Origin of the sequence: Nostoc sp. 106C (assembly GCF_002154725.1) — a bacterium.
GTDB lineage: Bacteria > Cyanobacteriota > Cyanobacteriia > Cyanobacteriales > Nostocaceae > Aulosira.
The window spans coordinates 1-57,671 of record NZ_MTAW01000151.1 but is presented as its reverse complement, the minus strand read 5'-3'; the positions used below and the strand labels follow the sequence as shown (position 1 = coordinate 57,671).

Here is a 57,671-nt window from a genome sequence, read left to right as displayed (position 1 = left end):
CAATTGCTTGTGCATTAAGCATTGGCGACTCTATTATGTATCTTTCCAGTGCCTCTATCTGCTGCCGTATTTTTTCAAAATTATAGTTCAGTTCTTCTTGGCTCACAACCAACTCACTTTTTTACAACCTTTAAGCATACTTAATTGATAAAACATTTTAATTATCTAGACGTTTATCTGTTTTTATATTCTCAATTATTTTCTGAGCACTACCGATACATTCAGAGCATTTTCAAATAAGATTGTTTGTGATAATTAGCAAAGTCTGCTGAAACATTAGTAAGTTATAAAGCTTTATAATAATTTTACTGAATTTTCAGTTCAGTAATTACTTAATGATAATCAAAAGTAACTTTTTCAGGAAAAGTTTACCAAGCGCGTAAGTTTCTGCAAGATTGCTCAGAACGCCTAAAAAAGCGTAAGTGCTCCTTTTAGTTTCACATTGCTACCTCTATCATGCCCTCAGTAATTAAGTCTGAATTAGGACAAAAAGCCAGCATTCTCGGTTTAGCAGCTCAACCGCAGCTAGATGTTAATTCAGTTTCAATGGCATTTGCGGCGGGAATCAACTACTTTTTCTTTTACAGTCTGGAGTACAACAACTTCCTCAATGGATTAAAACCCCTTCTAGCAGAAAAACGCGAGCAGGTTTTAGTTGCAACTGGCAGCGAAAACAGAGATATCAATTCTTTACGCCGTTACCTTGACTCAGTGCGCCATCGTCTTGATGTTGATAGCGTGGATGTGTTTTTTGTCGAGTATGTCTTTCCTGGTGATGATAGCAAACAGGTTCAGGCAGTACTTGAGGAATTGCGATCGCAGCAGGAAAAAGGATTGGTACGTTATGTAGGAGTTACCACCCATAACCGACCGATTGCTTTAGAAATGATAGAGCGCAATCAGTGTGATGTGTTAATGCATCGTTACAATATGGCACACCGCAAAGCTGAAGAAGATGTTTTACCAAATGCTAACCAGGCTGGTATTCCCGTAGTAGCATTCACCTGTACACGTTGGGGTTCACTACTGGCAAAGCATCCCAACTGGCAACTACAACCACCCACCGCAGCAGACTGCTATCGTTATGTACTACGTCATCCTGCTGTAAGTCTAGCGCTTACTGCCCCAAAAACCAAGGAACAATTAGAAGAAAATCTCCGCGTCCTGGACGCTTTGCCACTCTCCCCTGAAGAAGTAGCTCACTGGCAGGAATATGGTGACTTGATTTATGGAACTGGTCAAGATGCCTTTGATACTCAGTGGACTTAATTGAAGAGCAAGCGGGGACTTGTAGAGGCTATACATGAACATCATTAATATCTAGGCAAAGCGATTAACTTGCATCAGCTACTTCAGGCTGTGACACAACTGATCGAGGAGCGATTTTGAGGTATTATCAACCGTTTCACAACCTATATTTCGCAAATGAGTCAACATTAACTCATCCCGTTGATGCCAAATTGCAAAGATTTTTTGCCTATCATCATCAAGGGTGTCAGGGTCGATTTGATAAACTTCATTTACCCGCTTCAGCTTTAATCCCAACAAACTTAACAGCCGGCTGAGGATTTTGATGGCTGAAATATTTTCGGTTTCGCTGCCTAAGTTAATACCCAGTACTCTTTTGATATGTTTACTATTCTGAGCAGCCAAATTCTTTAGCAATATTAAATCTGAATCGTTCTCAGTAAATTCTCGTGCTACTTCCAGAAAATCTACCATTCCTAAGGCTCTCATCGCCTCAACTTTCAGCGTGTAAGTTTTTAAATCTGGAAGAAAAACTTGACCATCACCCCAATATAATTGCTGATTCCATTCCTGGCGATCGCGAATATGAAAATACTCGCTTTCGTGGGTCAAATAATAGTGTGTTAACAGTTGACCATAATAGCCTTTATCATCTTGCAATTTCAGCATGGGTGTAACTTCTATGCCATACCTCTGCCTAAGAATGTACTTCTGGATAGCGTTACGTTCATCCTGAGTTAGAGAATGTTTGGCTAATAACTGCTCATATTCGACATAATCAATATCTCTAGCATTGCCTACAGCAGCGGCTGAGCCTAATTGATTCTGCTGCTTGATTTCTTTAATTTTACGTTTAATCTCTTTAGCTTTTTGACGTTTTTCTGACCAATCTTTTTGGACTTTAACAATTTCCAAAATTAATCTGCGGCGGTTCGCTAAATCTTGGGGATCTGTTGCTAAAAAGGCTAATCTTAAATCTCGAATAATATTATTGTGTACGGCATTGCTTCTTGTCCATATTTGATGTCCATCCGCAATTAAACCTTCTTGTAGAGATTGGCGATAAAGGCGAATCGAAGCATTTACCCTAGCAGATAACTTTGACCAAGTTCGTAAATGTATAGGGTCATAAACCAGTGGTAAATCTACATCTATTTTATGTAGTGGACTGAGCAAAGCTAAATTATCTTTTTGATTCTCTTGATACCAATAAGATAGTAAACGATAATTCGTGCTACCACTACCAATTAAACCAATACCTCGCTTGGCACACCAAACAACACGCGGCACATCATCCCTGACTCTAGCTAATGCTTGTCGTGCTTCCGAATCAGGAATTACTCCTTGAAATATGCCATAGACTCTATCGAAATGTTGCACATCAATACTAATTCCTGTACCAATACTAGGAGTGACAAATACAGTGTCATATTCAGGAATTTTTTGATTAATCTCTGCAACAAAATCAACTGCTGCATGGCCTGGTGTGTTCGTCGTTTGGCTGCTGACAACTAAAGTTTTAGGAAACTGTCGGCGTAATTTCTCTAAACGTTCTTTTAGGTAACGTTCAATAGTTTCACAACTGTAACGCCCAGTACGACTATCGGTAGTAACGTAACATTTACGCCCAGCAATTAAATCTAATTCCAATTGATGAATTAGCGGCGTTGGGTTGGGAGAATCATAAAAAGTCACATCCCAACCTCGCTGAGGTTGCCATTGATTTAAAACTATCCAAGGCGTTAATTTACTTCCGGCTAATCCCTGTAGATATTCTAGAGATACATCAGATAAATCAGCATCTTGGGCAATAATTAAGCCTCCGCTTATTAAAACTGTCGCAATTAATTGTTGGAATATTTTTAATATTTTAACCCGCTTCTGTTTACAGGTATTACTATTTAGTAAATGCCATAAAGACTGTTCTACTTCATCTAAAATTACGATTGCACCTTGCCAATCTTCAGGGTTTAGCTTCCAAATAGAATCGACACACAAGCCGAAGGATTGGGGCATGGGGCATGGGGCATTGGGGAGGCAGTGCGTTGGACGGGTTTCCAAGGCACTCCGTTGGGCGGGTTCCCCGACTTGTAGGAAGTGCCGTCGGCTTGAAGCAACTGCCGTCGTTGGGGATTGATTAAGATTCTCTCCATGCGAACCGTTGCCGATTCCCCATTTAATGCCAATTTTTTCACATAAAAACCGTCCTAATTGGATTCTATGGGTAATTAATAAAATTGGCTGATTTCTACTTTTAGCTTGATTGACAACAGCTTTTAATCCGGTAGTTTTACCCGTTCCTTTTGCGGATTTCACTCCCACTAATCCAGAGGTGGGGAAAGGAATTTCGCCTAAATAGGGACAGTTAACAGTGAGTGCAGCTGGAATAGTTAACTCGGTATGGGGTTTAGTTTGAGCTAAATAAACTTCTAAATCAACACTTTGGCGATAAACTTTATCGAAACTAGTTGCACCTTTGGCGACGATAAATTCATCAACGCCTTTTTCTAGCCCTGGAAGTTCGATAACTTTTACAGGACAGTTTTTTTCTTGGAATAAAAAACCCAGTTGGGAAATCGCGTTATTAACAGCGGCGATTGTTTTGGGTTTAGTTTCAAAATCAAAACAAATGTAAAACGTGCGTTTTTTCAGAGTAAAAATTCCTAAGTCAGGAATTAGCTGGCGACGAGTAACTTTACCAAAGTCATCTTTAACCACTCGATAACCGCTAGTAATTCCGGGAATGGCGATCGCAGCGTATCCTTGTGTTAATAGTGTCGCTGCTTTCTTTGCTCCTTCGCAAACAATCAAAGGTATGTTCTGTTCCATCACCCATTGCCAAAAGCCTTTGGCTTCGCCATTGGCACCAATACTGATATCGTTGGGCATGGAGAGATTGTAACGCTGGGCGACTTGCTGCCAAACTTGTGGCGGAACCCGCAGACAGAACACCCGTGTTGGTGTGCTGGGGGGATGCTCATACTTGATGGACTTACCATTTTGATTCATCCGGGGTTGGTTTGGCTTAAAGCATCCCCATTCCATTGTTTGCCAATTATTCAGCGGATCTAATCCCGAACACCACCAACCACCTTCTGTAATATGGGCGTAACGCTGCAACCACGCATTTTTCACCATTCCGGTATTGGTGCGTGGAAGTAACTCAGAAATCAACAGGTACTCATAAGCGTTGATACCTTGAAGCGACATGAAGTTGAGCTTTGCAATGTGTAAATTTATGCCACTGCTCTTGACTAATTCCTCAAGGTGTTGGGGGTGTAAATAGTGAAGATGCATAGGGCAAGGCTCTAAGCGAGGACGATGGATTTAAAACTTACCATGCATCTGCTGATTTTTTATCATAGTTTTCATAAGGGTTTAGTGCTACTTTTTTTACTCAGTGGCGGGAGACACATCGGTAAAAGTTAAAGTAGGTGATTTTCCCTTTTGTCTTGGTTCGGTAATAAGTTTGTATTGTGATAATTGTTCGTAATTAATTTTTATTTATCAGTAGAATCCTAGGTTAAGGAATGCGTACCCCGTAGGGGTTGCCAAAGGCATCGCATTAAAGCCATCACTAAAAGCCAATATTTGTCAAGGTGCATGAAACCATAGCAGTTTCTGACGATAAACTGCTTTTGAGACAAAAGTAACAAACGCTACTGAAAATATGATCAAAGTAATATTATTAACTGTCAGGCAATGACAAGGTTCCCTTGCGATCGCCTTTTGACTCGATCGAGTTCAGCTCACAGTTTCATGATAAAACTATCTCGTCGGTGAAAGTCAGCCTCAGCGCCTTGATGAGTCAAAGCCCAATAAGTCACCTCTCCGTCTCTGTCCTTAATAACAGTGGTAATCGCAACTTCCAAAGCTTGTTCTACTGGAATAATTTTATCCAAATCAAAATCTAGAGTCAGTTCTAAACTGTCAGCTTGCTGTTGCAAAATAAACGGGAGTGTTATTAAAGCTGCTTCCTCTTGCATTCCCTGACGGTAACCATCAAAGCGATAAACATTCCAATGTCCGGCGGGAGAAAGGTTGAATTCCCAATACTTTGGAGAATTCTTGATACCCAGGAAGAACTCGAAGCAGGTATCTTGCCACAGTTCATGCTTGCGTGATGGTGTTTGTGATGGTGGGTGTAACGCAACTTCTTCGATGTCACCAAGCAAAGTATATTCAATCGCCAGTTGATTATCATTTCGGACAATCTTGCCGACAATTTTTAGATCGAGCAGTTGGTTAGTAGAGGGAAAAGGTTGCAGGGAAAATGACTGATTGTTCATTTTACATCTTGAATAATTGCGCGAATTGTAGTTTCCTGAGATTCAATGCTTTTTGTGAGCGCAAATTGCACCAGCGCCCTATGAAGGTTATGTTCTGGATGCTTAACTTTGAAGTAAACATTTCCAGCTAAATAATCTGCAAAAAATCTCAATCCCAACTCAAAGGCAATCAAACGGATGGCATCGTACATATAAGCATAGTCATTCTCGGTGAGAAAGGCTTTAGCTACGGAAAGATAGCCTTGCAGTATGCCTTGACAAAGTTCAGTATCAAAAGAAACGCTTTCCCACTGTTCAGTTTCTTCCCCAGATGGATTGCAACCAGATCGCAGACAGTCCCCAATGTCGTAATGTACTAAACCTGGCTTCACGGTGTCGAGGTCTATAACGCTGACGGCTTGCTGAGTCGCAGTATCAAACATCACGTTATTGATTTTTGGGTCGCCATGCATCAGACGTAGTGGCAACTTGCCTGTAGCTTTAGCATCTTCTAAGATATGTGCAAAGATTTGGCGATCGCTAACAAACTGCAAGCAATAATTGACTTCTGGGGTTTTCTGCACAGAAGTTTTTGCCAGGACTTCGTTATAGTGTTGCAGGTAGCGCGGCGTAATATGGAATCCTTCTAAGGTATCAGCGAGTTTTTCTGGTGGTAAGTCGCTGATGAGATTGTGAAACATCCCCAAAGCATAGCCGACTTCGCCGGCTTGTGAGCGATCGCTCATCGTGTCAAATGACTGCGAACCTGCAATAAAGCTGATTGCTCGCCAAAAAGAACCATCTGCATCTGTCCAGTGATCTTGTGCATCCTTGGTAAAAAGTACGCGAGGTATTTCCCAACGTCGGTTGAGTGGATTACGTTGTAGCCTTTTACGAACATGCTCCGTAAAGATACACATATTCTGCATAATTAGTTGCGGCTGACGGAATACTTGTGTATTGATGCGTTGCAACACAAAATGCCGTTCTTGTGAATTATCCAGCGTTACTAAAAAAGTGTCATTAATATTACCGCTGCCAAAGGCTTGAATAGCTGCAACCTTACCCTGAAGCGTAAATTGTTCGGCAATCGTAACAACATTGTCTTTGCTTTGTGTTTTGATATTTTTTATCGTGTTCATACTTGACCTGCACTACTCCCCACGTAACGGCCCAAAAGGAATTAGGGGATATCGTAGCCTAAGTTGCACGTTAGGTCTGTGTACAAGTGTTGCAGTTTTTGCGATCGCCTACAACGGCTGCTTTGTAGCAGTGTGCAAAATTTGTGCAACCTTTAAGAGCTTGTTAAATCAACATCAATAATCATATCTGAACATATAAACAGAGAAATTATCTATGAATTTATTAATTTATGGTGTTATTAGCTACTTAATAAAAGTTGACTTTACCTTACGATCAGCGTCATGGCAGCTTATGACTTTGGTAGTAAAAAACTTTTTTGTTTCTTTACTTGTCATTTAAAAAAGACATAAAAAAATGTCTTAATTTTTCGGGTGACCAAAAGAGAATGTGAAGTAAGTAATATAACTTAAAGATCTCAATAGTATGTCTGACAGAAGGCGTTCTGACGATTACAAGCAGGTCAGTGGTTATATTCCACTGGAATTAGCCCTAGAGTTCAAAAGCATATGTGCTCGCTTGGATATATCTCAAAGCGATGCTATGGAAGAGATGATTCAAGAGTGGATCAGCAAAACTACAGGTTCTGGTGCTAAAAACAAACCTCCAGAAGTACCAAACACAATTGCCGATCTAGTCAGATTGAACATGACAAAGCTCAAGCGCTGTGGAGTCAAGAACTTACAAGCACTGGCTGAAGGAGAAGTGCTACCGACACCAGGAGATTTTGCAATCATCACCTCGGCTTTAGGTATCCCAGAACAAGAAAGGATGAAGATTTGGCAAGGAACGTATAAACCATCCGTGTATCCCAATACTAAGGGTGTAAAAGTATATAGAGTTTCTGAAAGTGTAAAAGTAGATGAGTGTGAGTATTCTTAAAATCCTCAACTTACCGGGCTGGAACTATAAAATGTCCTATGAAGGACTGTCAATTTTGGCCCCAACCAAACGCGATGCTACACAGCTAGCTCAAAGCTACGGAGAGGCACTTAGTGAAACAGCGTTAAAAATTAATGGTAAGGTACGGATAAAATGGCGTGGCTGTAAGCAACCAATCGAGTTTTTCGGATGGATGGCAAGTCAACAACCACCGACAGCCTCTGAAACTGCCGAACGTATCTTGCAGACTGGCGGTACAGTGTTTTGCAGCCAGCTGCACCTCCCTGATGAGTTGTTGTATCGCATGGTTGCTGCTGCGGATAATGAGCGTCCTATCAGCATCGTCAGACAAGATAACCGTAAGCAAATTATTGTGAATCAGCCGATGATTGAGATGCTGCAAACTCCTCCTGAGATTGCGACTCAACGGGTAATGACTAAATTTTGGCTACCGGAAGATTTGGCTGAATTGGAGCAACGATTACACAACGATCACCAATTTACTTGGACTTACTCAGCCGGTCTTAATGAGCACGCTTGGGCAATCTTGACTACTCAATTTGAAGCTTTCGAGGTTGAAGGCATTTGGTACAGACAGGGAACCTGCTTATCTACTCCGCAACTGGTGCCGATTCCACCAGGAGTGTTTGAATCAGCTTAAATAACAATTTGATTCCTTCCAGAACTCAAAAGTTATCAGGTGTCTCCTTTTTTTGAATAAGCTCTATTAAGGAATTTATTCTCAACATATTAAAACTCTAGAAATATAGAGTTGATGCTTGATGGCATCACACAGGCTCTATGCTACCCAAAACTATCAAATATCGCACAATCGGCTAACGCTGCTGTAGTAGCTATAGGTATTTTTTTATCTCAACGGTAACACCAAAGTTTCACACCAGAACGGGGATGAGTTGAGTTTAGGGTAATACCGCAATCTTTTAATTCGTTAAATACAATAAATAAACCAAAAACCAACCCCAGCAACAGCAATACACTACCAATTGCCAGTAACGAGTAAGTGATGCTGTCGATTTCTCTTTCAATTAGAGATTCTTTGGGTTTGTGGGGATTATAGTAAACTTTCACATTTGTTTTAGGTTGATAGTTTCGGAGTCTTTGCTCAGTTAACGCCCGTGAATTCGCAACCAACTTCCAAAGCGATCGCGCAAGCCAATAATGGTGAATTGCAAGACTGATACTAGGCTTGATAAAACAAACTCGATGAAAAACATTTCTCACTTGCAAGTAAGGTATGAAAGCTGCTGTGAGTTCTCTGTTCATTCAGGAGTACTAATTAATACACCCTATCTGATAAGCAATTTACATATACACTAAACAATCATGTTGACTTTTATCTCTCAAAATGAGAGCATAGAAATAATAATTTTAATGGGTTAATAACTATGATTACTATAGAAATCAATGCATCTCATTTCAATTCGCAAACTTCGTACTGATACTGCTCAATTCCCCAATGTTAAACAGCAAATAGAAAACTGGTATGCAACTGTCAAAAAAGCAGACTGGCAGAGTTTAGAAGATGTTCGTAGAATTTACCGCGATTCTGAATCAGTCGGGAACTTTACTGTTTTTAATATTAAAGGTAATGATTATCGTTTAATTGTCGGTATCGACTATGAAAACCAGGTCGTTTACTATAAATATTTTTTAACACACGCTGAATACGACAAAGATAACTGGAAAAATGACCCTTACTTTTGACCAAAATGCCTATCGCAATCTATTAAGTGAAGTTGCTCCTAAGGCGATTGAGACAGATGAAGAGTATGAACGCATATTGAATAAAGTAGAAGAACTAACTTTTAAGAAAAATCGTACAAACGAAGAGCAAGCTTTATACAAATTGCTAGTAATATTAATTGAATCCTACGAGACACAGAATTATCCTATGGATAATTCTGCACCTTATGAAATTCTGCAACATATTATGGAAGCTAGTGGAACCCGTCAAGCAGATTTAGTCGGAATAATTGGTTCGAGTGGTGTGGTGTCTGAGGTTGTGAATGGTAGACGTTCAATTAGTAAAGCACAAGCGAAAGCACTTAGTGAGTATTTTAAAGTGTCGCCTAGTTTATTTATTTAAGAGTTTTTATACCCTCATTTTATTGCATCAATCCAACCTCAACGCTACATAATAGCCAGGCTGAAAAGCGTAAATGCTGTTCATGCAGGGTCTACAAAAGAAGGCATCGCACGCCAAAATAGCAGTTTTAATGATTACACCATACATCTAGTAGCTCAGGCAACCAGTATTTTGATGGCAAAATCATGGCAGCAGGAGTTTTTTCTGGAGCAATCAAAACAGGAAACCAAGCAGACTTCAAATATCCTCCAGGGAGATGTTTTCGATATACCATTATCGATGTGAAATATACGAGTTGATTTAATGTTAAACAATCGGGAATTTCGACGTTAAATAGACAATCCATTTCATTGGTAATAACTTCACTAAAAGTTACAAAATCTGCCATCTCTGGATGCTCCAGCTTTTTATCTTTCAGTTCATAAAGGTCTTGGGCGATTCTTGAGAGTTCTTTTAGGTTACTGTCAAATACCGGAGCAGGACTACAGACGATCACCGCTGGATGATCCCATTTTCCTGGTTGAAAGAGCAAATTGTTCGCTTGAACTAAGCGTCCCCAGACGACAATACCCTTTCTCAGGAGAATATTTTGATCGCGGTATAAAACGCAAAATCTGCGATCGCGTTGTAAAAGCATCCACCAAGGAGGAATCAGGAAATTATACAAGAACTGCTGGAAGGAAAATCCTTGGCATTGCTCCTTAAATTTTTTGCGCGTCTGATACAAACAATATGCAGCGTCCATCCCAAATTGTATCTCCTTTTTACAGGCACTCAGGAAACATAACAATTCCTTGTTCATTATTCCCAGTGCGTTCCCCGACGGGGTTGTCGAAGACATCGCTACTGTTATAGCCGAGTTAAACTCTAAAAATAGGCGATCGCATTATTGCTTTACTCACTCCACGAAAACAGCGATCGCCAAACAAGTCTAGACTTTAGCCAGGAGTTAACTTAAACATGTATTGCGTATAGACAAAGCTCTATCTGAATGCTCCTCCTGTGCATCCAGCAAGCGTGGCATCTTAAACCATGAATTATATGAAAAAAAACCCGGTCGTCTTAGACCGGGTTTTTAGCTAGCTCAAGTTATCTAAAGAAGAATGTAGTCTCATTACAACTCATTAAGCAGCAGGTTGCTCAAGATTTACTTTGACAACTTTGTTCTTTGCTTGCTCAGTTTTAGGCAATGTCAAATTTAAGATGCCATCTTTGTAATCTGCTGTAACGTTGGTATTTTGAATTGGCGCAGGTAAAGGAATTACACGTTGGAATTTACCGTAGTGAAATTCAGTTTTGGTAACGCCTTTGTCTTCAGTTTTATTTTCTGACTTGCGCTCACCGCTGACATAAACAGCTTTTTCAGTGACTTGGATGTCTAGGTCTTTCGCTTCTATTCCTGGCAGTTCTAGCTTGAGATGAATAGCGTCTTCAGTTTCTTGCAATTCAGCAGCCGGAACTCTAACCAAACCTTTTTCAAACGCTGTAGATGGTACTCTTGTGTCTTCAAATAAGCTATTGATTTGACGTTGGATCGCGTTTAATTCTTGCCAAGGGTTGTAACGAACTAACATATTAATTTCCTTCTTACCAGTAGTCTTTGTTTGGCTGAACAATGGAAGATTTAATTCATTGCTTTGATTCTTATAATATTGTTTAATAATAAGAGTGTAAGTTCGGCTAATATCACCTCAATTAATGATGATTGCCGAACCTAAATATAGGTAGAATATTAGGTGGAGAAAGCTAGAATTTATAGGTTCGGTAAACCCCAAAGCATTTTTAGATATTTATATGGTAAATCCTAGTTCCTGCTTTCAAAGTCACAGTAAATTCCAAGGAATAATAATATGTACCATCTGTCCCAGGAGTGTGATGGCAAGCGGCTAATTGCAAGTGTACTATGTAGTTATAGTACGATTGATTGCTGATGAAAAAGGGGCTAATCGAGCCAGATAGAAAAGGGTTTTGAGAAATTCAGATGTTGAAAGAAGCGACTATTTGCAGATGCAGGGGTACATATAAGTGACCTGAAATAATAGCATTAACACTTAGTGCATCACAAAACTTACCTAGCCAAAAATAATATTTGATATAACTTATTTTTCATACCCGAAGTAGGGGCGATATATTCTTAAAACAATTATCTTTGTTTTAATTAAACCGTCGTTAAGTTATTTTGCTTAGATAGACTTGATTAAACATACAATGCCTTGTAGAGTAAAAATCCTTCTGCCTTCTGCTTTAAAACAAAAGATATTAAATTTTTTAGAGTCAACCTACTTATTGGTAACGTTAAATTCTAGGTCAATGCTATGAAAAAGATTAGTACGCTTTTTAGCGAAGAACGCAACCTACTCCAGACAGATATTGAAAACACAAGCAGCATTGAGCAGATAGTTAAGCTGGTTCAGAACCGACTAGATAATTTTGAAAGAATTTATATTAGCGAGCTAAATTTGACTCAAGTCCGTTTGGCTGCCTTTTTCTTAGATATGCTGCGCCAGTCTATTGGGACTCTGGCTGCGGCTAACCTTGCTCAAATCGTTCCAACACAGCAAAAGCAAATTACTAACCCAATTCCAAACTTTGCCCCCAACAGAGTCATCCTGAAGCTGCTAAAGGCACTGCTCTATATAGGTATTTTAGGTTGGTTGTTTTATTTAACTAAAACTACACCAGGTGCGTGGATGGCGATGTTGCTAGCTTCTGTGCTTTTGGGGTTGGAAATTGTACTGCAACTCGACAAAAATAATCAAGAAGACAATTCAACGTCGCAAGAGCTATTAAAATTACCTCAAGCTGTCCTCCGGGTTGATAGCAAAGTTCTTTTAGACAACCTTGCTGATGCTCTCCACACCATCGACCTAGCAGTCGCTAGATTTGAAGAAGGAAACAAACAAGAAGGTGACCTTGGCGTAGAAGAACTACCAGAGTTATTGGGTTTTCTACAAAAGCTCATGGGCGCATCATTTTTGGATAAACCCCAAATGGCGATCGCACTAGCGCAACTTCTACCACAGATTTTAATGGAGCAGGGAATTCGCGCCCAAATTTACCGAACTAACGACCCCGAAAGCGATCGCAATTATTTTGACTTTGAGCCAAGTATCGACCCTGACACCAAAGATTACGTAACGTTAACTCCGGCGTTGTTAAAAGGCGATCGCTTGTTGCGGCGAGGTCGAGTCATTGAGCCAGCGTATTCCCAGGCTAGAGAATAACAGACAATAAGACTATGGAAATTTTAGAAACAATTGGTTTTGATTTGGGACACGGTGAAACAGCTGTAGCTAAAGCTATAGTGGAGAGCATTGAACCTCCTCAGATGCTTGAGATTAATAATAGGAAAAATCAAATCACGGCTTTGGGTTGGCATCCCAGACTTGGTTATCTGGTGGGAGAACAAGCGTTAATTCAAGCTGGTGTTACCCAACTAACAATCTCTTTCAAGCAAAAACCAAACAACGATCCTAAGTATCAAGAGACAATTAGCACTTTTGTTGCCACCTACTACCGCCTTTTAAAAGAAAGCAAACAAATTGAAGGTGGGGAAAATACTTATTTTTACGTTGGTTGTCCTTCAGGATGGTCAGTGAGCGATCGCGCAGAATACCAAAAGCTACTACAATCAGCTGGCATTGATCTACTAAATGTCGTCCCAGAATCACGGGCTGCTTTTATGCAAGCCAAAGAAGCCGGGAAACTAGAGTATGAAAAACTGCTTTCATCGGTGCTAATTGTCGATATTGGCTCTTCGACCACAGATTTTACTCTGGTTAAAAGCTTACAAGAAATCCCTATAGATTTCGGCAGCAATACTTTAGGCGCATCGTTAATTGACAAAGCTATTTTTGAGCGCACTCTTGCCCAACATGAGCAAAAGGCATTATTAGAAAAAGTATTTGCAGAATATCCTCATCATCAAGCTCGTTGTGAACTTGCTTGTCGCAAAACTAAAGAAGATTACTTTTCTAATGAACAGCTATACAGTGATGCTCAATCCTTTGCCCGTGGCTTCGAGTCTATCAATGAACAAATTTATTTTATCCCCCAAGTTAACAAATTAATTATGGAGGAAATATTGCAGCAGCCTTTGCCTGCACTGGGGCAAAAAAGTTGGATGCAAACATTTAGTGATGCAGTTATTGAGGCAAAAGAGAAGCTAGATAAACAAGGAATTGTACCGAAAATTCTGCTGATGACTGGTGGTGCATCTCGGATGAAATTTACACACCAAATCTGCCAAGAAATTTTTCCTGAACCAGAAACCCTCCTCCGCCCCGATCCTGAACCAGAACGTTGTATTGCATTGGGTTTAGCGCGTGTAGGTAGATGGGATTTGCGTGCTACTGCCTTCAAACAAGAAGTTAACAAACTTGTTGAATCAAACAAGCTCAAAGAGTTGATTGAAAGGCATATTCCAGAATTAATTGAATTGTTGACTAAGCCATTAGCGAATAGTTTGATTGAAAACGCAGTTCGACCCGGAGTAAAAGACTGGCAGAAGAACAAAATAAAAACTCTAGCCGATTTAGAAACCTCAATGAAGAGTCGGGCAGAAGAGTGGCTGCAAGGCAATATTGCACAGCAGATAATTAACAATCAATGCATTAGTTGGTTTAACAATAAAATTCAACCAGACTTAGCCGCCCAAACCGATCCAATATGCCGAAAGTTTCAAATACCTAGAAGTAGCTTAAGGTTTGAGGATAGCATTGACCCAGCTTTTGTCAATCCAGAACTAAGAATTGGCGATGCGATTCTTGCCGACACAGTAGCATTTATTGTCAACGTCGTAATTGGTGGCGGTACTCTCGCTAGCATTATCACTTTGATATTAACTGGACATTTTACCTGGCCAATCGCATTAGTATATGGTGCTTCGGTGATGGCAGCAGGAATGGAATTGAATCGTAAGGGTGTACAAGAAGCAATTAAGACAAATGTTGATGTCCCCAGTTGGCTGCGTTCTAGTTTTTTGAGCGACAAAAAAATTGACGATATGTGCGAACAAATCAAGCCTGAGTTAGAAAAGGTGCTTAGAGAACAACTGACAGCGAATCAAGAGGCTTTTGACCAACTGATTGTTAAAGTTGAGCAAGGGCTAGAAAAAGCCCTTTCCACCAAAGTTCAAGAGGCAATCATTCTCATCCAATAGAAGTAGGGAAGCCAGTATTAGAAGTAGGGTGTGTTATGCCGTAGGCTAACGCACCTTGAATTGCTAATTTTATATATATTATCTATAGTAATCCTAACCCATTCGATAAAAAATCTATTGCCTATTGCTTGCCTCTACAACTAATTTCACAACTCAAATAGGATTGCTCTATGTTAATTCAACCTCAAATTCAAATACCAGAAAAATTACCCTTTTTAGAAAGATTATGTTGGCAAAGAGAAGATAGAGAAAATCTTACTTTTTTAGAGATGCTCAGAATATATGAGCGAGGCTGGCATTACCGAGGAATTTTAGGTGATTTGAGCCAAACAGAAGCCTTGTTTGTGAAAAAATTAGCTCAATATTATGATTCATGGTTAGGAGCACAAATGTTTGAGAGGGAATTTCATCAAAAAATCTTAAATGTACTTAATCAATTAAATGCTAACTTTTTATTAGAATGTGGTGCATATTTTGGTGGGGGAACTCTGGTTAGTTTAAATAATGGTGAATATAGATTAAGCAAAGATATAGATTTTCTCTGTTCCGCAGGTACTGGCTATCGCTTACTGCGGCAAAAAATTGCTGAAAATCAATATAATGCCATCTTTAATACTCAAAACAATTTCAAATTACCAAGAGAAATAAAAGCTGACCAGTACGGTGTAAGATTTGCAATTGTAGTTGCTGAAATTCCGATTAAATTTGAGATTATTATGGAAGGACGTATCGAATTGGGAAAACCAGATTATCCCAGTTGGTCGCCCGTACCATGCTTAAATGAAATTGATAGTTTTGCTGAAAAACTTTTAGCTAATTCTGACAGATGGAACGATTCCTCGGTAGAGTCCAGAGATTTAATTGATTTGGCCGTCCAAAGACTCAAGTCTCCAATTCCTAGAGAAGCTATTGAGAAAGCAGAAACAGCCTACCCTGTGATTGAACCTTTAAAAAAAGCAATATCATTTTTCCAAAATCACCCTGATTATCGTGACAAATGTTTTACTGCTTTGCGAATTATCAAACCCAGTAAAATTATTGATGGTATTGATTTAATGGCGGTGGATTTATGCTTAGAAAAGACAGCTAGAACATTTAGCGAATCTCAAGCAGAATAATATTAGGTCTGCTTAATTTTATTGGCTTAGCCTGCGGCGACGCCTAACGGCGAACGCGTGTATCGGCGGTTAATTATTAATTTTTCTACAACTCTATCAAACTGACTGCGAACCCAAAGCCTCAAACTGCTGCCAGCAAAGATACAGCGCACGCGGTACATGAAAACAACCTTTCCATTTGCCACCTTTGAGGTTTAATAGCACTTCCCCGCGTCGATTCAGGTAGCCAAACCACTCACCGTATTCTGGATCGGCAAAGTGTGACCAAGCATAGTCGTGCATTTTTTTATACCATTCCCAGCACGCTTCACGCCCCGTCAAGCGATAACCCATTGCCAATGCAACTAAAGACTCTAGGTGAACCCACCACAGCTTTTGATCCCATTCCAGTTGTTGTGGTGGATGTCCTGCCGCATCCATAAAGTAATACAATCCGCCATACTCACTATCCCAAGCATAATTTAGGATATTCAGCACCACATCAACAGCTTGGTTAATTGTCTTCGTATCTTGACGGCGGTTGGCGATATCCATGATGAACCACATCGCTTCAATCCCGTGACCGGGGTTAATTAATCTACCTTCAAAACAATCAATGTGGGAACCATCAGGAGCAATATTTTCGTACATCAGCCCCCGTTCTTGGTCGAGAAAATCGCTCATCACTTCCTGAACAGTCAGATCCAGGACTTTCTCCAAGGTTTCGCTTGGCAGCAACCATGCCATTTCTAGAGTGAGGTTCGCTAAAATCATCGGTACAGCCAACGATTTCATCGGGCGTGTACCTGGATAGGTCTTTGTATACTTACCCTTTGGATCATCTTTGCGGCGCAAAACATTGTCGTAAGCCTGCATTGCTACATCCCTAGCCCAATCTGCACCACAGGCGAGGGCGTATTGACTAAAAGCCATCGCCGCAAAGCAATCAGAAAAGATATTGTAGGGCTGTACTAAAGGCTGACCTTCACGGGTGAGGGCAAAGTACCAATTGCCATCGGCATCTCTTCCATGCTGAAAGAGAAAATCAGCACCGTTACTAACTATTTTCAACCAGTTTTCGCGTTTTTCAAGCTGGTTGTAAAGCATGGAGAATGTCCACACTTGGCGGTTTTGCAGCCAGATAAATTTATCTGTGTCATACACTTTACCAGTGCGATCGAGGCAAGTAAAATAGCCACCTTGCTCCCAATCAATCGAGTGTTTTTCCCAAAAGGGGAGTACATCATTGAGAAGCGCGTTTTTGTACAGTTCAGCCAGTTCTTTAAAATCGTGCCCCATAATGTCCTCTACCTTTGCAGCAAAACCAACAGCGTTAATTATCACCTTGCCGTGGATTGACTACAAGTACTACCGACTGCTTTTATCCTGGCTGATCCAAAACTCGCATCACAGCCTATTTTGAAGAGTAGAAGCTATAAGTTATACCATTTCACAAAAAATATGATGTGGATGTAGTAGCGTGGCAAGTCTAAAATGTTGGGTTGAATCATCAGAGACTATTTTTATTGTTTGGATTTTCTAGATTTTTTGAACCCAACGTTTTACGGTTGACGCGCTAGTAGGTTGGGTTGAGGAACGAAACCCAACACTTCAAAGTCTTGTAATTGTTGGGTTTCACTCAGTTCAAACGCCACTTCACTCAAGTCGGGAAACCCGCCCACGTGAGTGGCTCCCCAACCTACGCATCTGTCTCATTTCGACTTTGTAACCATCATTAAATGAGGATGCATTCATACAAATTTGATGCTGCGATCGCATCCAAATTTCTCGCTGTTACAGTTCAGTTAACCACAGAAATATCCCGGAATTTTGTCAAATTCAAATCGGATTCCGCAGCATTTTTTTTGGTAATAACTTCCTTGATGTCTCATGAGATTTTTCAGTTCGGTGCAGTCATATTGGTTGTGAAAACCAAAAGTAGAAATACCCACGATTCTAACAGAGGCTTTTGCGATTTTTTCTTCTGCTAATTCGCCTTATTTATGGGCTTTTAGGATATATTTATTAGATTTCTTGCAAAAGTCCGAAAAAGGAGTAATTTATCTTTAATAAACGCTGATAAACGCCAATACAACCTACTTTATACAAAATGTAGCTTATTCTTTCCGTAAATGTATGTAAATTATTAAACTCTGCCTTTCCGATTGGGAAATATATGAAATGAGCGCTGAAGTTTAAGGAAAGGAGAAACGATGGTGTTAACTTCGATAATTCCAGGTTATGACTTAACAGAAATTATATCTGAAGGAACTAACACAATTGTTTATAGGGCTAGGGCGCAAAAAAACCAGCAGTCTGTGATCCTGAAAGTTCTGAAGGCTGAATATCCTACTCTTGAGCAAATTACTTGCTTCAAGCACGAATATAAAACTACAGAAAATCTCAACTGCGAAGGTATTGTTAAAGTCTACGGCTTAGAAAGCTACCAAAACCGTTTGGCGTTAGTAGCGGAAGACTTTAATGGCGTGAGTCTTAAGCAATTTCTCTCTCAGCAGCAACTTTGTGAAGTTTCTTTTCTCAAGATTGCTGTGCAATTAGCACAAGCACTGTTGTCGCTACATCAGAACCGGATTATTCACAAAGATATTAAACCCGCGAATATCATCATTAATCCGCACACTGGAATTGTTAAAATCACTGACTTTAGTATTGCCTCGTATTTAGATAAAGAAACACCGCAACTGACTAATCCTAATCACTTAGAAGGAACTGTTGCCTATATGTCTCCTGAGCAAACTGGGAGAATGAATCGCACTGTAGATTATCGCAGTGATTTTTATTCGTTAGGCATTACATTCTATGAGATGCTGACAGGTCAATTGCCTTTTGTAACTGACGATTTACTGGAGATGGTTCACTGTCATATTGCCAAGCCAGTGACACCGATCGCACAGTTAAACCCAGAGGTTTCTGGAACTATAGCAGCTATTGTGATGAAATTAATCGCGAAAAATGCTGAAGACCGCTATCAAAGTGCTTTAGGATTATTAGCAGATTTAGAATTTTGTCTTGAGCAACTGCAAGTTAGCGGTGCTATTCCTGATTTTATTCCCGGACAACGCGATCGCACTGCTCAATTACTCATCCCACAACAATTATATGGACGAGAAGCAGAAATCTCCACTTTGTTAGCAGCATTTGAGCGTATTAGCCAAGGTAAAAGCGAAATCATGTTGATTTCTGGCTACTCTGGGATTGGTAAGTCATCGCTGGTGAATGAGGTGCATAAGCCGATAGTTAGACAGAGGGGTTATTTTATTGATGGTAAATTTGATCAATTTAAACGGAATATCCCCTACGCTTCAGTGATTCAGGCTTTTCAATCTTTAGTGCGGCAATTATTAACTGAAAATAGTGAAAAGTTGAAAACTTGGAAAGAAAAACTGCTGCAAGCGCTGAGTAGCAATGGTCAAGTGATTATTGATGTGATTCCCGAAGTTGAACTAATTATTGGTAAACAGCCAGACGTTCCCCAATTAAGGGCAACAGAAAGCCTGAACCGCTTCAATCGAGTATTTCAGTCTTTTATTCAAGTTTTTACAAAGCAGTCACATCCCTTAGTACTATTTTTGGATGACTTACAGTGGGCTGACTCTGCTTCGCTGAAATTAATTCAAGTGTTAATAACTAACCCAGATAGTCAATATTTGCTGTTGATTGGAGCATATCGAGATAACGAAGTCAGTATCAGCGATCCATTAATAAAAACCTTGGCGGAGATTCAACAAGCAAACACGATTATTCATAATATTATGTTACGTCCATTAGAATTTACCCATGTCTGCGAGATGGTTGCAGATACCTTAGGTAATTCTGAAAACATTCCCGAACTAGCACGACTTTTATTTAATAAAACTCAGGGCAATCCTTTCTTTTTAACCCAATTACTTAAAGCACTGTATCAAGAAAATCTGCTGAAATTTGATTTCAATCAAGGAATTTGGCTATGGGATCTACAGCAAATTCAAAATGTTAATATTGTAACTCAAGATGTGGTTGAGTTAGTTGCAAGTAACATTCAAAAGTTGCCAGAAGCTACGCAAACAGCATTACAATTAGCGGCGTGTATTGGCAATCGTTTCAGTTTAGATGTATTGGCAACAGTTAGCGCTAAGAATCTACAAAACCTAGCAGAAGCATTGCAACCTGCTTTGCAATTGGGTCTGATTTTCCCATTGAATAATGAATACCGCATACCGCTACTCTTTGCTACAGAAGAGTTAGCGGCTTTAGAATTTGATGACTCAAATATTACCTATCGATTTTTGCACGATCGCGTCCAACAAGCCGCCTATTCTCTAATTCCTGACAACCAAAGACAAATTACCCATCTCAAAATTGGTCAGCAGTTGTTGCAAAATACGCCGCCTGAACAATTAGAGGAAAATATTTTTGATATTATTAATCAACTAAATTTGGGTGCTAGCCTGATTACAGCGCAATCCCAAAAGCAACGGCTGGCTGAATTAAACTTACTGGCTGGGAGAAAAGCCAAAGCCGCAACAGCTTATATAGTTGCGATCGCCTATTTAAATACTGGTATAAAACTCCTGGCAGCAGATAGCTGGCTTGGTGAATATGACTTGACTTTAGCATTAATAGTTGAAGCCGCAGAAGCAGCATATCTCGGTGGCGATTACGTGCTGATGGAGAATTTGATCAGCCAAGTCTTGCAAAATGGCCGTACACTGCTTGACAAAGTAAAGGTCTACGAAGTGCAAATTCAGGCTTATGTAGCTCAGAGTAAACAGCCTGAAGCTATCAAAACTGCATTAACTGTTCTCGAACTTTTGGGTGTCAGATTTCCCGATACACCTAGCCAAGCAGATATAACCCAGAGTTTGCAAGAAACTCAATTGATATTAGCAGGAAGGCGTTTTGAGGATTTAATTGACCTACCAGAGATGAGCGATCCGCAAATTCTAGCAGTCATGCGGATTATCGCCACAGTCACGGCGGCTGTGTATCAAGCAGTACCAATGTTACTGCCCTTAATTGTATTTAAGCAGGTACGGCTGTCAGTAGAATACGGCAACGCCTCAGTATCTACTCTCGCATACGCTTGGTATGGAGTGATTCTCTGCGGAGTTGTTGGGGATATTGATGCAGGCGATCGCGCTGGTCAACTGGCATTAGATTTACTATCACGTCTCCAGGGTAAAGCACTCAAAACGAGTACCTTCAATATGATTTACCCGTTCGTTAAGCCGTGGAAGCATCATATTCAAGAATCACTACTACCTTTATTAGAAGCACATCACAATGGTTTGGAAACAGGCGATTTAGAATACTCTGCCTACTGTGCCTACAATTATTGCTCTCTTTCTTATTTCCTCGGCAAGGAACTGAGAGCTTTAGAATCAGAGATGGCAACTTACAGTCAAGCTTTGGATAAAATCAAGCAGGAAGTAGCGCATAACTACTTAAAAGTATTTCGACAATCTGTATTAAATTTAATTACTGATGTCTCCTCTCCAGGGCACTTGCGAGGTGTAGCATATAACGAAGATATCATGCTGCCGTTACATTTGCAGGCTAACGATCGCTATGCGATCGGCACTTTGTATGTAAACAAATTGATTCTTTGTTACTTATTTGGCGAGTATCAGCAAGCGGCAGAAGTCGCTTCCCTTGCTAAGGAATACTTAGATGGGGTAACTGGTTCTTTTATGGTGCCAGTCTTCCACTTTTATGATTCTCTCACCCAGCTTGCCATTTTATCTCAGACCCCTAGGACAGAAAAAGAAGGCTTGTGGCTGCGGGTGATTGCTAACCAAGAAAAGCTGAAGCAATGGGCAGATCATGCGCCCATGAACCACAGGCACAAATTTTATTTAGTTAAAGCTGAGTACCACTGGGTGCTGGGAGAGTATTTAGAGGCGATGGAGTACTACGATCGCGCCATTGCTGGATCTGCTGAAAACGGTTACATTCAAGAAGAAGCACTTGCTAATGAACGCGCCGCAGAATTATACCTGTCGCTAGGGAAGAAAAAGATTGCTCAACTTTACATGACTGAGGCTTACTACGGTTACAACCGTTGGGGTAGTTCCGCTAAAGTCAAAAACCTGGAAAAGCGATACCCCGATTTAATTCTTCGCAGTACCAGTGCGATCGCCTCCACAGGTAGCATTTCTAGGACATTAAAATCAGATGTATCTATCAGCACTCACTCTACAACCAGCAGTGGTGTAAATCTAGATATAGCAACAGTGGTAAAAGCGAGTGAGGCGATTAATAATGAAATCTCTTTAGAAAGTCTACCGCGCACGCTTCTACATATTATCTTAGAAAATGCTGGTGCTCAAAAAGGTTGCTTAATTTTAGTAAAAAACAATCAATTATTTATAGAAGCAATTGATAGTAGCCTAGTTGATTCGCCAATTACTTTGCCATCTACTCTAGTAGAAGACAGCGAAATTGTTCCCAAAAAGCTGATCAACTATGTAGCTAGGACTCAGCAACCCTTGGTAATTAGAGATGCCAAACTTGACCCGATTTCTAATAAAGATTCATATATCCAAAAATATGAATGCAAATCAATATTGTGTGTGCCTATCTTTTATCAAGGCAAATTTATCGGCATATTTTATCTAGAAAATAATTTAGTAACTGGGGCATTTACTCCCGAACGTCTAGAACTTTTGAAAATCCTGTCTGCTCAAGCTGCGATCGCTATCAAAAATGCCCGCCTTTATGCTAAAGAGCAAGAAAAATCTCAGGACTTAGAAGCAGCCCTATTAAAACTCCAACAAACTCAAACTCAACTCGTTCATACAGAGAAAATTTCATCGTTAGGGCTACTAGTAGCAGGAGTTGCCCATGAAGTTAATAATCCTGTCAGCTTCATTTTTACTAACCTGTCTCATGCCAAACGTTATATTGAGGACTTAATTAATTTACTGCATCTTTATCAACAGCATTTACCTAATCCACCAGCAAAAATCATCGATGAAATTGAGGCGATTGATTTAGATTTCTTGCTACAAGACTTGCCAAACATGATTTCCTCCATGAAGGTAGGAACCCAACGTATTCGAGATATCATGCAGTCTCTACGCAACTTCTCTCGCAATGATGGTTTAGATAAAAGAGCAGTTGATATTCATGAAGGAATTGAAACCACGCTGATGATTTTGTCTCATCGCTTAAAAGCTGATCCAGCGCGTCCAGCAATTTATGTGGTTAGGAATTATGGCAATTTACCCAAAGTTGCTTGTTATCCTGGGCAATTAAATCAGGTATTTATGAATTTACTAGCGAATGCTATTGATGCTTTGGAAGAGTCTAATGAAGGAAAGACTTATGCTTTTCTAGAACAGAATCCCAATATCATTACAATTTCTACCACAGCCGACGATCGACAAGTAAAAATTTGTATTGCTGATAATGGGATAGGAATGTCAGAGTCAGTAAAGGAAAAACTTTTTCAAGCTTTCTTTAGCACGAAACCAGAAGGTAAAGGCACAGGTTTGGGACTATCGATTAGTTATCAAATAGTCACAGAAGCCCACAATGGTACTTTCGAGTGTTTCTCTTCCCCTGGCAAGGGTACAGAGTTTATCATTCAAATTCCCATTTTTGAGAATTAAGTAAGTGTAAGACTTCTATAACGATCAATGCCCAGCATATCCGGATTTTGGTGGGCATTGCCCACCCTACATTTATTTATACATACCTTTTTTGTTATTGCCTGTTCCCTGTTTATTTCCCACAACTTATTGTTGATTCAACAGCAAAAATACTGTTTGTCCTATACCGACAATCACACCTAAAACACCGCCTAAAGTCACAATTGCCTGCAATTCATTTTTGACAATACCTTCAATTGCCGCCTCTAAATCAGCGGGTGAAGTTGATTTTACACGGTCAACAATTACCTGATCGATGGATAAAATTGGAATTACCTGAGCCACAATTGCTTCTAAATCTTTTTCTAAATATCGCTCTAAAATAAGAGCTAATTCTTGACTCACTACTTCTAATGAACTATTAACTACAGGTGAGTTATTCAGACGATTTAGTAGCAAGGAAGCAATATTTTCCCAATCAACTGAGTCAGTTAATCCTTGTAACAAATCGCTACCACTTGATTGCAGGTAGTGACGGACACTTTCTCTAGTAGTTTTTCGTAATTGCCGTACTGTCCCCACCGGCAAGTTTTGCAAGGATAAATTTTGCAATAATTTCTTGACGCGATCGCGCATCTGCAATTCTTGAATCAATTCTTTTAACCGAGCATTGCTTGCCTCTTTTTCATCTAAGCAAAAAGTTCGCACTCTGGTGAGAGTATTGCGTAAACCAAACAAATTTGCGACTACCCAATAAGTGCCGCTGGTCTTTTCCCGAAAGCTTTCATCAATAGTTTGAATTGTGCGATCGGTCAAAAAATCAACTATAGTCTGCCGCAGCGCATCTGGCGGTAAAACTACTTCTAATAACCAATCGGCTAGTCTTTTAGATTGTTCTTCACTCAGTTGAAATTCCAGCAGTACTTGGTCAAAAATTTGATTTATTTGTACTTCTAAAAAGTCTTCGCGCCGAGCTAAAACTTTTAGGAGCCTTGGCAATGATTCACCTAATAAATCACGCAAAATTCCTGCTACAATTTTGGCACTTTTTTGATTTTTTTCCTCTGAGTTAATTTGGTCGAGCGCTAGTTTTAACAACCACAAAATTGCTGCTTGTACCCGTTCTGTTTGTAACAGACGGCGTGCTAAATTTTGCAATTCCTCTGGTGTCAAAAGTGACCCCATAATTGTGTTAGAAATTTTTAGAGCCAGACGTTCCTGGTTACGAGGAATCAATCCAGGTGTAAACGGTAATCTTTGCTTACCAATATAAATGGCTCGGTAGGGGCGAAATAACATTTTAATAGCTATATCATTCGTGAAATAGCCAATGATTCCACCTACTACGGGGGGTGATATATAAAGCCACAAATGAGACCAATCCACAGAATTTTGGACTTACCAATTTTGGATTTTGAACTTGGCGAAAAGATGAGCCAGTCGCTTATGGGGTTTCCCACGGCAGTTCCTACCCTAGCCTTCGGCAACCCCTTCGGGGAACGGGAACGCTTCCAGCGAACAAGTCGGCAAAGCCGCCCAATGGACTGCCTCCCCTTTGTGCAAACTGGCGTGTTAGGAGGTAGCCCTGCATTGTCTCCCAACCTAGCAAACTTTCCCAAAAGAATTTTAGATTAAATAGTTGAATTGTGCATTCAAAAGTTTCTGTTTCTTTAGCAGTACACTACAACCCAAAATTTAAAATCTAAAATTTACTAACTACCAGCACTCCCATCATACCGTTCGCAATGGGGTAGTGTGTGGCGGCAGCAAAACCAACTTGAGAAGCTAATTCTACTTGCTCTTTGCCAATGGGAAAACGATCTAAGCTGGGGCTGATATAGGCGTATTCTTCTTTTACTCCCAACTGGGTTGCTGCTGGTACAACAATATTTTCTAGATACCATTGTTGAAACGATCGCAGCTGCGGATTTTCCGGTCGATGAAAATCTAAAATTGCGGCTTTGGCACCAGGCTTGAGAACGCGGTACAGCTCTTTGAGACTGCGGGGAATATCTTTAACATTTCTTAAACCATAGCCCATTGTTGCAGCGTCAAATTTGTTGTCCTCAAAAGGTAAATCGAGGACATCAGCCTCAACCCAGGTAATAATTGGTTGCAGGTAATGTCTTTGAGAGCGTTCTTTAGCCATCGCTAGCAGGTTTGAGGAGAAGTCCACTCCGTATACCTGTCCTGTGGCTCCCACGTGCCTTGCTAAACCTATAGCGATGTCGCCACTCCCGCAACATAAATCTAGGCAAATATCTCCAGGCTGAGGGTTGCTCCATTTGATTGCCATTGCCTTCCAAATGCGGTGTTGTCCTAAACTCAACCAATCATTCAACTGGTCATAAACAGGAGCAATACGATCAAAAATAGCGCGAATTTCGTGAGTCATTAGTCAAAAAGTCAAGAGTCAACTGTCAAGAGGGCAGTACATTAAAGCAACTGCTGTCGGCTTACCAGCTTATAGACGCCCGTAGACCTGGGAAGTGCTGCTTCCGGTAGAGTAGCATCTAGCGTTCAACAGCCAAAATTTGAGCATTCGACTCCAGACTATTAACTCTTAACTAAATGTCTAGTTAACCGCAACAGCTGCTAGTCAGAGCGATCGCTACCAATTGTGCTGATAAGTGAATTAGCTTAAGTTCATCTTCTCGCAAAGTGTGAGGTTGTTTCCACTGTAGAGATAAAACTCCCATAACTTTGTGACGGTAAGCAATTGGAATAATTAAGTGTGCTTGTACACCAGACTGCTGGTAATGAGCAACACCAGCTAATTTTTGCTCTTTAGATACATTTAACGATACTTGCAGTTGCCCAGTAGCGATCGCCTCGCTCACCAGTGGGTCTTGTGCTAGCCAGTTTTCTACAGTACCGCCATAACTGTAAGATCCATGAGTCGCACTCAGAGCATTGCCTTCAATTAGTTGCAGAATACAGCTATCAGCCCCAAAGCTGTTGCTAAACGCAGTAGCAATTGGTATCAGAGTTTCTTGTAAACTATTAGCTGCTTGCGTTACCTCTACCAATACAGTCAGCAATGCCATTTGGGCATTGGCACAGCGCAATTCTTCGGTGCGTTGCTTCAGTAAGTCATAGGTTTCGGCTGCCCTTTGAACTACAGCCTTCAGTTCCCCTGGGTCCCAAGGTTTGGTGATGTATTTGTAGACTTGCCCAGCATTAATTGCCTCCACCAAGTCTTCAATATCTGTAAAGCCAGTCAAAATAATCCTGACTGTATCTGGGAACTGAGGTACAGTCTTGCTGAGAAACTCAGTACCTTTCATTTCTGGCATTCGCTGATCAGAGATGATCACCGCAACTTCCCCTTCGGCTGCCAACATTTGCAAGGCGGTCATGCCGCTATCAGCTTTAAGTACATTAAAATCTCGGCGAAAGGTACGATACAGCAGATCCAGATTGTCCGGTTCATCATCAACTACAAGGATTTTGAGTTTTTTCGGTCTTTCTAAAGTCCGTAATTGGCGACGATCTGTATTAGTTTCCAGGCTGGCAGTATCCATAAAAGTTAAGTCCGTTAAATATTTACTATCTTGTTATATTCCATACCAAGTCTAGTCGATAATAAACTACCAGCCTTGCGAAAATTTGCGGATGTACCTGAAGAGCAGTTGAACTAAACCTGAATAATTACCATAGCAAATTTATACCTGTATACAAGCACCTGAGTTTCAGGCTTTTTTCCTATAAAATAAGATTTGCTGATGAAATATTAATTACCCAATAAACTTTAGTACACCAGCAAGTATGAAAATGGGTATGGGGCATTGGGCATTTGTCATTAGTTATTTATCCCCCTTGTCCTTCCTGTCCCCGTTCCCCTTCGGGTGACGCTCGTACCTCGCTACCGCTGCGCTAACAGCAGTTGCTCATGGGGGAAACCCCCAAGACCGCACTGCTTCACCTGTTCCCCGTTCCCTGTTCCCTATTTTCAAGTTATTTGCTTATGACTGATCTACCACCCAACTTTCAAAATCCTAATAACGCTGATTTAGATACTGCCCAAGAGTTACTGCGAAAGTTAAGACAAAAGCAAGGTAATTGGGTGGAATGGGGTCAAGCGATCGCCTATTTGCAAAAAGCTGGTTATAATCCCCAAGATATTTTTGAGGCAACTGGATTTGAGCCGATTCAGCAAAATCAGGTGGTTGTTGGTTCCCAAGTTTATAATTCTTTAGAACAAGGTGGCGCATCAGAAGCGACGCGATCGCATTACGCCACACGCGGCAGTGATATTTTATATGAGTTACGCTTGCTTACCCACGAAGAACGCGCCGCCGCTGCTGATCTGACTTTCCAGCACAAACTTGACATGGATGAAGCACGGGAAATAGCCAAAGCTATTAAAGAGTTCTCCCGTTTCCGCCATTTGCCAGAAGGATTTTCTGCCCATCCGGGTGATGCTGTTGCCTACAGTACATGGAAACTGGCACGCCAAAACACAGATTTACAAGAGCGATCGCGTCTGATTGCCAAAGGCTTACGATTTGCCCATACGCAAACTGCTAGAAAACAAATAGAACAGTTACTTACAGATTTTACTGTTGTTCCTAAGCGTCCGGCTCCACTGTTACCCTTTTACCGCCTAGAGTCTGAGGAAGAGTTACCCAGAATTGTACCTGTAGTTGGTGAGTTGCCATTGGCACCCAACGATTTAAAAGCGGTGCCTTTAGTGACAGAAATTCAACCATTTCGGATGGTCAAATTTACTGGCGAACAAGCTTGGGTGCCATTACCAGGTTGGCAAGTGCTGTTGAGTGCCGAAGATCCAGTAGTGATTTTAGCTACTAGCGATCGCCTGCCCAATCAAATACAAAATCAGCCCGGACAAGTGCTACTAGTCGTAGATCGCGCCCAACGCCAATGGGATGCTTCTAGCTACTTTATAGTAGAGAATTCTGGAGAATTAGATATTCAGTGGTTTGAAACTGAACCAGAAATTCCCCTGTTAGGAAAGATTATTATCATCTTGCGTCCTAAGAAAATCCTTGACGAAGAATTGACCAAGGATTCCTGGCAGATTGACGAATAGAGTTTGGGAATTGTGACAGAGGCGCAGAAGATTGAGAGGATAAGGATTGAAACTTTTTGGATATCCCGATCCTCTACCTTCGCATGCTTGCAGAAACCAGGAGAATCAAAACAGCAAGTCTCATTAGTGAATCTGAAATGCTCCCGCTACATTGCTTGCAATTAGGGGTGATAGTTGTCACTTCATTAAGTGTTTCTTCAATAGCATTATGTATCCAAGTCGGGTCAAATTTATCTTGTGTGCGTTTATAAAATTAATTGACCAATGCGTTTTAATACACTTAGTACCTGTTGGAATTCTGCATCTCGTTCAATTGATAATGCATAAGAACGAGCATATTTAGGCTTTTCTTGCTGAACTAGCTTAACAAAAACAAACTCTCTACCGTTGACAAGTAACCCAAACGTTGGTCGTTCAATATTGGGAGCATCAAGCATATAAGCAAGTGCTTGGGGTAATGCGGTTAAGACATCAAATTTAGTGCTTTTAGATTCAATAATTAGTACTACTAGACGTTTTTGAATTACCAAAACATCAATGTTACCTTTGACTATTATGCTTTCATCTACAGCAGAAATCTCAGTAGATTTTTCAGTTTCAATTTCAAAAGGTGGCTGATAAAAACCTGCTAAATCAAGCAGTGGAGATAGCACTACCATCTTCACTGCTTCTTCTGACATGGGACGCCGTTGAGTTAAATTTAAATAGTTACTTTTAACTCGTTCGAGCGAGAAAAATTCTGCATCATTCACCGATGGTAAATCATTTGTCCATTCAGGAAAAAAATCAGCATTTGTAACCAATTGCAAACCAAATTTTTCTTCTAGTTCGTAAAGGCTGATATCCCGCGCTTGGATTGTTTGTACCATAATTAATTGGTGAATAATAAATACATCTGTATTATAATAGCTGAACTAGAAAATGGACGCGATATGTTAAATCCTGTCCTATATATGGAAGAAGATAGTACTAAAAGGTTTGATAATTTGGGAAAAAACTAGCAAGAGTATTAGGCAAGTAAGTGACCCAAGAATTTCTCTATTCGGAATTATCTGATAAATCACCTGTTTCTACCCTGCGGGAAGAGGCGATTGCACGCATTCGCAATAGTCTGCGTCCCGGACAACAGCAAATGGCTGACTGGTATTCTGGCCCCTTAGCTGTTTCTGCTGTACCTGGTGCTGGTAAATCTACGGGTATGGCAGCAGCAGCAGCGATCGCGATCGCTCGTCAGTATGAACGTGTTGCCCAGTCGCGCCTCGCTTCGCGCCGCCAGTTGGTAGTTGTTACTTTTACACGTTCCGCCGCTGCTAATATTAAATTAAAAATTCGTGAATACTTAAAGCAATTATCTCTGCCTCAGATTGGCTTTGCTGTCTATACCTTGCATGGTTTAGCATTGAACATTGCCAGCCGCCATCCTGACTTATCTGGGTTACAGCTAGAAAACGTCACATTAATTACACCAACTCAAAGCCATCGCTTCATCCGTACAGCCGTAGAACAGTGGATTGCCAACAATCAAAGTAGTTATTTACGCTTACTAGAAGGTAGCCAATTTGACGGAGAAGAAACAGAAAGATTGCGTCGTCAATCGGTGCTGCGGACAGAAGTATTGCCAGACTTGGCGACCACGGTAATTCATGAAGCCAAAAGTTCAGGACTTTCGCCTGAAGATTTACGGCAGTGGAGTAAACAAACCACAGACCCATACGGAATTTTAAACGTAGCCGCAGGCTTGTATGAGCAATATCAAAAATTAATGCGATCGCGCGACTTCATCGACTACGACGACATGATTTTAGCGGCGTTGCGGGTTCTAGATAACGACAGCGCTCGCCGCATTGAGCAAAACCAAGTTTTCGCCGTCTTTGAAGACGAAGCCCAAGATTCTAGCCCATTACAGACAAGGTTGTTAGAAATTTTGGCGAGCGATTTAGGGGAAGACAAGGGGGACAAGGGGGATAATCTTTCACTTCTTACTCCTAACTCAGCACTCTTAACTCAGGACTCAGGACTCAACTTAGTACGAGTAGGCGACCCTAACCAGGCGATTAACTCGACTTTTACCCCAGCCGATCCGATTTATTTTCGCCAATTTTGCGCAGAGTGCGATCGCTTGCGAAGATTGGCAACAATGGATCAAGCTGGGCGGAGTACGAGAATTATCATCGAAGCGGCTAACTTTGCGCTGGAGTGGATCAATAGTTTTTACGGAGTCAAGATGCAACAGTCATCTCATGACTCTATTGCTTCACTTCCCTTCCGTCCTCAGAGAATTCGTCCTGTAGACACTGGCGACCCCCAACAAGATGCTAACCCCGCACCAGTAGGAAGAGGGCTAGAACTGTACACTCCCCGTGATATTCATCACACCGTCGAATTACTTTCTCAGAGAGTGATTGAGTTATTTGCTCAAGACCCAACAAAAATTAGTGCAGCAGTGTTAGTACGAGAAAATCGCCAAGGAAGATGGTTAGCTGAGGCATTAGAACCTATATGTAAAGAACATAAAATTACACTTTACGATGTCGGAGAACGCGATCGCCGTTCCCATATTCCCCAAGAAATTTTAGCATTACTCCAATTTTGCGATCGCCCCCATTCACCTGATTACCTAAAAGCTGCGCTTGAAGTATTGGTGGAACGCCAGTTAGTTCCCACCCAAGATCTAAATGCTCTTGCCAGTTTACCAGAAGAATTTTTGTATCCTGGCCCCTTGGCAGCACCGCAATCAGAAACAGTCCAAAAAGCCTCACACTTATGTCGTAGTTTACTCCGCGCTCGCTTAGAACTGCCGATATATCAGCTAATTTCCTTTTTAGCGTTGGCTTTAAATTACGACCAAGCAGAACTTGCAACTGCTGACAAACTTGCAGAACGGGTAAACCAGCAAATAGCTGGTAATAGTTCAATGGGAGCGATGCTGTCAGCTTTAAGTGAAATTGTCAGTTCCGAACGCTTTGAAGCTGTAGAAACAGAAGATTTAGAAGCGCGTTACACCCGTAATGGTCAACTGACAATTATCACCATGCACAAAGCCAAAGGCCTAGATTGGGACTATGTTTTTCTGCCCTTTCTCCACGAAAACTTAATTCCCGGTCGGTTTTGGGTTCCACCTCAAAGCCAATTTTTAGGCGACTTTACCTTATCAGAAGTGGCTCGCGCCCAAGTGCGTGCTGCTTTGCACAACGAATCGCGCATTCCAGAAGTGTCTCAAGCTTGGGAGGTCGCAAAACACCTAAAAACTGCTGAGGAGTACCGTTTACTCTACGTTGCGATGACACGAGCCAAGCGGTTGTTGTGGATGTCTGCGGCGCAAAAAGCACCCTTTACATGGAGTAAACCAGAGAATTTACAAGAACAAGCACCTTGCCCAGTATTCCCAGCGTTAAAGCGCCAATTTCCTGAAAGTGTGGTTTCTTTGATGACAGTGGTTCAATAATTTTTTTTGAGAGTAAAAATATCTTTTAAACGCAGAGGGGCGCAGAGCATTTTCAAGAGAATTCAGGCGTTGCATAAAATGTGAGATTTTCCTTTGCACGCTAGTTGCTTCAAGTCGGCAGAGCCGCCCAACGCACTGGCTTGTCTTTGCGCTTTTGCGTGAAACATTTATACGCCCCCGTTCTGAAGATAATCCATGTGTCACAATCATTGATTCAATCATCACCTAGAGCTATTTACAAACTGTTTCCCACAGTCCTTACAGCGATAGCACTGCTTTCCCCGGCGATACCCGTTTTTAGATAATTGCGGCGATTGGCAATGAGGACATTTCATTACTTTCATTACATTGCTCAACAGGCTGTCTCCCATATGCGGCTCTAAATATGACACTAGCAACTCCTCAATCTGCTGAATTAGCAACTGCCTGTGTTGCTGATCTATAGTGCGAAGTGCTGATAACATGACAGCATTGCTGCTATGAACACAAACTTCTGCTAATAAACTATACTGCTCCTCACTCAATGCTGGGTTTCGCTGTTTCAAGATACTCGCCATAAAGTTAATCGCTTCTTGAGTCATGCTGTCATCGATTGATTGAAAAATCTGACGAGATATAAAGAACTGCACAAATACCACCCGTGACACAGGCTGTTCAAATATCTGGGCGACACTGCTTGCCAGTGTATGAATCATTTGGCGGAGCGGTAACTGGGTAATTTGTAGCTGATCTACCTGCGCCCACATGAGCTTGACCTGTTCGGTATGGCGCAACTCCATTGCATGAAAAATAGCGGCTTTATCAGGAAAAAACTGGTACACAGAGCCAATTGCTGTCCCCGCTTTTGCAGCAATTAGATGGGTAGTCGCAGCTTCATAGCCCACTTCGTCAAACACTGCTGCCGCTGCATCCAAGATTTTTTTGACCCTTTCTTTACCTCGCTGCTGTTTAGGTTGACGGCGCAAACTTCTTGACGAATGTGAATATTCTGTCATATTTTAGAAACACGACGGATTTTTCACAATTTTATATCGAGGGCCGAACATGATGCAGTCTATGCTTCCCGGTGCGCCTTGGTTGTTGGCACACAAATCGATGCTGGCAGTGAACCAACCCCGCAAAATTTCCTTGTATGGGGTTGACTATGTGATGTGGAAAGATGCGGCTGGAGCCATATCTGCCTTACCCAATGCCTGTCCACATATGGGGGCAATGCTTTCGGCTGGGTGGTGCGAAGTAAAAAGCGATGGCACAAGTAGCGTGGTCTGCCCATTTCATGCCCTCAAGTTTGATTCCCAAGGTTGCACGGTTTTACCAGGTTCTAGCAAGAAAACGTTGCCTCAGATGAAACCGTTAGAGCTAATTATTCAAGGCGATTTTATTTGGTCTTATGGGGAATATGAGCCGAAAGTACCAATTCCCACCGTGCTGAATGAGATTGTAAAAAATTACTACTTTGTCGGGCATACAGCAGATAGAAGTGTAGAGACCGATTTGCTGACCATGCTGTTGAATATGCATGACTACAATCATCAAAACGGCACTCACCGCGACTTATTTAGAATTACCGATGTCGAATTTCATCAATTTATTGATAACGGGCATCATTCCCATGCGTTTTATGATATGCCCACAGCGCCTTACAGCTTGGTAGAAAAGCTGAGGAAACCGGATTTGTTGCTACTTCCTAGCACTATTAAAGCGCACCTGGAAAATCACTTTCCAGCCCTCATAATTTTTCATGGAGAAATGCCATTAGGTAAAGCAGCCCAGTGTCATATATTTGTACCAGAAGCCTTAAATCGTACACGAACTTACATTTTGTTATTTGCCCAAGCCAAGCATCCTGCCTTTAAGCTATTTGGCAGCACTTATCTTAAGTTTGGCAAGGTTGTAGTGGATCAAGATGCGGATATTCTCTCGAAGATTTATCCAGATACTCCTCAGAAAATTAAACTCAACAATGAAGTGGGTATGGACTGGGTACGGCGTAATTTTGAGAACTTCCCAAATGTTGTGGAACCTAATTTATCAAAGTAGACAGCGCTGTAAAATTGGTCGCTGTTATAAGTCTCAAGCGTAATTTAAGTAAAATTAATTTCTTGGAAACTGGATTGAAAGTGCAACGTCAAATCAAATATCCTCTTTGAGGAGAACTGATAGCGATTCACCATGAAGTTGCACTTAATATTTAGTAACCTAAAATGCGTCACTGCTTGCCGCATAGTATGATGCGAAGGCAGAAAAATCAGTCATTCATTAAGTGTAAATTTCGGAGAATTGATATTAGTAGCAAGATTAACTATTCAATTCTCAAGGTAAAAAAGCATGAAAGGCATTTGTAAACTATCTTATCCAATTAATAGTGCGCCTCATTTTCCGCAAAGAGTGATATTAACTCTGGCGTTAACCAGCTTGCTATGTGCAATTGGATTCACTGCCAACAATACTGCTACTGCTGCTCCTAATGCAGCAAAGTTACAATTATCCCAAAACGTCCAAAATAGACCAAATCAACTGCCAAGAGTGGTTGCTAGAGCCGTAATAAATGATGCAGCCAAACGTTCTGGAGTGGCGATCGCTGATTTGAAAATTACTCAATTTACTGCAAAAACTTTTAGCAATCCCTGCATTTTCCAGTTTGGAGAAGTTTGTACGCGGGAATACAGGCCTATTCAAGGCTGGGAAGTAATTGTTCAGGTGAAAGAGCAATCTTGGACTTATCACACTAATAGATCTGGCTCGCAAATTGTTTTAGATCCCAAAATTACAGCAACGGGAAACGTCACATTACCAAGAGCGATCGCCAATAAAATTTTAAGCGATGCCGCCAAGCGTTCTGGAGTAGCATCTGCTAACTTAAAAATTACTCAAGCTACAGCCAAAACCTTTGGAAACGAATGCCATTTCAATTTTGGCGAAGTCTGTGCGGAGATTTACAAACCTGTTGAAGGCTGGGAAGTAATTGTTCAGGTAAAGGAGCAATCTTGGACTTACCATGTGAATAAATCTGGCTCTGCGATCGTTTTAGATCCCAAAGTGAGTGCGACTAGCAAAAGTTAGATTATAGCCAAGCTGCTATGGAAGGGGGAACACAGAAAAGAGTTCTCCATTCCCTGTTAATGGTTTTAATTTGATTCAATGCGATCGCACTATTCGTTTTGAAGTCTTAGCGGCTCGTGCAATCTCATTCGCTTAGTATATAATGATGGATTGTGTCGATCAGAGCCAAACCATGCCTAAACTCAAAACTCGTAAAGCAGCGGCAAAGCGATTCCGTGCCACTGGTACAGGTAAAATTGTGCGTCGCAAAGCTTTTAAAAACCATCTTCTAGAGCACAAATCTTCCAACAAAAAGCGCAACATGTCCAAGTCAACACTTGTACACGAACGTGATGAAGACAATGTGCGTTTGATGCTCCCCTATTTGTAAGTCCTTCAGGAATATTAAGTTATGACACGGGTAAAACGCGGTAACGTAGCTCGTAAACGCCGCAACAAAATTCTCAAACTAGCTAAAGGTTTTCGCGGTTCCCACTCAACTTTGTTTAGAACCGCTAACCAACAGGTAATGAAGGCACTGCGGAGTGCCTATCGCGATCGCAAAAAGAAAAAGCGCGATTTCCGTCGCCTCTGGATCGCCCGCATCAATGCTGCTGCAAGGCAACATGGTTTGAGTTACAGCCAGCTAATCGGCAACTTGAAAAAAGCCAATATCCAACTTAATCGCAAAATGTTGGCACAAATGGCAGTTGTCGATCCAGCTAGCTTTACCAAAATCGCTGAATTGGCAAGCCAAGCTAGAGGATAAAGGTGCTAACGGATGAATAACGGATGTAACAGATGGCAAGCAATTAATCAGTTACATCTGGTATTATCCGCTACCATATTATTGATTTTTTGCTTTTCATTTTTGGGGACAGGATGGATTACATCTGCCGCCCAAATCCCAGAAATTCAGCAGCGAGGCTATTTGACTATCGCCGTCAAAGATAACTTGCGTCCCTTGGGATTTAGAGATGCTAACGGGAATTTGCAAGGTTTAGAAATTGACTTAGCGCAGCGTTTGGCAGTTGACTTGTTAGGTAAACCAAATGCTGTAAAGTTACAACCTGTAGCAAATCGTGATCGCCTATCTGTAGTCTTAAACAATAAAGTTGATTTTGCCATTGCGAGAGTAACAGCAACAGAGTCACGCTCTCGCTTGGTTAGTCTCAGTGTTCCTTACTACTTTGATGGTAGTTATGTAGTTGTAAAAGATACTGCAATCCAGCAGATTAATGATTTGGCAAAACGCAAAATTGCTGTACTCAACAATTCCAGTACCATTGCTGATGTCAGGTACTATGTACCCAATGCCGAGTTGGTAGGAGTGAATTCCTATGAAGAAGGGCGATCGCAAATAGAAAGTAATACTGTAGCAGCCTTTGCCGCCGATGCTAGCGTTCTCAGTGGTTGGGTGCAGCAATATCCTCAATATCGACTACTACCAACCAAACTATCCACAGCACCTTTGTCTGTAGTCATGCCCAAGGGATTGCAGTACGATGATTTAAGACGGCAAGTGAATGAAGCGATCGCTCGTTATTTAGCTGAAGGTTGGCTGAAGCAACGCGCTCAATATTGGGGTTTGCCATAATTTAGTCATTAGTCATTAGTCATTGGTTAGTAGAACATAAACAATGAACAATGAACAAATGACAGATGACAAAAAGCTGATAATAGATAAGAAGACTCTTTATAATTTCCTATTTCAAGACAATGGATAACAGTCTAGCGGTTGTTTATCTCTCGATTTTTGTGGGTATACTCGCATTTGCACTTGTGAGTGTTTTCCGCCAAATTTTCAAAACTCGTAAAATCGAAAGCTCCTTATCACGGTTAAAAAATAAGTTGAGTAAAGACAAGGGTACAGCTCAAGAATATTACGAGTTAGGCAGTATTTATTCTCAAAAGAAAATATATTCTCAAGCGATTACCCTGTTTCAAAAAGCTCTCAAAGCTGCCGAAGAAGAGAAAGAAGAAAATATTGCTCCTATTTACAATGGACTGGGTTATGTTTACTTCGCCCAAGAACAGTATGATTTAGCAATTCGGCAGTACAAAGAAGCTCTCAAGTACAAACCCGACTACGTGACAGCGCTAAATAATCTCGCTCATGCCTATGAGCGCAAAAAATTAAATACGCAGGCGCTACAAACTTACGAAGAAGCCCTAAAATTCGCTCCAAATAATTCTACTGCTAAACGCCGTGCTGAATCTTTGCGACGCTTGGTTTCTGCATAATTACTCATTCATAATGGCGATAATGGCGGTGGGTATCTTACCCGCCGTCATTTTTAATAGGAACAGAAAATTCCCATAATTAATAGTTATACCAATTTGAAAAAAGAATGCGACAGATTGTAGGGGCACGGCACTGCCGTGACCTCTAGAATATATTGATGTGTCGCAAACATTATTTGAATTGGTATTAGTCTTCTTCAAATCTCCGCAATTTGCGATCGCATACTGCCGAGTAGATGATATACTACAATGTAACACATAAGTAGTAGCTCAAGGACTTGCAACTCAGCACTACTGAACTTTCCCAAGAGTGAGGGGGTGAGAATGAATATTCCACCACAAGAATGGCAAATCTGTCTTAAGGTTTTGCAGCAGATATCCGAAGATTCAGCACTCATCAATTCTGATGAACGCTTCAAAAGTTTGATTGCCAAAATCTACAAAAACAGCAAAAAAGAAGTACGCCGTACAATTCAGCAAAGCCAAATGGCTGAAGATCAACAGCTAAAGGCGATGACTGTAATGGTACAAAACCAACTCCAGCAAAAACCAGCCGCGGCTTTGTCACATGCGTCTGTGTCAGCGAGACTCAAAAAGTCAGCAACTTGTTATGTTTGCAAGGCAGCTTACTTTGATCTTCACTTCTTTTACCATATGCTATGTCCAAGCTGTGCTGCATTTAACTATGACAAGCGCAACCAACGCACAGATTTAACTGGACGTGTAGCATTAATTACAGGCGGACGCATCAAAATTGGCTATCAGACAGCATTAAGAATGCTCCGCGATGGTGCGAGAGTAATTTTGACAACCAGGTTTCCCCATGACTGTGTGCGACGCTTTAGTACGGAACCTGACTTTAGTCAATGGCGTTCACGGCTGCAAATACATGGGTTGGATTTGCGTCACATTCTTGGGGTGGAAGCATTTGTTCGTCATCTTCTAGATACGGAACCTGCACTCGATATCATTATTAATAACGCCGCACAAACAATCAAGCGTCCGCTAGCTTTCTATCAACACTTATTGGCGCAGGAAGAAAATCCACAGGAAATTCTGACAGAGCAAGCACAAGGTTTAATTAAATATGGTGCTGTCGGTTCCGCATTATTGGAAACCCAACCGCACTACAAAGACTATTTATCTACCAGCAGCGACTATTTCCCAGCCAATACTTTTGATGCAGATGGACAACAAGTAGATTTGCGACCAACTAATAGTTGGCTGCTGAAGCTGAATGAAGTCAGCACAGTAGAAATGTTAGAAGTGCAATTAGTCAATGCGATCGCACCCTTTATTTTAAACAGTCAACTCAAGCCCTTGATGATGCGATCGCCTTTTGGGCGACGGTTCATTATTAATGTATCGGCAATGGAAGGGCAATTCAATCGCCAAAATAAAACGGTATACCATCCCCATACCAATATGGCAAAAGCTGCTTTGAATATGATGACCCGCACATCAGCAGCAGATTATGCCCGCGATCGCATTTTTATGAATAGTGTAGATACAGGCTGGATTACTGACGAAAATCCCTTGTCTAAGAAAACCTATTTGCAGGAAACCAAAGGCTTTCATACACCATTAGATGTAATTGATGGTATGGCGCGAATTTATGACCCGATTGTTCAAGGGATAGAAAACGCTGCCGAGCCTGTATTTGGGCATTTTCTCAAAGATTATGCTCCATATCCTTGGTAATTCGTAATTCGTAATTAACAGGTAGGGTGTGTTATGCCGTAGGCGTGCGGCACTTGGCGACAACACACCCTTGTATATTGAAAATTCAAATAAATCTATTCGGTTTATCAATACAAGCTGGGAATATAGATAACTATACATTCGTGTAAATATCTAAAGAATGATTAAGAGGCTACGGTTCTTTAGTTTAGCTATTGCCATTGTTATTTTCATTGTTGGCGCTCTAGGTTTTCGAGAAATGTTATCTGCACAACAGCCTGCAATTTCCCATCCTCTGACTGCGTTAACATCAACAGAAATTAAAACGGCTGTTGCAGTGGTTAACAAAGAGAAAAATCTCAGTGAAAAAGCTGTATTTCCCTTAATAACTCTGCAAGAACCAGATAAAAAAGAAGTTCTCAATTTTACCCCAGGGAAAACTTTTCAGCGCCAAGCTTTCTTGGTAGTGTATGAGCGCTCGCAAAATAAAACCTATGAAGGTATTGTTGACCTCAAAACCAAAACCTTAAGTTCTTGGAAACAGATACCCAATGCCCAACCTGCAATTATTAATCCAGAATACGATCTAGCAGCGCAGGTAGTTAGATCAAATTCCCAATGGCAAGCAGCAATGCAAAAACGGGGAATTACAGATTTTGATCGAGTTAAAATTAATTGCTGGGCACCAGGAATTTTAAGTAATCAGGAAGTTGCCGCAGGTCAACGTCTTTGTCGAGCATTATCTTACTACAAAGGCAATAATTGGAACTATTTTGGCAGTCCGATTGAAGGTGTGGTAGCTACAGTCAATTTAAACACAGCTAAACTCGACAGTTTTATAGACAACGGGGTAGTACCTTTCTCCAAACAAAACTGGAACTATGATGTGCAATCTTTGGGTAACTTACTATCTCCGCCCAAATTATTAAAGATTCTGCAACCTCAAGGTGTAAGTTTCCGAATTCGAGGTAATGCAATTAGCTGGCAAGGTTGGAATTTTCGCTATCTTATGCATCCCCGCAGTGGGTTAGTTGTTTACCAAGTAACTTATGACGACGGGGAAAATATTCGACCAGTGCTATACCGCGCCAGCCTATCGGAAATGGTAGTACCTTATGGCGATCCTGACCCTACCTGGGCTTTTAGAAATGCTTTTGATGTGGGCGAATATAACTTTGGTTCCCTCGCTACCTCAATGGAGTTAGGTAAGGAAATTCCCGAAAACGGCTTGTTGTTGAACGCTGTCATGGCTAATGAACAGGGAGAACCCTATGAAATGCCAGGGGTGATTGGCATCTACGAACGAGATAATGGGATGCTGTGGAAGCACTACGAATACAACACCCAGAAAAATTATGTCCGTCGCAGTCGAGAACTAGTCATGACGATGACAGCGGCAATTGATAATTATGATTACAGCCTCAATTGGATTTTTCATCAAGATGGCAGTGTAGAAATTCAGAACGATTTAACGGGAATTGTTCTAGTACAGGGAACATCTGCGGAAAAACAGTCTGAGGATAATTCCTACGGTCGGCTGATAGCAAAGAATATTTTTGGCGTGAATCATCAACACTTTTTCAACTATCGCCTAGATATGGATGTAGATGGTCAAGCTAATTCTGTCATGGAAATGAATGTTAAAGCCTTGCCAATGGATGAGAAAAATCCTCTAGGAAATGCGATCGCAGTTACAGATACTCCACTGACAACAGAAACCGCTGCTGTCCGTGATTTAGATATGAAACACAGCCGCGAATGGATGATTGTCAATGAAAATCGCAAAAATACTCTAGGAACTGCTCCAGGTTATATGCTAATGCCAGGAGGCAATTCTGTATTTTTCCCTGTAAAGGAAGCGCAGATCAGCCAAAAAGCTGGCTTTGCTACACACAATGTATGGGTAACAAAATATCAACCAGATGAACTCTACGCTGGGGGAGATTATCCTAACCAAACTCAACCTGGGCAAGGTTTACCTAAATATATTGCCAACAATGAGCCTTTAACGGGTGAAGATATCGTACTGTGGTACACAATGGGCGTTACACATATTCCCCGACCAGAAGATTGGCCTGTGATGCCAACACACCGAGTTGGGTTTAAGTTAGTTCCCAGAGCCTTCTTTAGCCGCAATCCTGCTATTAATTTACCTGAGCCAATACCTGTGCACAAGCGATCGCTTATTACTCACTAGGTAGATTATCAGGGTCAATGCCGAGCGATCGTAGGTACTGCGCTAATTGTTCAGCACGTTGTCGTTCTTGTTCAGCGCGTTGTCGTTCTTGCTGTGCTTGTTCTTCTGGAGTCAAATAGCGATCGCCTTGTTTGTCATACCATGACAATAATTCTTGGGGAATGCCAGCAACTATACCCTGGTATCTGCCAATACCTAAACCTATTTCGCTCATCCAATAGGGTTCACCTATCTGCAATTGATACTCACCATTCACCAATTTGTACACTTCAAACGGTTGATGTTGGTCGCGTCGCCAAAATTCTGGATTATAAATCACATAGTACAACACGCCCAGTTTGGTGTAGATATCCATCTTTTCATCATATTCACCCCCTGGCGTGTGCGATACCATTTCTAATGTGAGGATGGGAACTACGCCGTTTTCTTCCCAAACTGCGTAACTTTTGCGTGATTTACCACCTTTTTTTCGTTCAACTCCCACACTCAAAAACGCATCTGGCACTACAGGCACTCTGGGATTGATTCCTGTAGTGTGATACACTCCCATGTCTACCCCAAAGTACCAATCCATCCGTGTAGCCCAGATCGAGTTAAGTAAAAACAGGAGAATATTGGGCAACAAATTTTGGTCTTCGTTATCCACGGGCGTATCGTCACTACAAGGCAATTCGTCTGTGCTTGGTAACGCATTTTTGAGATCCTTTGACAGCATAGTCTTTATCTCACGGGCGTTCAGTTTTTTAATTATAGGCTAGAGGCGCTAGGAGACCTGATATCGCTGGTGATTGAGCTAATTCTTTGACGCGATTTCCAGATCCCCAACTTCTTTAAGGAAACTTTGCTGAAAATAAAGATTTATGTCACTTAAACAACACTGTGTTGTTTAAATTAAGAGCTACATCCCAAGTAGTCAACAGGTTTGAGCGTAGAGGCTCTTAGCGGCTTGTCGCCAGACATCGCACTAGACTAGAAACTTAACAATTTCCCCATTTTATAGGGGCTACAAGTTTTGAGACAATCAGACAACGATGAGAAAACAAGCAATCATAGTCCACTCATATTGGACTCTGTATTATTTGAGTTTATAAGGGAGAACACCTGATGAAATTGGCTTACTGGATGTATGCAGGACCAGCCCACATAGGTACACTGCGAATCGCCAGTTCTTTTAAGAATGTCCATGCCATCATGCACGCCCCACTTGGCGATGACTACTTTAACGTCATGCGCTCTATGCTATCAAGGGAAAGGAACTTCACTCCGGTAACAACCAGTGTTGTCGATCGCAACGTTTTAGCACGTGGCTCCCAGGAGAAGGTGGTAGATAACATTACCCGCAAAGATGCTGAAGAACACCCAGATTTGATTGTGTTAACTCCCACCTGTACTTCTAGTATTTTGCAAGAAGACTTGCACAACTTTGTAGAACGGGCACAACTGGAAGCCAAAGGAGATGTCATCCTAGCGGATGTCAACCACTACCGCTACAACGAACTGCAAGCAGCCGATCGCACTTTGCAACAAATAGTGCAATATTACATTGAGAAAGCCCGCAAAAAAGGCGAACTAGCAGAAGGCAAAACCGCAAAACCTTCGGTTAACATCATCGGTATTTCTACTCTAGGTTTCCATCATCAGCACGACTGCACCGAACTGAAAAAGCTGATGGGTGACTTGGGAATTGAAGTAAACACCGTGATTCCGGAAGGCGCTTCTGTTAACGAATTGAAGAAGATGCCGCAAGCTTGGTTTAACCTAGTACCTTATCGGGAACTCGGTTTAACAACAGCTCGTTATCTAGAAGAACAATTCGGCACCCCCTACGTAGACATTACCCCAATGGGGGTTGTAGAAACTGCTCGCTGTATCCGCAAAATTCAGCAAGTAATTAACGCCCAAGGCGCTGATGTAGAATACGAAGACTTCATCAACGAACAAACGCTGCATGTATCTCAAGCTGCTTGGTTCTCTCGTTCCATTGACTGTCAAAACTTGACTGGGAAGAAAGCTGTGGTATTTGGTGACAACACCCACGCCGCCGCACTCACCAAAATTTTGTCACGAGAAATGGGAATTCACGTAGTTTGGGCTGGAACTTACTGCAAATATGATGCAGACTGGTTCCGCGAACAAGTGAGCGAGTATTGCGATGAAGTATTAATTACTGACGATCATGGTGCAATTGGGGATGCGATCGCCCGCGTCGAACCCTCAGCCATCTTCGGTACGCAAATGGAACGTCACGTTGGTAAGCGCTTGGATATCCCTTGCGGCGTAATTGCTGCACCCATCCACGTACAAAACTTCCCCATTGGTTACAAACCATTCTTGGGTTACGAAGGTACAAATCAGATTACAGATTTAATCTACAACTCCTTTACTTTAGGAATGGAAGATCATCTCTTAGAAATCTTCGGTGGACACGACACCAAGGAAGTAATTACTAAGGGAATTTCTGCTGATTCTGACCTTAGCTGGACAAAAGATGGTCAAGCAGAATTGAACAAAATTCCGGGATTTGTCCGCGGTAAAGTCAAACGCAACACCGAGAAATTTGCTCGCGATCGCGGTTTTAAGGAAATCAACGCTGAAGTCTTGTACGCTGCGAAGGAAGCGGTCGGAGCGTAGTTTAAAAGTTGGCAATTAGAAAAATTTGGGGGCATTCTTTGCGGATACCCTTTAAATGTAGCTCCCATTGGAGGGTATTTATTCTAATATGACATGAGCATCAATTCACATCCTCACAACTTCCTCAAATTTAGTTGCTAAGAATACATTACTAGAAAAACAAAGACAAAAACTACCCCGACCATTGCGCCGGGGTTTCTTAATTGTAGGTATTTATATAGCCCAATTTAATTGGGAAGATAAAGATAGATTTTTTTACCTTCGCAGTCGCACGCAACATTAATCGCACTGCGTTGAGATAGTTAAATTCTAGTATAATTACCGTTATTAGTTTAAAATCTGGGCTAAATCCAGCACAAACCCTGGTAGTACATCCTCTCCTGACAAGCTAGTAGGGGATTGTAAAACCTCAACTTCCCGTCCGAGACGATAAATTTCTACCTGTTGGTTTTGGGGGTCAATCAGCCAACCTAAGCGCACACCATTGGCAATATACTCCTGCATTTTGCGTCGCAGTGTCTCTAGGCTATCTGTAGCCGAGCGTAATTCTGCCACAAAATCCGGAGCCATTGGTAAGAATTTAGCTGGATCTGGGTTCAGGGCTATTAATCGTTCTCGGTTCACCCAAGATGCATCAGGGGAACGATTTGCGCCATTGGGAAGTTTGAAACCTGTGGAAGAGTCAAAAGTTAGCCCTGTACCATCAGCGTCAGCCCAAAACTCTAACCGGGCTGTTAATTTTGAATTCCGATTTCCGCTTTCCCATCCTGTTGGTGGCATAATAATTAGTTCTCCCTCAGCCGTCCGCTCAAGACGCAAATCTCGATTATTTTGACAGATTTGGAAGAACTGCTCATCTGTTAGCTCGATAGTAGGGTGTAGGTTGAGAATTAAGGCAGTCATGTTAGGCTCTCAATCTTGCTAAGTGTAGCCTAACATTACATCTTATAGGTTAGGCGCAAGGTCGTAAAACCTATTTATTAAAGAGGCGATCGCCTACGTAACTACTTACTCACCACGGGAATACTGTGGTTTCAAGAAGCGGTTAATTTGATTTTGGCTGGTGTGCGATTGCAAGATTACCAGTAATTTTTATCTAAATTAATCTAGCTATAAGGTAAGCATATTTGCTTCACCTTGTTTTTTGCTGCGATCGCTACTCATGACTCGAAATAAGGCAAAATGACTTTAGCTGTCTTTGAAAGATTTTAATATTTCACGCTTATCTTTTTCTACGTATAGTTGCAAATCGTCAATAAAATCTCAATATATTGCTATAGATAGATGACAACAAAGCGCAGACTTTATCTACATTATCTATGTTTAGCTGGGGCGATTATACTGGGTGCAAGCTTGCGCTTTTGGAATTTAGGTTTAAAACCCTTATGGACGGATGAAGTAATCACTGCTATTTTCAGCTTGGGTAACAATTATAATAATTTACCTTTAAATGTGCTGTTTCCTCTTGAGCGTGTACCGGAAATTTTTACATTCAACCCAGGTATAACTTATGCTCAAATTGCAAACAATCTTGCTACCCAATCTACCCATCCACCACTATTTTTTTGCGGGATGTATAGTTGGCTGGAAGGGATAAATCCCTCATGCCAAGCTTGTGTGAAAGAATTGCGATTATTGCCAGCTTTGTTTGGTGTAGGTGCGATCGCGGCAATTTATGCTGTCAATAATATTGCCTTTTCCTCTACTGCTGGAATAGTAGGAGCATTGCTCATGGCTGTTTCCCCCTTTGCTGTTTACCTTTCCCAAGAAGCAAGGCACTATACCATACCAATGTTTCTAATAACTTTAGCTTTATTGGGGCTAATGCAAATTCAGCAGGATATATTTCAGAAAAAAACTATCAGAATTTGGGTTTTGGTATTATGGGTACTTGTTAATATTATCGGACTTTATGTACACTATTTTTTCGTTTTAGCTTTTATTGCTGAAATTCTCACACTACTTGTGCTGATGTACTGGGGCAAGACAAAGGTAGTTAACAAACGTAAAATTTGGTTAATCCTAATTCTGTCTACCAGCACAGTTATGATTAGCTTCATGCCTTGGTTGCTGGTAATACTCAGCCATTCTAACTTTTCTCAAACTAATTGGTTACCACCCCCCAGTAATATTGCACCGATATATCAAACTTTGATTAGCTGGGTATTAATGGTAATTGCTCTACCTGTAGAAAACCAACCTCTAGCAATTGCAGCTAGCTATGGCTTTTTGATGGTTATTTTTACTATTTGGGTGGGATGGCAAGCTTACAAAGGTTTAAAACTTCTATATTATCAAAGTAAAACTAATTTAGCTACATTAACGCTGTTAATTTTTACTATTTTTGTCTTATTACAATTTTTTGCGATTGTTTATTTTGTTAGTAAAGACATTACTATTGTTCCCCGCTATCACTTTGTTTATTATCCCAGCTTTTGTGCTCTTGTATCAGCTAGTATTACCAAAAATCAAAAAGCACAATTAATTATTGTATTAGTAGGAATTATCAGTTGTATTTTTGTTGTATATAATCTAGTGTTTCAAAAACCTTTTCACCCTGAGCAAGTAGCCCAAAACATGAATCTAGAAGCTTCTATACCAGTGATGCTTGTGGTGGGTTATAGTGATTATCAAGATATAGCTTTGGGACTAAGTTTTGCTTTGGCATTAGAGCAACTTAGGAACCAATCTGTTTCAGGAGAATACAAAATTACTCACCCCATAGATACATCTAGAAGTGATAGTTTTGCGATTTTATCAAAATCCCCTAATTTATCTGCTTTATGGAACAAGCTTTCCCAACTACCGATACCAGCAACATCTAAGCTAAATTTATGGATAGTTGGACCTGGAATGATCGAGCAAGATTATCCTCAGCAGTTGGCGCTTTCGCAGCAAACTACTTGTACCATAGACCCTTCACATCACTATCGCATAGGCGTTCCTTATCAGCTTTATCAGTGCAGTAATTAGAGGTTTTTGATATTCCATTGCAACTGTAATCAAAACAATTTTTGATAGCAAGTTGTCGTATAATCGCCTAAATGTACATTTGGTTTGTACAACTGGCTATAATTGCATAAACACATGAATATATGAGCGCTAACAAGCTAAAAACATTTTTAGTATTTAATTTCATAATACCCGCTAGTTTTTTTATTTTTGCTATTTACTTTATGCCTATTGAGCAGGTATTTCAATTCGATACAAGTGATGAAGGAATTGAATTGATCAAAGCTACCTTGCACTTAGATGGATTTGCTATGTATACACAGGTTTGGAACGATCAACCACCTCTTTTCACAGTTATTTTAGCGTCCTGGCTTGCTTGGTTTGGCAAATCAATCTATTCTGCACGGCTTTTAACTTTGAGCTTCTCAACAATACTTGTATGGTCTTTCTGCCAGACTCTAAGGATTTATTTAGGGAATTTACCAGCAATTATTGGCACTTTACTGTTAATAATTTCATGCAATTTTCTTAGACTTAGTGTTTCTGTGATGATTGATTTGCCATGTTTGGTAATGGTTATGCTTTCAATATATGCATTGACTTTATATAAACAAATTTTTACTCAAAAATTTTCTAAAATTTTAATTGTTATATCGGGAGCACTTTTTGGAATCTCTTTACAAATAAAATTATTTACAGGTTTTATAGTTCCCTTAATGATATTTGATATATTACAATTTACTGTTAAAAAAAATCCTCAATGTCAAGTAAAGCGGAGTCTATTTTTTGATGCTGTTTTATGGCTCACTGCTTTTTGTAGTGTTTTCATATTAATTGGTATTTTGTGTAACTCTCTTACTTATGAACAATTACTACAATCGCATTTAAATAATAAGGTAAAAACAGCTTTTCAGACAGGAAATAGTCTGAAGTTAACATTTTTATTTCTATTCCAGGATTTCGATTATCTACTTTTAGCGATTTTGGCTATTATAGTTATCTTTCAAAAAAAAGAATGGGAAAAATCTTTTCCGATAATTTGGCTAATAACAGGTTTTATAGTTCTGCTTAATCATCGACCAGTCTGGTATCATCACTACCTTTTACTGTCTATTCCTCTGGCTTGGTTAGCTACTTACGGAGTAACATTATCGTTTAATTTTTTTCAACAGCGGAAATGGTACGCTAAGTTTAAGCCTCGTAATTTTAAAAAAATCACTGTCTCAGATTTAGCAGCAGGATTCGTAATTTTCTTAATTATTGTGACTCCGATTAAGTTAGGAGTAATTATTTTAGAAAATCATGGATATCTAGAGCAAAGTCAGGAGCATATTCAATTCGTTAACATTTTGTTAAAATACAAACCATCTACTAAATGGGTTTTTACAAATTGTCCAATTTATGCTTTTTATTCAGGCTTACCTGTTCCTCCAGAAATTGGAGTTTTATCGCGTAAAAGGATAGAGTCGAACACTATAACACCTGAACAAATTATTGCGGTTTTTGAAACTTATCATCCAGAGCAAGTTTTACTATGTAAATCTCAAACTATTCAGAACTATCTCAATAGTTATCTCAATCAACACTATTTAAATACATATGAAAATCATTTAGGTAATCATTATTTATTAAAAGAAACTGCTTTGAAAGCCTTACCAATGACCAATGACAAATGAAGACCCTTACCATTTATATTTAGTTTTAATTGCGCCAACCTACTTATGAAAATTTTCACCCTTGAGCTATTTTCTCGTTACTAGGCTTTAACTTGGGGTAGGCAATACGTTTGTGATGGAATTGCTGCCAAACTTCCACGAATATTTGGGCAATTTTGGAAACTTCTTCCCGTGTAAGCCCTGAATCTACGAGTTGATTGTCTTGCCATCGAGCACGGAGAATATTATTAACCATTGTCAAAGCTTGTTCAGCCGAAGCATCTTTGAGCGATGACTTCGCCGATGCTTGTAGCGTACGCAGCGCCGCTTCACAGGAATCTGCCAACATGACAATTGCTGTTTCCCGCGACTGGGGAATTGGACCATCGTAGCGAAAATCAGCGTCGTCTACTTTTAAAGTAGGATCTTCCTTAGCCATTTGCTGCGCTTGGTGATGGAAATACGCAATTAGCATCGTTCCTTGATGTTCAGGAATGAAAGCTTGAATCGCTGTTGGTAAAAGGTGTTGCCGTGCCATCACTAAGCCTTCATTGACGTGCTTTTTAATAATCTCTGCACTTTTCCAAGGATCGTTAATTTCTGTGTCATGCTTATTCGGTCCCCCCATTTGGTTTTCAATAAAGCCAAGAGGATCGTGCATTTTGCCAATATCGTGGTAAAGTGTGCCAGCTCTTACTAGTTCCACATCGCATCCTAGTTGTTTGGCAGCAGCTTCCGCCAAGGTGGCGACAAACAGAGTATGCTGAAAGGTTCCTGGTGCTTCTGTAGCCAGTCGCTTTAACAACGGACGGTTAGGATTAGCCAATTCTGCTAACCGGATAGGGGTAACTAAATCAAAAAGTTTTTCTAAGTAAGGACTCAAGCCCAGAGCCACAATACTCCACGCTAAACCAGATAAAGCAAATAACGCCGCTTCTTGGAGGATAAGATACCAAGAAGCTGAACTCCATAGTAGTGAGAGTATTAAGTAAATACCTCCCTGAGTAGAGGCGATCGCCAGTCCTAATAATGCTAATTCTTCACGCGATCGCAGTCGTTTGGCCATATAACTGCCTACTATTCCCCCTGCTGCACCAGCTATCAGGGCAATCTTACTGATTTCCATGCTAATTGGTAATACTAGCAACAGTAACCCGACAACTGTTGCTCCTAAAGCAGGGCCGTAAAAACTACCCAACAATAAACCAATGGCACTCCAGGTGGTATGTAGCACACCCATTGTTACCATTCCAGGCGTACTAAGAGTTAGCAGCAAGATTAACAAGCGATCGCGCTGTCGCAATTGGCTTTTGAGACGGCGTTCGACAATTACAAAAATACCAATTGCTGTAGTGACAATGCCTGTCACCTTGATTAACTCAGGCCAGTTAGTCTCTCGGTAATTTAGTTGATAATGCTCCAGTACCTCAAAATTCCACGGGGTAATCTTCTGTCCCTTAGTGACAATTACCTCATTCTGCTGTATGTCAATCATTACTGGTGCAACCCCAGCAGCAGCCTTTCTTGCCTGTTGTTGGGTTTTTTCTTCATCTTTCTTCAGATTCGGTTGCAGCACAGCCAACAAAAGTTTGATTGCCAAAGGTTGAGCTGCTTGTGGTTCTAATGTCTGCACTTGCAAGCTCACTGTATCCTTTAAGGCATTTACTGGTAGTCCGTATGGGATACCTTGGGTGAGAATTCGCTCTGAAATCTGGCGGATTGATGTTTGTGTTTTTGCCCAGTCTTTATCTTCCAGATCCAAGAGGATATTTTCTTGATTGATTGCTGCCGATGTTTTAGCCTCTGGCTGTAACAGTTTTTTCCTGGCTAGTTCGTATTTTTGCCTTGCTTGCAAGATTTGGGCGATCAGTAAAGAAAATTGTTGTTCAGAATTTCTGATTCTGTAAGTTTCCAGTTCAGCCACTGCTTGAATAAAGTCGATTTTTAGCGAATCATTAACTGGTTTTGTATTCTCAAGAAGGAGCTTGAGCGAAACTTTCCCAGGCTGCGGAGTAGGTGTAAGGATGTCTTCCCTACTTCGAGGAGGAGAACTAGGCTTGGGAGATGTGGCTTGTGACTGGCTTGTGGATGATTCTAAGGACGAGGAGAACTGTTTGCTTGCTTTTTGTCCAATAGTGGAACTGCTTTTCTGATTTGGCAGCAACAATCCTATCGGTTGTTTTCTAGTTTTTTCTAAAGCTAGTAATATATTTTTCCATTCTGCTTCAGTACAAGTGCGGAGATAACGCTGGCTAGCTATAGGTAAGTCTAAACTGTCAACAAAAGGGAAAGGCCCTGCTATAGCGCGAATTTTATCACTCTCATCTAAAAGTTGTTGCAAATTATGGTCGATTTGTTCATTGATTTGCATATCGACCATTAACATTGGCAGAGAATTGTTACTGGCGGCTTTGCGTTGGGCTGCTGTTTTTTGGCGATCTTCAATCTTGGTTGTACGCGGGGCTTTAATGGTTTGGGGTGCCACAGTTCCCACTTTCAGCTTAGGCTGATTGTAAAACTTATAGCCGATAACTCCTGTTAGGGATACGACTGCGATCGCCAAAATCACTGAAGAACGATTTTCATGCACCCAGCGTAAACCAATCGTATCCATCAGCTGCTCACGGTTAACCGATTTTGCGATTGATCTGAGTACTATTCCTGATTTTTGAGTACTTTCATTAGTTGTTGATACATACATGAGTATGTTGTTGACCACAGTTCTTGGGAGCTCTCCAAGGCGACTGTGGTTATTTTGATCGTTTACTACCCTCAGCAATTTTCCTTTGCGACACAGTACTTTGTACTGTCGCCGCCATTGAGTTAATTGGTGGGTTAAAGACTTAAAAAATCGCTGATGTTTCATTACCTCTGCCTACAGTTGCTTACTTTGATACCTCAAAACAAGACAAACCTAGGGGAAGTCCAAGCAGGAGCAACCGAAGCCGCTCAGAACTTCGGAGGTGGGGTGACTTGCGGCCGATTTGCCACAATACCTACCTACAGAGTCAGGTTAAGAGTTTCTTTGGAAATTGTAGTATAAAGAACTACTTAATTTTATATTTTTTGACTGCTTGCTAGGATTGAATGTTGATATTGTGCCTACAATGCTGCTCAGTAGAAATAGCATTAACGTGATCGGATAACGCGAGGAGCTGCGTAGACGCATAGAGGAGGGTGCGCATTGCTCTGATTTTCAGAGTTATCGCGATTGTCTTGGCGAATGGCATCGCCTAAAAATAGCGATGCTTCTTCATCAGGTATAAAATCTCCCACTGTTCTTAGCTGGCCCGAATGTTGGGCATGATTATACAATCCTGACCATACAGCCACAAGTGCATCAGCTAATTCCACCATTTGAGAAAAATTCTTCAGTTCCCATGCTGCCGAATTTGCTTGCGAGTATAAGATCTGCCAACCTACGGGAATACCCGCATTGCTATTATAGGCTCCAGATAAAGCACCAGTAATTGCACTTATACTATGTAAGTGTAAATGCCAATAATCTTGCCGCCACACATCGCCATATTGAGTAGATCGCAAAACTGCCAAGCGGTAGTCTTCCAAGGTACTGAGAAAGCAGTAAAACGCCATAGCAATAGCACTACTTAGCTTGTCTTCTTTACTCAACTCGACTTGCACCCTTTCTAATCCTGCTCCCCGATCTAACAAAGTATTAACTTTTAATAACTGTTGTGGTAGAGATGTTGGTGTTTCACCGATAAAGGCGATTGTCTCTGGAATCAGGGTACGGGGGTGGAGTTTTTCCGTAAGGGTTTGAGCGATCGCATACCCTACTGCTAATGTTCCATCACGTACCACTGGGTCATCCTCCCAGATTTTTAACACACGTAGCAAGTTTTGTCGCAATTTAAATGTATTTTCATGAAAAAAAAGTGCTACTGGTAATGTAGCCAGTATCACTTTCAACGAAATGCTATCAGTTATAGCTAAATTAGCAGATGCTTGTTGCTGACGCGCTCGCCAATCATCTAAATCTAATCTGCCAAGTGCGATTAAGCTTTCAGTACCTAGAATCGCTATCCGATCGATGTCACAGCGGTTCTGAAATTCTTTCGCACTACTAAAGGCTAAACTTTCCCCAACTAATGCCCCTAGTAAAGTACCGCGAAAACGACTAACAACAGAGTAGCGCATGATCTCAAAAAGTAAAAAGTCCAAAGAAATTTCTCTTACCTCTTTACTTTTAACGCTTTAATCCCTTAAATGATGCACTAACGCTTGTAAGCCCAATACGTAACTCTGTACCCCAAAGCCACTAATTTGCCCAATAGCTATGGGCGCTATGTAAGAATGATGGCGGAATTCTTCTCGACGGTATATGTTACTTAAATGTACTTCTACTGTGGGTAAGCTCACACCCGCGATCGCATCCCGCAAAGCTACACTTGTATGCGTGTAAGCCCCAGCATTAATCAAAATTCCCTGGTGTTTCCCTAAGGCTTGATGAATAGTATCAACCAAAACTCCTTCATGATTTGACTGCACGGGAAAAACTTTCGCCTGTAGTTTAAGTCCTTCTGCTTCTAACAGATGATTAATTTCTGCCAGTGTGAACGAACCGTAAATCCCCGGTTCTCGCTGTCCTAGCAAATTCAGGTTTGGCCCGTGCAACACCAAAATACTTAAAGGCTGCAACGTCAAGTCCGGCACTTTCTAGCTCTTAACGACGACGCGAACGCTCATTTACAGGAATCGGAATCAGTTCCGGTTCCGGCTCAGCCTCTGGCCCTAGTAGGGCTTCAATCAGCTTCCGCGCCAATTCTTTAAGCTTTTCCAGTACCTTTTCTATATAGTCCATTGAACTGACTGCTCCTGAGATACTACCTCAATTTTGATTAACAGCTACGCAGAAACTGGCGTACTATCGCACCTCTAGCTTGTGTTCGGCCTGATCGCACTTCCGAATTTCGGAGAGCATCCACCTTAGCAAATTTTGTGTTGTGATCTGCCTTACTTCTTAGATTATCATATTCGTAAACTACAAGACGTGCATTCCCCCAAGTTAGTTATTATTAGTGTCAACTTATATAAGTATTTGGGAGGATTTTTCAATTTGGCTGGGGACTCAACCCCTTTGACTTCCTAATACCAACTTTTATGAATAGACTTTGCGATCGCTTTGAATAATGAGTGGTAAGTCGTCAGTGGCATAGAAACAACTGACGCAAATAGTCCTGAGTACCGAGTAAGATTTCCATTTAGAACTCAGCACTCAGTACTCACTATTCCTGAAAACTATACACAACACAGGAAAATGGTCTTTAATTAATCGTCTGCATTATTTTTTTTAGTAGCGGTTGTCGAAGCCTTAGAAGTTGATTTAGAGGTTGACTTGGAAGTTGACTTAGATTTAGAAGTTGTAGACTTACTCGATTTGCGAGTGGATTTTGCTGACGATGCTTTACTAGCTAACAATTTTAATGCCGTATCCAACGTTATAGCTTCCACAGATTCGCCTTCTGGAATACTGACATTAGTTTTACCGTTCTTAATGTAAGGCCCGTAGGGACCATCATAGATATTGACTGGTGTACCGTCTTCTGGATGAGTACCCAATTCTCGCAAAGCCGCTTTAGACTTGCTATTGGTGGAACTGCGTCCCTTTTTTGGTTCTGACAACAACTCTAATGCACGTTCTAAAGAAACTGTCAAGACATTATCAGTAGCTTTGAGGGAGCGGTAGTCTTTCCCCTCTTTACCTTGGTCATGAGCAATATAAGGACCAAAGCGCCCCAAACTAGCTTGAATTTTTCCCCCAGTCACTGGATGAACTCCTAATGTGCGGGGTAATGCTAAAAGACCAACAGCAATATCAAGGGTGACGTTTTCTGGCGTTACACCTTTGGGTAAGGAAGCTTGCTTGGGTTTGGGATTTTCGTCCGTCTTGTCACCTAATTGCACGTAGGGACCGTAGGCACCAATTTTCACATAGATTGGTTCGCCAGTGTCGGGATGGCGACCGAGTTGGTCAGGTCCGGAGGTTTTTTGCCGTAATATTACCTCTACCTGTTTGGGGTCGAGATCTGCTGGCGTCAGGTCTTTAGGAATCGAAGCGGTGACAACTCCTTCACCATTTTCCATTTCGATAAAAGGACCATATTTACCAATGCGGACTTTGACTGCTAAATTTTCTAGTTCTACCGTCCTGGCTTTGTTGGCATCAATTTGATTTTCTCGTTCCTTGACTAAGGTTTCTAGACCTTTGTCTCCTAGATAAAATTCCCGCAAGTAGGGTAGCCAATTAGCTTCACCTGTGGCGATATCATCCAGGGTTTGCTCCATTTTGGAGGTAAAGCTGGGATCGACCACATCAGGAAAATGTTTTTCTAGAAGGGCAGTGACTGCAAAAGCAGTGAAGGTAGGGATAAGGGCGTTATTGACTAACTGCGCATAACCTTTATCGATGATTGTGCCAATAATACTGGCGTAGGTACTAGGACGACCAATACCTTCACTTTCTAAAGTTTTTACTAAGGTAGCTTCGGTGTACCTAGCTGGCGGTTGAGTTTCGTGAGCGATCGCTTCCAATTCTTTACAATCTGGATGATCTCCTACTTTCAAACTCGGCAAAATTACTTCCTGGTCTTCTAATGCAGCTTCAGGATCGTCGGAACCTTCAACATAGGCTCGGAGATAGCCAGGAAAGTCAATCCGCTTGCCTGAAGCACGGAACCCAGCATCTTCTACTTGCAACTGCACGGTAATTTGGGTTTGGCGGGAGTCAGCCATTTGGCAAGCGACGGTGCGCTTCCAAATTAAGTCGTAGACAGCCAGTTCCCGACCGCTTAAACCAGTTTCTTGGGGCGTGCGAAAAGTGCTACCCGCCGGGCGAATCGCCTCGTGTGCTTCTTGTGCGCCTTTGGATTTGGTGGTATATTGCCTCGGTTGCGGGCTGAGATATTGTTTGCCGTAAAGTTGTTCTACACAGCTACGAGCAGCTGCGATCGCCTGATCTGACAAATGCACCGAATCTGTCCGCATATAGGTAATATATCCTTGCTCGTACAAATTCTGGGCAATCCGCATCGTGTCTCGGGCTGAGAGGCGCAGTTTCCGGTTAGATTCTTGTTGCAGCGTTGAGGTTGTAAACGGTGGCGCTGGTTTACGCGTCACTGGGCGTTCTTCTACTTCTGAAACATTCCAGGTTTTACCTGTGAGGCGTTCCTTGAGTGCAACTGCATCTGCTTCTGTCAGCAAAACGACATTGCGACCAGCCGCGATTTGTCCGGTGGCTGGGTCAAAATCGCTGCCATTGGCTATTTTGGTTCCTCCCAAGGTCACTAACTGGGCAGTAAATGGGGCTTTTTGCTGTTCTAAATAAGCCTTTAAATCCCAGTAAGTACCCTCATGGAAGGCGCGACGCTGACGTTCCTTGGTAACCAAAAGCCTCACGGCTACAGATTGTACGCGCCCAGCAGATAGCCCCCAGGCAATCTTCTTCCAGAGTAGAGGAGACAGGGTATAGCCCACCAATCGATCCAAAATCCGTCGCGTTTCTTGGGCGCGAACTAACTGCTCATCGATATTACGGCAGTTTTTCAAAGCCTTTTTGATGGCGTCTTGGGTAATTTCGTGAAACACCATCCGCTTTGTCGGTACTTTCGGCTTGAGCAACTGGTATAAATGCCAACTAATGCTCTCACCTTCCCGGTCTTCGTCAGTTGCCAGAATCAACTCATCAGCCTCTTTGAGAGCATCTTTGAGCTGGGTGACAACTTTCTTTTTGTCTTTCGGGACAACATACACCGGTTCAAAGTCGGCGTCTACATTTACCCCCAACTGCGCCCATTTTTCTGCTTTGACAGCGGTGGGAATTTCGCTAGCCGACTGGGGTAGGTCACGTACATGACCCATCGACGCTTCCACCCGATAGCCTGATGGTAGGTAGTTGCGAATGGTACGAGCTTTGGTCGGAGATTCGACGATGACGAGAGTTGACATGGAAATTTCAAAAAAAAGAATAGCTGTTAAGCTAAACAGGCAAATTTAGATGATTTCGGCGAGATGTCAAAATAAAACGTCGCGCTTATGAGATGTGAGTTTATCTTCACACAAACTGCCTATGAGGATAAAAATCCGCTACAGTTTTGGCACAGTCCTTTCCAGATAATAAGGTAGGAAAACGCCAGGTGTGAATTTCCAGCTATTTCAATCTTTAACTTATCTCAGCAAAATTGGCGACTACAGTTTTCAAAATACCCCCCAAGTGTAATATAGCGATACCTCCTGTAATTTCAAGTGAAGCGGCAGTTGAGCAAAAGAGGGAATATAAGGCAGCCAAGGACAATTATTAGCCCTTTAATCCTCCTCATGCTCCTGATCTTCCTATTCCCAAGAAGGTTGTGCCAAAATTTAATCAAACTTGAGGTGAGAGCGAAGTAACTTTTGTACCTATCGCTGGAGGCAAAATAATGCAAGCAATTCGTCAAGGTGATGTAATTCTACAACCTGTAGCACAAGTCGAGGGCAAAAAGATACTTCACTTGACTTTGGCAGAAGGGGAAGTAACCGGACATAAGCATCGGATTACTGAGGGTAAGGCGGAATTATACTCAAAGGATAGTACGCTCTTTCTACGTATTTTTTCTGAGACTGCTTTGCTGACGCATGAGGAGCATAAAGCGATCGCTATTCCCCAAGGTCATTGGATGGTGAAAATCCAAAGAGAATACGAGCCTGAAGGTTGGCGCTATGTTGCTGATTGAAAAGTTAACGCCCCAACAAGAAGCTTTAATTCCAGTTTATCGGGAAAAGTGGCAAAAGATTGCACTTTCAACTGAAAGAATTGATCGTAAGAAAGCTGCGGAAGCAGTAAAAGCAGCCTATATAGCAATTGGTAAGAATGCGCCTAACATTATTTTTTATGAAAGTCCTTATGTAGCTCTAAAATCTATTATCTCTGACAAGCTGGATTACTTGAAGCAGCAATTAAATAACAAAGTTGCTAGCCAAGTAAATAATTCACCAATTAGTAAACTAAAAAGTGTGCAACGGGAGTTGCTAGAAAAGCCACTAGAGCAATTGGGAAGGCAAACTTCGTTCTTTACTGATTTGAGTTGTTCAATATATTCTCAAGTTTTTCAGAATATCAAATTCGATGAAGACCTATACGATGAACTGGTGTATAGTAAATTAAATAACAATTTTTCAGACATTTTAGGTTTTAGGCTAAATTGGGTACTGGAAGAATACATCAAAATCAGAAATGTTGAATGCTGATACAAAACTTTACATATTTAGGTACACTAAGTTT

General features: G+C 41.2%; 45 protein-coding genes and 2 pseudogenes (1 of these 47 running past the window's edge). 26 read left to right on the top strand and 21 right to left on the bottom strand.

Annotation, left to right across the window (positions count from 1 at the left end; genetic code table 11):
* Window positions 1–22 carry the 5' portion of a response regulator gene (locus BV375_RS23505; RefSeq protein WP_086764915.1) on the bottom strand. 920 nt of this gene lie to the left of the window's left edge, so the window shows 22 of its 942 coding nt (coding positions 1–22); it begins with the start codon at window positions 20–22; its stop codon lies beyond the left edge, outside the window.
* Between the two features lie 434 nt (window positions 23–456).
* Between BV375_RS23505 and BV375_RS23500 the strand changes: the two genes are divergently transcribed.
* Window positions 457–1,269: an aldo/keto reductase gene (locus BV375_RS23500; protein WP_086764912.1), complete on the top strand. Its 813-nt coding sequence runs from the start codon at window positions 457–459 to the stop codon at window positions 1,267–1,269.
* A gap of 78 nt (window positions 1,270–1,347) precedes the next feature.
* On the opposite strand, the gene BV375_RS23495 is transcribed toward BV375_RS23500, so the two are convergent.
* The 3 genes from BV375_RS23495 to BV375_RS23485 all read right to left on the bottom strand — a co-directional run bounded on the left by BV375_RS23495 (window position 1,348) and on the right by BV375_RS23485 (window position 6,658).
* Complete coding sequence (locus BV375_RS23495) at window positions 1,348–4,545, bottom strand: plasmid replication protein, CyRepA1 family (protein ID WP_086764909.1); 3,198 nt, start codon at window positions 4,543–4,545, stop codon at window positions 1,348–1,350.
* A 452-nt stretch (window positions 4,546–4,997) separates the two neighbouring features.
* Window positions 4,998–5,537: a DOMON-like domain-containing protein gene (locus BV375_RS23490; protein WP_086764906.1), complete on the bottom strand. Its 540-nt coding sequence runs from the start codon at window positions 5,535–5,537 to the stop codon at window positions 4,998–5,000.
* Window positions 5,534–6,658, bottom strand: coding sequence for an aminoglycoside phosphotransferase family protein (locus tag BV375_RS23485; protein WP_086764904.1), 1,125 nt, complete (start codon window positions 6,656–6,658; stop codon window positions 5,534–5,536). The genes BV375_RS23490 and BV375_RS23485 overlap by 4 nt, the downstream gene beginning before the upstream one ends.
* Before the next feature lie 424 nt (window positions 6,659–7,082).
* Here BV375_RS23485 and BV375_RS23480 point away from each other — a divergent pair, with 424 nt between their 5' ends.
* Both BV375_RS23480 and BV375_RS23475 read left to right on the top strand, forming a co-directional pair.
* The gene (locus BV375_RS23480) at window positions 7,083–7,538 is read left to right on the top strand and encodes a hypothetical protein (protein WP_086764901.1); all 456 of its coding nucleotides are present in this window, start codon (window positions 7,083–7,085) and stop codon (window positions 7,536–7,538) included.
* Complete coding sequence (locus BV375_RS23475) at window positions 7,519–8,199, top strand: hypothetical protein (RefSeq protein ID WP_086764898.1); 681 nt, start codon at window positions 7,519–7,521, stop codon at window positions 8,197–8,199. The genes BV375_RS23480 and BV375_RS23475 overlap by 20 nt, the downstream gene beginning before the upstream one ends.
* Before the next feature lie 212 nt (window positions 8,200–8,411).
* On the opposite strand, the gene BV375_RS23470 is transcribed toward BV375_RS23475, so the two are convergent.
* On the bottom strand, window positions 8,412–8,822 hold the full coding sequence (locus BV375_RS23470) for a DUF3592 domain-containing protein (RefSeq protein WP_086764895.1): 411 nt from the start codon (window positions 8,820–8,822) through the stop codon (window positions 8,412–8,414).
* 141 nt (window positions 8,823–8,963) lie between these two features.
* On the opposite strand from BV375_RS23470, the gene BV375_RS23465 reads away from it, so the two are divergent.
* A complete protein-coding gene (locus tag BV375_RS23465; RefSeq protein WP_086764892.1) occupies window positions 8,964–9,263 on the top strand; it encodes a type II toxin-antitoxin system HigB family toxin in 300 nt (99 codons plus the stop codon).
* A complete protein-coding gene (locus BV375_RS23460; protein WP_086764889.1) occupies window positions 9,247–9,645 on the top strand; it encodes a transcriptional regulator in 399 nt (132 codons plus the stop codon). Before BV375_RS23465 ends, BV375_RS23460 begins: the two co-directional genes overlap by 17 nt.
* A 127-nt stretch (window positions 9,646–9,772) precedes the next feature.
* Here BV375_RS23460 and BV375_RS23455 read toward each other — a convergent pair whose 3' ends face one another.
* Window positions 9,773–10,390: a hypothetical protein gene (locus tag BV375_RS23455; protein ID WP_086764887.1), complete on the bottom strand. Its 618-nt coding sequence runs from the start codon at window positions 10,388–10,390 to the stop codon at window positions 9,773–9,775.
* A 49-nt stretch (window positions 10,391–10,439) separates the two neighbouring features.
* Here BV375_RS23455 and BV375_RS37120 point away from each other — a divergent pair, with 49 nt between their 5' ends.
* Window positions 10,440–10,580 (top strand): hypothetical protein, encoded by a 141-nt coding sequence (locus tag BV375_RS37120; RefSeq protein WP_166507512.1) that lies wholly within the window; start codon window positions 10,440–10,442, stop codon window positions 10,578–10,580.
* Between the two features lie 189 nt (window positions 10,581–10,769).
* Here the strand turns inward: BV375_RS37120 and BV375_RS23450 are convergent, their stop codons facing one another.
* The gene (locus BV375_RS23450; protein ID WP_086764884.1) at window positions 10,770–11,219 is read right to left on the bottom strand and encodes an Hsp20/alpha crystallin family protein; all 450 of its coding nucleotides are present in this window, start codon (window positions 11,217–11,219) and stop codon (window positions 10,770–10,772) included.
* Window positions 11,220–11,960: 741 nt separating this feature from the next.
* Here BV375_RS23450 and BV375_RS23445 point away from each other — a divergent pair.
* The 3 genes from BV375_RS23445 to BV375_RS23435 all read left to right on the top strand — a co-directional run bounded on the left by BV375_RS23445 (window position 11,961) and on the right by BV375_RS23435 (window position 15,924).
* Window positions 11,961–12,869, top strand: a complete 909-nt coding sequence (locus BV375_RS23445; protein WP_086764881.1) for a hypothetical protein — start codon at window positions 11,961–11,963, stop codon at window positions 12,867–12,869.
* A gap of 14 nt (window positions 12,870–12,883) precedes the next feature.
* Window positions 12,884–14,806 (top strand): Hsp70 family protein, encoded by a 1,923-nt coding sequence (locus BV375_RS23440; protein WP_086764879.1) that lies wholly within the window; start codon window positions 12,884–12,886, stop codon window positions 14,804–14,806.
* Between the two features lie 170 nt (window positions 14,807–14,976).
* Window positions 14,977–15,924 carry a nucleotidyl transferase AbiEii/AbiGii toxin family protein gene (locus BV375_RS23435; protein WP_086764876.1) on the top strand — a complete coding sequence of 316 codons (948 nt, stop codon included), beginning with the start codon at window positions 14,977–14,979 and terminating at the stop codon, window positions 15,922–15,924.
* A gap of 96 nt (window positions 15,925–16,020) precedes the next feature.
* On the opposite strand, the gene BV375_RS23430 is transcribed toward BV375_RS23435, so the two are convergent.
* Window positions 16,021–17,202, bottom strand: coding sequence for an AGE family epimerase/isomerase (locus BV375_RS23430; protein WP_086764943.1), 1,182 nt, complete (start codon window positions 17,200–17,202; stop codon window positions 16,021–16,023).
* 914 nt (window positions 17,203–18,116) lie between these two features.
* Here BV375_RS23430 and BV375_RS23425 point away from each other — a divergent pair.
* Entirely contained in the window at window positions 18,117–23,516 is a 5,400-nt protein-coding gene (locus BV375_RS23425) for an ATP-binding sensor histidine kinase (protein ID WP_086764873.1), read from the top strand.
* A 126-nt stretch (window positions 23,517–23,642) separates the two neighbouring features.
* Here BV375_RS23425 and BV375_RS23420 read toward each other — a convergent pair whose 3' ends face one another.
* The gene (locus tag BV375_RS23420) at window positions 23,643–24,881 is read right to left on the bottom strand and encodes a DUF445 family protein (protein ID WP_086764871.1); all 1,239 of its coding nucleotides are present in this window, start codon (window positions 24,879–24,881) and stop codon (window positions 23,643–23,645) included.
* Window positions 24,882–24,887: 6 nt separating this feature from the next.
* Between BV375_RS23420 and BV375_RS23415 the strand changes: the two genes are divergently transcribed.
* A complete protein-coding gene (locus tag BV375_RS23415) occupies window positions 24,888–25,130 on the top strand; it encodes a hypothetical protein (protein ID WP_086764868.1) in 243 nt (80 codons plus the stop codon).
* Between the two features lie 67 nt (window positions 25,131–25,197).
* Here the strand turns inward: BV375_RS23415 and ubiE are convergent, their stop codons facing one another.
* Window positions 25,198–25,890 (bottom strand): bifunctional demethylmenaquinone methyltransferase/2-methoxy-6-polyprenyl-1,4-benzoquinol methylase UbiE, encoded by a 693-nt coding sequence (ubiE, locus tag BV375_RS23410; protein ID WP_086764866.1) that lies wholly within the window; start codon window positions 25,888–25,890, stop codon window positions 25,198–25,200.
* Window positions 25,891–26,074: 184 nt separating this feature from the next.
* Entirely contained in the window at window positions 26,075–27,019 is a 945-nt protein-coding gene (locus BV375_RS23405) for a response regulator (RefSeq protein ID WP_086764863.1), read from the bottom strand.
* Between the two features lie 443 nt (window positions 27,020–27,462).
* On the opposite strand from BV375_RS23405, the gene BV375_RS23400 reads away from it, so the two are divergent.
* Entirely contained in the window at window positions 27,463–28,548 is a 1,086-nt protein-coding gene (locus BV375_RS23400; protein ID WP_086764860.1) for a RuBisCO accumulation factor 1, read from the top strand.
* Window positions 28,549–28,793: 245 nt separating this feature from the next.
* On the opposite strand, the gene BV375_RS23395 is transcribed toward BV375_RS23400, so the two are convergent.
* Window positions 28,794–29,417, bottom strand: coding sequence for a type I restriction endonuclease subunit R (locus BV375_RS23395; protein WP_086764858.1), 624 nt, complete (start codon window positions 29,415–29,417; stop codon window positions 28,794–28,796).
* 152 nt (window positions 29,418–29,569) lie between these two features.
* Here BV375_RS23395 and BV375_RS23390 point away from each other — a divergent pair, with 152 nt between their 5' ends.
* Window positions 29,570–31,993, top strand: coding sequence for an ATP-dependent helicase (locus BV375_RS23390; protein WP_208099176.1), 2,424 nt, complete (start codon window positions 29,570–29,572; stop codon window positions 31,991–31,993).
* Between the two features lie 236 nt (window positions 31,994–32,229).
* Here BV375_RS23390 and BV375_RS38285 read toward each other — a convergent pair.
* Both BV375_RS38285 and BV375_RS23385 read right to left on the bottom strand, forming a co-directional pair.
* A pseudogene (locus tag BV375_RS38285) lies at window positions 32,230–32,328 on the bottom strand (IS1 family transposase); the annotation flags it as partial.
* 57 nt (window positions 32,329–32,385) lie between these two features.
* Window positions 32,386–32,988, bottom strand: a pseudogene (locus BV375_RS23385) (TetR/AcrR family transcriptional regulator); the annotation flags it as partial.
* A 49-nt stretch (window positions 32,989–33,037) separates the two neighbouring features.
* On the opposite strand from BV375_RS23385, the gene BV375_RS23380 reads away from it, so the two are divergent.
* The 8 genes from BV375_RS23380 to BV375_RS23345 all read left to right on the top strand — a co-directional run bounded on the left by BV375_RS23380 (window position 33,038) and on the right by BV375_RS23345 (window position 41,156).
* A complete protein-coding gene (locus BV375_RS23380) occupies window positions 33,038–34,033 on the top strand; it encodes a Rieske 2Fe-2S domain-containing protein (RefSeq protein WP_243714021.1) in 996 nt (331 codons plus the stop codon).
* A 288-nt stretch (window positions 34,034–34,321) separates the two neighbouring features.
* Window positions 34,322–35,056 (top strand): hypothetical protein, encoded by a 735-nt coding sequence (locus BV375_RS23375; RefSeq protein WP_086764852.1) that lies wholly within the window; start codon window positions 34,322–34,324, stop codon window positions 35,054–35,056.
* Between the two features lie 172 nt (window positions 35,057–35,228).
* Window positions 35,229–35,426, top strand: a complete 198-nt coding sequence (gene rpmI, locus BV375_RS23370; RefSeq protein ID WP_086764848.1) for a 50S ribosomal protein L35 — start codon at window positions 35,229–35,231, stop codon at window positions 35,424–35,426.
* A 21-nt stretch (window positions 35,427–35,447) separates the two neighbouring features.
* A complete protein-coding gene (gene rplT, locus BV375_RS23365; RefSeq protein ID WP_086764845.1) occupies window positions 35,448–35,804 on the top strand; it encodes a 50S ribosomal protein L20 in 357 nt (118 codons plus the stop codon).
* Between the two features lie 12 nt (window positions 35,805–35,816).
* The gene (locus BV375_RS23360) at window positions 35,817–36,632 is read left to right on the top strand and encodes a transporter substrate-binding domain-containing protein (protein WP_086764844.1); all 816 of its coding nucleotides are present in this window, start codon (window positions 35,817–35,819) and stop codon (window positions 36,630–36,632) included.
* 122 nt (window positions 36,633–36,754) lie between these two features.
* Entirely contained in the window at window positions 36,755–37,279 is a 525-nt protein-coding gene (locus tag BV375_RS23355; protein WP_086692087.1) for a tetratricopeptide repeat protein, read from the top strand.
* A 324-nt stretch (window positions 37,280–37,603) separates the two neighbouring features.
* Window positions 37,604–38,980 (top strand): SDR family oxidoreductase, encoded by a 1,377-nt coding sequence (locus BV375_RS23350; protein ID WP_086764842.1) that lies wholly within the window; start codon window positions 37,604–37,606, stop codon window positions 38,978–38,980.
* A gap of 160 nt (window positions 38,981–39,140) precedes the next feature.
* Window positions 39,141–41,156, top strand: coding sequence for a primary-amine oxidase (locus BV375_RS23345; protein WP_086764840.1), 2,016 nt, complete (start codon window positions 39,141–39,143; stop codon window positions 41,154–41,156).
* Here the strand turns inward: BV375_RS23345 and BV375_RS23340 are convergent.
* Window positions 41,146–41,871, bottom strand: a complete 726-nt coding sequence (locus tag BV375_RS23340; protein WP_086764838.1) for a Uma2 family endonuclease — start codon at window positions 41,869–41,871, stop codon at window positions 41,146–41,148. The two genes, BV375_RS23345 and BV375_RS23340, sit on opposite strands and share 11 nt — an antisense overlap.
* Window positions 41,872–42,260: 389 nt before the next feature.
* Between BV375_RS23340 and bchB the strand changes: the two genes are divergently transcribed.
* Window positions 42,261–43,787 carry a ferredoxin:protochlorophyllide reductase (ATP-dependent) subunit B gene (bchB, locus tag BV375_RS23335; RefSeq protein WP_086764835.1) on the top strand — a complete coding sequence of 509 codons (1,527 nt, stop codon included), beginning with the start codon at window positions 42,261–42,263 and terminating at the stop codon, window positions 43,785–43,787.
* 327 nt (window positions 43,788–44,114) lie between these two features.
* Here bchB and BV375_RS23330 read toward each other — a convergent pair whose 3' ends face one another.
* Complete coding sequence (locus BV375_RS23330; RefSeq protein WP_086764833.1) at window positions 44,115–44,690, bottom strand: Uma2 family endonuclease; 576 nt, start codon at window positions 44,688–44,690, stop codon at window positions 44,115–44,117.
* Window positions 44,691–45,071: 381 nt separating this feature from the next.
* Between BV375_RS23330 and BV375_RS23325 the strand changes: the two genes are divergently transcribed.
* Together BV375_RS23325 and BV375_RS23320 are read left to right on the top strand one after the other, a co-directional pair.
* Entirely contained in the window at window positions 45,072–46,760 is a 1,689-nt protein-coding gene (locus BV375_RS23325) for a glycosyltransferase family 39 protein (protein ID WP_086764830.1), read from the top strand.
* Window positions 46,761–46,882: 122 nt separating this feature from the next.
* Entirely contained in the window at window positions 46,883–48,415 is a 1,533-nt protein-coding gene (locus tag BV375_RS23320) for a glycosyltransferase family 39 protein (RefSeq protein WP_086764827.1), read from the top strand.
* 55 nt (window positions 48,416–48,470) lie between these two features.
* On the opposite strand, the gene BV375_RS23315 is transcribed toward BV375_RS23320, so the two are convergent.
* From BV375_RS23315 to topA, 5 genes are all read right to left on the bottom strand, one after another.
* The gene (locus tag BV375_RS23315) at window positions 48,471–51,260 is read right to left on the bottom strand and encodes an HD family phosphohydrolase (protein WP_086764824.1); all 2,790 of its coding nucleotides are present in this window, start codon (window positions 51,258–51,260) and stop codon (window positions 48,471–48,473) included.
* A 263-nt stretch (window positions 51,261–51,523) separates the two neighbouring features.
* Window positions 51,524–52,552: an ADP-ribosylglycohydrolase family protein gene (locus BV375_RS23310; protein ID WP_086764822.1), complete on the bottom strand. Its 1,029-nt coding sequence runs from the start codon at window positions 52,550–52,552 to the stop codon at window positions 51,524–51,526.
* Window positions 52,553–52,609: 57 nt separating this feature from the next.
* Window positions 52,610–53,068 carry a type II 3-dehydroquinate dehydratase gene (gene aroQ / locus BV375_RS23305; protein ID WP_243714020.1) on the bottom strand — a complete coding sequence of 153 codons (459 nt, stop codon included), beginning with the start codon at window positions 53,066–53,068 and terminating at the stop codon, window positions 52,610–52,612.
* 10 nt (window positions 53,069–53,078) lie between these two features.
* Window positions 53,079–53,216, bottom strand: a complete 138-nt coding sequence (locus tag BV375_RS37115) for a hypothetical protein (protein ID WP_015140586.1) — start codon at window positions 53,214–53,216, stop codon at window positions 53,079–53,081.
* Window positions 53,217–53,683: 467 nt separating this feature from the next.
* Entirely contained in the window at window positions 53,684–56,359 is a 2,676-nt protein-coding gene (gene topA, locus BV375_RS23300) for a type I DNA topoisomerase (protein ID WP_086764820.1), read from the bottom strand.
* A 470-nt stretch (window positions 56,360–56,829) separates the two neighbouring features.
* Between topA and BV375_RS23295 the strand changes: the two genes are divergently transcribed.
* Complete coding sequence (locus BV375_RS23295; RefSeq protein ID WP_086764817.1) at window positions 56,830–57,123, top strand: hypothetical protein; 294 nt, start codon at window positions 56,830–56,832, stop codon at window positions 57,121–57,123.
* Window positions 57,110–57,637 carry a hypothetical protein gene (locus BV375_RS23290; protein ID WP_086764814.1) on the top strand — a complete coding sequence of 176 codons (528 nt, stop codon included), beginning with the start codon at window positions 57,110–57,112 and terminating at the stop codon, window positions 57,635–57,637. Before BV375_RS23295 ends, BV375_RS23290 begins: the two co-directional genes overlap by 14 nt.
* Window positions 57,638–57,671 lie beyond the last annotated feature (34 nt).

Bases quoted from the DNA above. Each gene is read 5' to 3' on its own strand.
- BV375_RS23500 (WP_086764912.1), top strand. From the start codon at position 457: ATGCCCTCAGTAATTAAGTCTGAATTAGGACAAAAAGCCAGCATTCTC.
- BV375_RS23495 (WP_086764909.1), bottom strand. From the start codon at position 4,545: ATGCATCTTCACTATTTACACCCCCAACACCTTGAGGAATTAGTCAAG.
- BV375_RS23490 (WP_086764906.1), bottom strand. From the start codon at position 5,537: ATGAACAATCAGTCATTTTCCCTGCAACCTTTTCCCTCTACTAACCAA.
- BV375_RS23485 (WP_086764904.1), bottom strand. From the start codon at position 6,658: ATGAACACGATAAAAAATATCAAAACACAAAGCAAAGACAATGTTGTT.
- BV375_RS23480 (WP_086764901.1), top strand. From the start codon at position 7,083: ATGTCTGACAGAAGGCGTTCTGACGATTACAAGCAGGTCAGTGGTTAT.
- BV375_RS23475 (WP_086764898.1), top strand. From the start codon at position 7,519: ATGAGTGTGAGTATTCTTAAAATCCTCAACTTACCGGGCTGGAACTAT.
- BV375_RS23470 (WP_086764895.1), bottom strand. From the start codon at position 8,822: ATGAACAGAGAACTCACAGCAGCTTTCATACCTTACTTGCAAGTGAGA.
- BV375_RS23465 (WP_086764892.1), top strand. From the start codon at position 8,964: ATGCATCTCATTTCAATTCGCAAACTTCGTACTGATACTGCTCAATTC.
- BV375_RS23460 (WP_086764889.1), top strand. From the start codon at position 9,247: ATGACCCTTACTTTTGACCAAAATGCCTATCGCAATCTATTAAGTGAA.
- BV375_RS23455 (WP_086764887.1), bottom strand. From the start codon at position 10,390: ATGGACGCTGCATATTGTTTGTATCAGACGCGCAAAAAATTTAAGGAG.
- BV375_RS23450 (WP_086764884.1), bottom strand. From the start codon at position 11,219: ATGTTAGTTCGTTACAACCCTTGGCAAGAATTAAACGCGATCCAACGT.
- BV375_RS23445 (WP_086764881.1), top strand. From the start codon at position 11,961: ATGAAAAAGATTAGTACGCTTTTTAGCGAAGAACGCAACCTACTCCAG.
- BV375_RS23440 (WP_086764879.1), top strand. From the start codon at position 12,884: ATGGAAATTTTAGAAACAATTGGTTTTGATTTGGGACACGGTGAAACA.
- BV375_RS23435 (WP_086764876.1), top strand. From the start codon at position 14,977: ATGTTAATTCAACCTCAAATTCAAATACCAGAAAAATTACCCTTTTTA.
- BV375_RS23430 (WP_086764943.1), bottom strand. From the start codon at position 17,202: ATGGGGCACGATTTTAAAGAACTGGCTGAACTGTACAAAAACGCGCTT.
- BV375_RS23425 (WP_086764873.1), top strand. From the start codon at position 18,117: ATGGTGTTAACTTCGATAATTCCAGGTTATGACTTAACAGAAATTATA.
- ubiE (WP_086764866.1), bottom strand. From the start codon at position 25,890: ATGACTCACGAAATTCGCGCTATTTTTGATCGTATTGCTCCTGTTTAT.
- BV375_RS23405 (WP_086764863.1), bottom strand. From the start codon at position 27,019: ATGGATACTGCCAGCCTGGAAACTAATACAGATCGTCGCCAATTACGG.
- BV375_RS23400 (WP_086764860.1), top strand. From the start codon at position 27,463: ATGACTGATCTACCACCCAACTTTCAAAATCCTAATAACGCTGATTTA.
- BV375_RS23395 (WP_086764858.1), bottom strand. From the start codon at position 29,417: ATGGTACAAACAATCCAAGCGCGGGATATCAGCCTTTACGAACTAGAA.
- BV375_RS23380 (WP_243714021.1), top strand. From the start codon at position 33,038: ATGATGCAGTCTATGCTTCCCGGTGCGCCTTGGTTGTTGGCACACAAA.
- BV375_RS23375 (WP_086764852.1), top strand. From the start codon at position 34,322: ATGAAAGGCATTTGTAAACTATCTTATCCAATTAATAGTGCGCCTCAT.
- rpmI (WP_086764848.1), top strand. From the start codon at position 35,229: ATGCCTAAACTCAAAACTCGTAAAGCAGCGGCAAAGCGATTCCGTGCC.
- rplT (WP_086764845.1), top strand. From the start codon at position 35,448: ATGACACGGGTAAAACGCGGTAACGTAGCTCGTAAACGCCGCAACAAA.
- BV375_RS23360 (WP_086764844.1), top strand. From the start codon at position 35,817: ATGAATAACGGATGTAACAGATGGCAAGCAATTAATCAGTTACATCTG.
- BV375_RS23355 (WP_086692087.1), top strand. From the start codon at position 36,755: ATGGATAACAGTCTAGCGGTTGTTTATCTCTCGATTTTTGTGGGTATA.
- BV375_RS23350 (WP_086764842.1), top strand. From the start codon at position 37,604: ATGAATATTCCACCACAAGAATGGCAAATCTGTCTTAAGGTTTTGCAG.
- BV375_RS23345 (WP_086764840.1), top strand. From the start codon at position 39,141: ATGATTAAGAGGCTACGGTTCTTTAGTTTAGCTATTGCCATTGTTATT.
- BV375_RS23340 (WP_086764838.1), bottom strand. From the start codon at position 41,871: ATGCTGTCAAAGGATCTCAAAAATGCGTTACCAAGCACAGACGAATTG.
- bchB (WP_086764835.1), top strand. From the start codon at position 42,261: ATGAAATTGGCTTACTGGATGTATGCAGGACCAGCCCACATAGGTACA.
- BV375_RS23330 (WP_086764833.1), bottom strand. From the start codon at position 44,690: ATGACTGCCTTAATTCTCAACCTACACCCTACTATCGAGCTAACAGAT.
- BV375_RS23325 (WP_086764830.1), top strand. From the start codon at position 45,072: ATGACAACAAAGCGCAGACTTTATCTACATTATCTATGTTTAGCTGGG.
- BV375_RS23320 (WP_086764827.1), top strand. From the start codon at position 46,883: ATGAGCGCTAACAAGCTAAAAACATTTTTAGTATTTAATTTCATAATA.
- BV375_RS23315 (WP_086764824.1), bottom strand. From the start codon at position 51,260: ATGAAACATCAGCGATTTTTTAAGTCTTTAACCCACCAATTAACTCAA.
- BV375_RS23310 (WP_086764822.1), bottom strand. From the start codon at position 52,552: ATGCGCTACTCTGTTGTTAGTCGTTTTCGCGGTACTTTACTAGGGGCA.
- BV375_RS37115 (WP_015140586.1), bottom strand. From the start codon at position 53,216: ATGGACTATATAGAAAAGGTACTGGAAAAGCTTAAAGAATTGGCGCGG.
- topA (WP_086764820.1), bottom strand. From the start codon at position 56,359: ATGTCAACTCTCGTCATCGTCGAATCTCCGACCAAAGCTCGTACCATT.
- BV375_RS23295 (WP_086764817.1), top strand. From the start codon at position 56,830: ATGCAAGCAATTCGTCAAGGTGATGTAATTCTACAACCTGTAGCACAA.
- BV375_RS23290 (WP_086764814.1), top strand. From the start codon at position 57,110: ATGTTGCTGATTGAAAAGTTAACGCCCCAACAAGAAGCTTTAATTCCA.